Below are 55,822 nucleotides of genomic sequence, written 5' to 3'. Positions count from 1 at the left end.
GGCCCCAGTTATAGATCACAAGCGTGATCCACTTCACCGTGACGACGACACCTCGGAGGGTTATGGTTACCTTCAAGTAACGACGGCCCTGGGGGGAGTGCCGAATGAACGATGAATGCTTTGCGCGGCTGGTGATGGACCGCATAGGCGAGCGGTGGACAATGCTCGCCTGCCAGCAGATTGCCGCAGGCGCAAGGAGATTCTGCGATCTGAAATCCGGCATGGAGGGCGTTTCGGGCAAGGTTCTGTCCGAGACCCTGATGCGCCTGGAGCGGGACGGTTTCATCGAGCGGCGGGTCGTCGGCAGCAGGCCGCCGGCCGTGTTCTACGAGATCACGCCCATAGGGGAGAGCTTGCTGCAGATCGTCCAGGGCATCGTCGACTGGTCGGAGCGGCACGGGCGGCACATCGAGAAGGCCCGCCGGACGTACGCCGAGCCGGAATTGGCCGCGGCGGGATGATGGGGCAGTGTCGCCCGGAGTGCTTTTTGCGGGCGGGGGATCCCAGCCGTTAGCGCCAGGGTCGAAACGCTATTGTGGGGTTTTTTCATTTGACGCCTGGGCGGTACATGCGGTTCGTCGGGCGCGCCGCCCGAGCGAGCCGATCCCGGGGGTGGCCGGATCATTATTGGCCGACTAATCGCCGGTATATCGCACCGGCGCTTTGCGCGCTCCTGATTCCTTCTCGGGGAGGAGCGGCAGCGCCGCATCGGTGACCGCCGGCAGCTGCCCCGCGGCCGGAGCGGCTGCGGCCGGCGTCATGGCGCGACCCCGCCGGGTCCCCGAGGTGCTGCCACCACGACGGCGACCACGAAACGACGATGGCCCGGACCGCTGAGCGGTCCGGGCCATCGTCTGCCCTGGCGGGCGAAGGCGGAGGATACGAGATTCGAACTCGTGAGGGATTGCTCCCAACACGCTTTCCAAGCGTGCGCCCTAGGCCTCTAGGCGAATCCTCCGTGGGAGAGCTTAGTACATGTTTCGGGGTGCTCGCGACCAGCTATCCCGCAGGCCGGAGGGCGGGGGTGGCCTGTGGATCGTCGGGGCCGGGATCCGGTACTGTGGGGGTCAGCCCCTCGTGTGGCGTTATCTCTCTGAACCCCCCCAGGGCCGGAAGGCAGCAAGGGTAGGAGGGCTCTGGCGGGTGCACGGGGGGTCTTTGCGTTCCCGGGGGCCTGCGGGGTGGCCTGCGGGGGGCCTCGGGCGGGACGAGGGGTGCCGCGTTTGTCGGTCCGTCCCGATATCGTCGGGGGTGTGTCCCTAGCCCTGTACCGCCGCTACCGCCCCGAGACCTTCGCGGAGGTCATCGGTCAGGAGCACGTGACCGCTCCGCTCCAGCAGGCCCTGCGCAACAACAGGGTCAACCACGCGTACCTGTTCAGCGGGCCGCGTGGCTGTGGCAAGACGACGAGCGCACGCATCCTGGCCCGCTGCCTGAACTGCGAACAGGGGCCGACGCCGACGCCCTGCGGGGAGTGTCAGTCCTGTCGGGACCTCGCGACCGGCGGGCCCGGCTCGATCGACGTGATCGAGATCGACGCCGCCTCGCACGGTGGTGTGGACGACGCGCGCGAGCTGCGCGAGCGGGCCTTCTTCGCGCCGGTGCACAGCCGCTACAAGATCTTCATCCTGGACGAGGCGCACATGGTGACGCCGGCCGGGTTCAACGCGCTGCTCAAGGTGGTCGAGGAGCCGCCGGAGCACCTCAAGTTCATCTTCGCGACCACCGAGCCGGAGAAGGTGATCGGGACGATCCGGTCCCGCACCCACCACTACCCGTTCCGGCTGGTCCCGCCCGGCACGCTGCGCGACTACCTGGCGGACGTCTGCGGCCGCGAGGGCATCCAGGTCGAGGACTCGGTGTTCCCGCTGGTCGTCCGGGCCGGCGCGGGCTCGGTGCGTGACTCGATGTCGGTCATGGACCAGCTGCTGGCCGGTGCCGCCGAGGGCGGCGTCACCTACCGGATGGCGACGGCGCTGCTCGGGTACACCGACTCGGCGCTGCTGGACGAGGTGGTGGACGCCTTCGCCGCGCACGACGGGGCGACGGTGTTCCAAGTGATCGACCGGGTGGTCGAGGGCGGGCACGACCCGCGCCGCTTCGTCACCGACCTGCTGGAGCGGCTGCGCGACCTGGTGATCCTCGCCACCGTGCCGGAGGCGGGGGAGAAGGGGCTGATCGACGCCCCGGCGGACCGGGTCGCGGTGATGCAGGCGCAGGCGGACGCCTTCGGCGCGGCGGAGCTGAGCCGGGCCGCCGACCTCGTCAACACCGGGCTGACCGAGATGCGCGGCAACGCGGCGCCGCGGCTCCAGCTGGAGCTGATCTGCGCCCGGGTGATGCTGCCGGGCGCGTACAGCGACGAGCTGTCGCTGCAGGCGCGCCTGGACAAGCTGGAGCGCCGGGCGGCCGCGGGCGGGTTCGCCGCGCCGGCCGGAACGGCGCCGATGGCAGCCCCGATGGCCGCCCCCATGGCTCCGCCCGCGGCCGTACCGACGGCCCCGCCGGTGGAGGTGCCCGCCCCGGCGCCCGCGCCCGTCGCCGCGCCGGTCGCGGCGGCCCCCCCGCAGGCTCCCGCCCCCGCCCCCGTGCAGGCCCCCGCGCCCCCGGCCGCCGCTCCCGCCCCGGGCGCCTGGCCGATCCCGCGCAGCTTCCCGCCCGCCGGCGGCGCCCCGGCCCCCGCCGCCGCCCCGGCTCCCGCCGCACCCACCCCGCAGCCGCAGGCCGTCGCGCAGCCAGCGCCCACCCCGCCCCCGCCGGTCCAGCAGGCCCCCGCCCCGGGCGGGCAGCCGTCCGCGGTCGCTCAGCAGGGTGCCGGGCAGGTCCGGCAGCTGTGGCCGCAGATCCTGGAGGCGGTGAAGAACCGCCGCCGCTTCACCTGGATCCTGCTCAGCCAGAACGGCCAGGTGGCCGGGTTCGACGGCAGCACGCTCCAGGTCTCGTTCATCAACGCGGGCGCCCGGGACAGCTTCGTCGGCAGCAACAGCGACGACGTGCTGCGCCAGGCGCTGTCCGACGCGCTGGGCGTGGACTGGCGGGTCGAGTGCATCGTTGACCCCTCCGGGGGCGTGGGTGCGGCTCCGGCCGCGGCCGCCCCGGCCGGTGGCGGCTGGGGGGCCCCGGCGCGTCCGGCGGCCGTCGCGCCGCCGGTGGCCGCCCCCGCCCCGGTGCAGCCCCAGCCGCAGGCTCCGGCCCCGGTGCAGGCGCCGCCGCAGCCGTCCGCGCAGGCCCCGGCCCCCGCGCCGGTGCAGGCCCCGCCGCCGTCGGCGCCCCCGGCCCGCCCGGCGCGGTCGGTGGCCCCGGAGGACGACATCCCGGAGGAGGACGACCCGGACCTCAACGAGGAGGCGTTCTCCGGCCAGGAGCTGATCATCCGCGAGCTGGGTGCCACGGTGCTGGAGGAGATCCACCACCGCGGCGGCTGAGCGGCTCCCGGGGCGGGGCCACGGGACCGGCCCCGGGCCCGTAGGCTCAACGGTGACGGACGAAGAACCGCGTGACAGCAAGGAGTGAGCCGTGTTCCCCGGTGGTGGTCAGCCCAACATGCAGCAGCTGCTCAAGCAGGCGCAGAAGATGCAGGAGGAGCTCGCCAAGGCCCAGCAGGAGCTGGCCGAGGCGAAGGTGAACGGCACGGCGGGCGGCGGCCTGGTCGAGGCGACGGTGACGGGTTCGGGCGAGCTGGTGGCGCTGACCATCGCTCCGGCCGCGGTCGACCCGGAGGACACCGAGACCCTGGCGGACCTGATCCTGGCGGCCGTCCGGGACGCCAACCAGGCGGCTCAGAAGATGCAGGCCGAGCGGATGGGTCCGCTCACCCAGGGCCTGGGCGGCGGCGGCATCCCCGGCCTGCCGTTCTAGGACCGTCCAGGACCGTCCAGGACCGTCCGGGTTCGTTCCAGGGCCATCCAGGACCGTTCCGGGGCCGTTGGAGGACAGCGAACGGTCGGAGGACCGTACCGGGGCAGGTCTCAGAGCCCCGTGAGAACACTCGACGGTCTGAAGTTCAGACGGTGGACCCATGTGATTTCTGTGGGAGTCGGGCGTCGGGCGGTGTGTCCGGCGCCCGATTCGTTGGATGATGGCACCGGAGCACCACCGACCATCCGAGGGAAGGCGCGACGTTGTACGAGGGCGTGGTTCAGGACCTGATCGACGAACTGGGCAGGCTGCCCGGCGTCGGGCCCAAGAGCGCCCAGCGGATCGCCTTCCACGTACTGCAGTCCGACCCGGTCGACGTGCGCCGCCTGGCGCACGCGCTGCTGGAGGTCAAGGACAAGGTCCGCTTCTGCGCGGTCTGCGGCAACGTCGCCGAGGCCGAGCAGTGCCGGGTCTGCCTGGACCCGCGCCGCGACCTCGGCGTCATCTGCGTGGTCGAGGAGCCCAAGGACGTCGTCGCCATCGAGCGCACCCGTGAGTTCCGCGGCCGCTACCACGTGCTGGGCGGCGCGATCAGCCCCATCGAGGGCGTCGGCCCGGACGACCTGCGCATCCGTGAGCTGCTCGCGCGCCTCGCGGACGGCACGGTCACCGAGCTGATCCTGGCCACCGACCCCAACCTGGAGGGGGAGGCGACCGCCACCTACCTGGCCCGGCTCTGCAAGCCGATGGGCCTGAAGGTGACCCGGCTGGCGAGCGGACTGCCCGTCGGCGGGGACCTGGAGTACGCGGACGAGGTCACCCTCGGCCGCGCCTTCGAAGGGAGACGACTGCTCGATGTCTGACCGGACGATCAACCAGCAGCCCCACGGCCCGCAGCCCGATCCGGAGCTGGAGGCCCACGCCCCGCACACCCACGGCCACGGCTCCGAGCCGGACGACTTCGCCGTGCAGATCGCCGACTCGGTGGAGAGCTTCGTGCTCGCCGTCACCGAGGTCGCCAAGGGCGACGAACCGGGCAGCGCGGTCTCGCTGCTGCTCCTGGAGGTCTCGCAGCTGCTGCTGGCCGGGGGTCGGCTGGGCGCCATCGAGGACGTCGTCCCGGAGGACCGCTTCGAGCCCGACACCGGCCCGGAGCCGGACGGCGAGCAGCTGCGCGAGCGCCTCGCCGGGCTGCTCGCGCCGATCGACGTCTACCACGAGGTCTTCGACCCGTACGGTCCGCCGGAGAAGCCGAACGCCTTCCGGATCTCGGACGACCTGGCGGGCGTGGTCAGCGAGCTCCAGCACGGCCTGACCCACTACCGCGAGGGCCGGGTCAGCGAGGCGCTGTGGTGGTGGCAGTTCTCGTACCTCTCCAACTGGGGCACGACCTGCACGGCGGTGCTGCGGGCGCTGCAGTCGCTGATCGCCCACGTCCGGCTGGACAGCCCGATCGGTGCGGCGCCGGACGGCGCGGACACCGACGACGACGGGCTCACCGACGAGCAGCTGGAGCAGCAGGCGGGCGACCTGATGGCGGCCGAGCTCGGCATCGGCCGCTGATCCGCCGGCCGAACGTCGCCGATCCGTCGATCGAATGCCCGGGACCGATGACGGCCCCGGGCGTTCGGTGAATGTGACGGATGCCTCAGCAATCCGCCCGGAAGGGAAATCCGGCCGCGGCACCGGGCATTCGTCCGAGGATTCTCCGGAACGGCGGCGAATGCCCCGCAGACCTGCCGGTGGCACCGCCCGTACCGCCGCCCACCTGCTGAAACAACCGTCTCATCATATGGAAAGCGCCGGTCAGGGCACCCCTGCTCGGTAGACTGGCGCGGACCGCACCCCCCTTTCCCCCGGGGGTACGGGGGCCTGGAGCCCCCGGAAAACGACACTAGTCGAGGAGCGCACGTGGGCCTTGTCGTGCAGAAGTACGGCGGCTCATCCGTTGCGGATGCCGAAGGCATCAAGCGCGTTGCCCGCCGAATCGTTGATGCCAAGAAGGCCGGCCATGAGGTCGTCGTCGTGGTGTCCGCGATGGGCGACACGACGGACGAGCTCATCGAACTCGCGGAGCAGGTGTCACCGCTCCCTGCCGGCCGTGAGTTCGACATGCTGCTGACCGCTGGAGAGCGCATCTCCATGGCGCTGCTGGCCATGGCGATCAAATCCCTGGGACACGAGGCCCAGTCCTTCACGGGCAGTCAGGCCGGCGTCATCACCGACTCCGTCCACAACAAGGCGCGCATCATCGACGTGACGCCGGGCCGCATCCGTACCGCCCTGGACGAGGGCAACATCGCGATCGTGGCCGGCTTCCAGGGCGTGTCCCAGAGCAGCAAGGACATCACCACGCTCGGCCGCGGCGGCTCGGACACCACCGCGGTCGCGCTGGCCGCCGCGCTCAGGGCCGAGGTCTGCGAGATCTACACCGACGTGGACGGCGTGTTCACCGCCGACCCGCGCGTGGTGAAGAAGGCCCGCAAGATCGACTGGATCGCGTACGAGGACATGCTGGAGCTGGCCTCGTCCGGTTCGAAGGTGCTGCTCGACCGCTGCGTGGAGTACGCCCGCCGCTACAACATCCCGATTCACGTACGCTCGTCCTTCTCGGGTCTTCCCGGGACGATCGTCAGCAACGACAACCCGAACAAGCCCGAAGGGGGCGAGATGGAGCAGGCCATCATCTCCGGAGTCGCCCACGACACCTCCGAGGCCAAGGTCACGGTCGTCGGCGTGCCCGACAAGCCGGGCGAGGCCGCGCGCATCTTCCGTGCCATCGCCGACGCCGAGGTCAACATCGACATGGTGGTGCAGAACGTCTCCGCCGCGTCGACCGGCCTGACCGACATCTCCTTCACCCTGCCGAAGACCGAGGGCCAGAAGGCCATCGACGCGCTCGGCCGGGTCAAGGAGGGCATCGGTTACGAGTCGCTGCGCTACGACGACGCGATCGGCAAGATCTCGTTGGTCGGCGCCGGCATGCGCTCCAACCCGGGCGTCACGGCGAACTTCTTCGAGGCGCTGTCCGCCGCGGGCGTCAACATCGAGCTGATCTCCACCTCGGAGATCCGCATCTCGGTGGTCACCCGCGCCGACGACGTGCCGGAGGCGGTCCGCGCCGTGCACAGCGCCTTCGGCCTGGACAGCGAGAGCGACGAGGCCGTCGTCTACGGCGGCACCGGTCGATGACCCGGCAGCCGGGCGGGGGCACCGGGCGGTGACCCCGCGCCCGAACCTCGCCGTCGTCGGCGCCACCGGCGCGGTCGGCGAGGTGCTGCTCGGCCTGCTCTCGCTCCGCCAGGACGTCTGGGGCGAGGTCCGACTCGTCGCCTCCCCGCGTACGGCCGGCCGTACGCCGGTGGTCCGCGGGGAGGCGGTCGCGGTCGTCCCGCTGACCGAGGAGGCCTTCGCGGGGATCGACGTCGCCGTGTTCGCCGTCCCCGACGAGGTGTCCGCCCAGTGGGCGCCGATCGTGGCGGCCAAGGGCATCGTGGTGGTCGACGACTCGGCCGCCTTCCGCACCGCCGGGGACGTCCCGCTGGTCGTCCCCGAGGTCAACGCGGCCGCGCTGCGGATCCGTCCGCGCGGCATCGTGGCCAGTCCGGCCGGCACCACGCTGGCGCTGGTCGCGGCGGTCGGCGCGCTGCACGCCGAGTACGGGCTGGAACAGCTCGTGGTCGCCACCTACCAGGCCGCCAGCGGCGAGGGCCGGGCCGGCACCGCGGCGCTGCGCGAGCAGACCGCGCTGGTGGCCGGCACCGAGGTCGGCCGGCAGACCGGCGACCTGCGCGCGGTGATCGCCGACGAGGGGCCGTTCGCGGCCCCGCTCGCCCTCAACGCCGTGCCCTGGACCGGCGGCCTGCGCGAGGGCGGCTGGTCCGCCCAGGAGCTCGGGCTGCGCGACGAGGCCCGCAAGGTCCTCGGCCTGCCCGCGCTGCGGGTCTCCGCGACCTGCGTGCGGATCCCGGTGGTCCGCACCCACGCGCTGGCCGTGCACGCCCGCTTCGAACGCGAGGTCAGCCAGGAGCACGCGCAGGACATCCTGCGGGAGACGCCCGGCGTGGTCCTCTACGACGACCCGGCGGCCGGGGAGTTCCCCACCCCGAACGACGTGGTCGGCACCGACCCGGTCTGGGTCGGCCGGGTGCGCCGGGCGCTGGACGAACCGGACGCGCTCGACCTCTTCCTCTGCGGCGACAACCTGCGCAAGGGAGCCGCGCTCAACCTGCTGCAGATCGCCGAGCTGGTGGCCGGCGAGCTGACCGTCCGGCGGACCGAGAGCTGACGTTCCGGCGCTCCGGGAGAGCTGACCGTTCCGGCGGCCCGAGAGCGGTCCGGGAGCGGTCCGGGAGCGGTCCGGGAGCGTCCGGGAGCGTCCGGGAGCGTCCGGGAGCGGCCCGAGCACGGTCCGAACGCGGTCGGAGGACGGCCGGAGCTGACGGTGGGGGAGGTCTAGGAACCGTCATCAGCCGGGATCGGAGGGCCCCTTGTGCCCGAGGATGTCCGGACCTGTGTCCGCTCCTCGACACAATCTGTCCGGAATCCCGTGGGAATCCCCTGGAGGCCTCTTCCGCCGATGCGGAAGAATGGCCCCCGGGCTGGGCAACCATGACAGGGGATCGAGTGTCCAACGGGCGTGGCGAACGTGATGGTGGGGGCAGGGACGGGCAACCCGGCGAGAGCCGTGGTGGCGTTCCCGTCGCGCATTCCGTGGTCTTCGAGTAGGCCGGAAGACGACCAGATGACGGCGGCCGCACCCGGTGCGGCGGACTCCGGTGCCGGTACCGACGCGGGTACCAGCGAGGACCTGCTCACCGAGACCTACCAGGCGCACTACCGCTCCCTGCTGCGGCTCGCAGCGCTGCTCCTGGACGACCTCTCCACCTGTGAGGACGTCGTGCAGGAGGCCTTCATCCGGGTGCACGCCGCCCGGCGCCGGGTGCGCGAGCCCGAGAAGACCCTGGCCTACCTGCGGCAGACGGTGGTCAACCTGTCGCGCTCCACGCTGCGACGCCGGATCCTCGGCCTGCGACTGTTGCAGAAGCCGATGCCTGACATGGCCAGTGCAGAAGAAGGTGCCTACGATGCCCTGGAGCGCGACCAGCTGAAGGCCGCGCTGAGGGGTCTGCAACGCCGTCAGCGGGAGGTTCTGGTGCTGCGTTACTTCGTGGACATGACGGAGGCGCAGGTCGCCGAGACCCTGGGCATCTCGCTCGGTTCGGTGAAGGCGTACGGCTCGCGCGGACTCGCCGCCCTCCGGATCCAGATGGAGGCCGGACATGGCTGACGGCGCCCGGCAGCAGCCCGGTGACGACGACCTCCCGGACCTCTCCTCCGAGGAACGGGCGCTGCGCCGGCTCATGCACCACGCGGTGGACGGGATCCAGCCCGGCCTCGGCGCCCTGCCCCGGATCCGGCAGGCCGTCCCCCGGCGGCGGGCCGCCCGGCGCGGAGCCTGGACCGGTGCGGCGGCGCTGGCCCTGGCGGTCGCGATCGCCCTGCCCGTCCTGCACGAGGGCGACCACCTCGGACTCTCCGGCGGGCCCGGCTCGGCGGACGCCAACGGCGCGACCCTCGCGGCCCCCAGCGGCAGCGCCGTCGGCGGCACCACCACCGGCATCGGCGCGCACCCGGGCACCGGCGGCCCGGGCAGCGGCCCCGCGACGGGCTCCGGCACCGCCTCACCCAGCCCCGGCGCGGACGCCACCCGCCCCGGCACCGCCACCCCCACCGGGGCCACCGGCACCGCGGACGGCGGGATCGTCCCGCTGTGCGGACGGACGGACCTCGGCCAGGGCACCTCGCAGCTCGGCCCGGCGGACGCTCAGGGCCGGATCTACGGCTCCTTCACCGTGTACAACGTCTCCGGGCACAGCTGCCGCCTCGGTGGGCCCGGCGCGGTGGCCGTCACCGGGGTCACCGGCACCGACCGCAGCCGGGTCCGCACCGCCGACCACACGGCCGGCGACCCGGCGGGCAGTCTGCCCGCGATGGACGCCGACCCGCCGGTGCTCGCCCCCCAGGCCGGGTACCGGGTGCCGTTCGCGTGGATCCCGGACCAGGGCTGCGGCACCACCGGCGGCGCCACCACCGCGCCGACCAACGGCGTCAACCAGGCCTCCCTGACCACCAAGGCCCCGCTCGGCTCCTCGGGCGACGCCCCGGCCGGCGGTGCCTCGGCGGCGCCCAGCGCCAACCCGCCCGCCAGCTCCTCGCCCACCTCCGGGCCCACCTCGGCGCCCAGCCCGACGGCCACCCCGACCGGCGGGCCCACCGGCGGCCCGGCCACCGCCACCATCGCCCACACCCCGGCCCCCGGCAGCCCGGTGGCCGCCACGGCCTCGCTGCCGGTCGTGTGCGGGGGGACGCTCTACCGGGGCGGGGTGCAGCCGGCGGGCGGCTCCGCCGGCCAGCCCACCGGGACGCCCGCGACGGGCTGAGGGGCCCGCTGCGGCGGACCCTGTGGTCCGGCCCGGTGTGAGGAGTGGTTACCGTGGGGGGTGTGTACCGGTTCCTCCTGACTCCGCGCTGGCTGGGCGGCACCGCCCTGGCCGTGGCGGCCGTGGCGGTCTGCGTCTGGCTGGGCTCCTGGCAGCTCGGCCGGTTCGAGGACCGCGTCTCCACCCACCAGGAGACCAAGCAGTCGCTCACCGCTTCGAGTGAAGTCCGGCCGATCGACGCGCTGCTCGGCCCGGCCACCCCGCAGGTGAGCACGGAGACCGTCGGCAAGCCCGTCACGGTGACCGGGAGCTACGACACCGAACACCAACTCCTCGTCCCCAACCGGGTGCTGGACGGCAAGCAGGGCTACTACGTGCTCACCCCGCTGCGCACCGCCGACGGACACGCCGTCGCCGTGGTGCGGGGCTGGGCGGCCGGCGACCCGTCCGGCGCCGCCCCCGCCGCCGAGGCCGCGCCCACCGGGCCGGTCACGGTGACCGGGCGGCTGCAGGCCAACGAGTCGGTCGGCAGCAACGGCGCGGTCGCGGGCGGCCTGCCCGCCGGACAGCTCGGCATGATCAACCGGGCCGCGCTGCTGAACGTGCTCGCGTACGACGGCTGGTACGACGGCTGGGTGGCCGCCGACCAGGTGCCCGCCGGGCTGACCGCCGTACCGACCGTGCAGCCGCAGGGCGGCGACGGGCTCACCCTGCGGGCGTTCCAGAACCTGGGCTACACCCTGGAGTGGTTCGTCTTCGCGGGCTTCGTGGTCTTCATGTGGTTCCGCCTGATGCGCCAGACGGCGGAGGCGGAGCAGGACCGGGCCCTGGGACTGGACCCGGTCCTGGACTGACCCGCCTACTTCGCCGGCTTGCCGGTGGGCGAGGGCGCCGGCTTGGCCGGTGTCGCGACCGGCACCTGGGCCGGGGCGGGGGAGTGCGACGGGGCGGCCGGGCTCGGATCGTCGCCGAACGGCGACGCCACGTCCTCACCCACCGGCTTGCTCCCGCCGGCGCAGTGGCCGCGGCCGGCGGCTCCGCCCGTCATGCCGTAGTGGTCGATGTGGTGGTGCGTGGTGCTGCCGCCGGTCGATCCGGACGAGCCCTTGGAGCCGGAGTTCTTGGACCCGGAGCTCTTGGACCCGGAGCCCTTGGATCCGGACGAGCCGCTCCCGCCGTGCGACCCGCTGCGCGCGGCGAGGTCCTCGTCCGCGCCCGGCCCGTTCGCGGTCGGCCCGTTCGCGCCCGGCTCGAACTCCGCCCGGACGACGGACGACCCGGCGCCCACCGCGCTCGCCCTCGTCGCCGAGCCGGTGGGCGCGGTCGGAGCCGGAGCTGGCGCCGGTACGGCGGCCGACGGGCTCGCCGCCCGCGGCTTGGCTGGGGGCGGCGGGCAGGCCGCCTCGTCGCCGTGCGAGCCCGAGCAGCCGCTGAGCACCAGCACCCCGGCCACCGCCGCCCCCGCGAGCGTCAGCAGACGCCTCACCCGGCGCCTCCGGTGCTGCCGTCCGGGAGGCCGAGGTGACGCCGGACGAAGTCGATCTCCAGCCGCAGCTGCCTGATCCGCTCCTCCACCACCAGCGAGCCGTGTCCGGCGTCGTACCGGTACACCTCGTGCGGCTTGCCGAGCCGCTCCAGCCGCTCGACGTAGTTCTCGATCTGCCGGATGGGGCAGCGCGGGTCGTTGACCCCGGCGCTGATGTACACCGGCACCCGCACCTGGTCGACGTACGTCAACGGCGAGGAGGCGGTGAAGCGCTCCGGCACCTCCTCCGGGGTGCCGCCGAAGAGCGTGCGGTCCAGCGACTTCAGCGCCTCCATCTCGTCGGCGTACGCGGTGTGGTAGTCCGCGACCGGCACCGCGGCCACGCCCACCGACCAGCTGTCGGGCTGCACGCCCAGGCCGAGCAGGGTCAGGTAGCCGCCCCAGCTGCCGCCGGTGAGCACCAGCCGGCCGGGGTCGGCCAGGCCACTGGCGACCGCCCACTCCCGGACGGCCGCGATGTCCTCCAGCTCGATCAGGCCGATCCGCTCGTGCAGCGCGTCCGTCCAGGCCTGGCCGTAGCCGGTCGAGCCGCGGTAGTTGACCCGGACCACCGCGAAGCCGTGGTCCAGCCAGGCCGCCGGACCGGCCGCGAAGGAGTCGCTGTCGTGGTGGGTCGGGCCGCCGTGGATCTCGAAGACGGTCGGGTACGGGCCCGGGCCGGCCGTTCGCGGGCGCTGCACCAGGGCGTGCACCCGCCCGCCGGGCCCGTCCACCCAGACGTCCTCGACCGGGACGGAACCGGGCGGCACCGGGCCGGGCGCCCGCAGCACCACCGCGCCGGCGGTGGAGCGGACGGCGGAGGGCTCGGCGGCCGAGGACCACAGGTACTCGACGGTGCCGTCCGGGCGGGCGGTGGCGCCGCCGACGGTGCCGCGCGGGGTCTCCAGGCGGGTCAGCCGGCCCTCCGCGAGGGAGTACGTGAACAGCTCGCTGCGCGCCTCGTACTCGTGCTCGACCAGCAGCTCCGCGGCGCCCGGGCGCCACTGCGCGGAGACGTCGCCGGGCAGCTCGCGGCCCTGCTCGTCGCGCAGCGGGAGGGCGGTCTCGGCGCCGGTGGCGACGTCCCAGATCATCGGCTCCCAGCGGCCGGTGCGCTGGTGGGCGACCAGCAGGCGGGTGTCGCCGTCGACCGGGGCGAAGCCCAGGCAGGCCACGCCGCGCGGCTCGTCCCGGCCGGTGACCTCGTCCAGCTCGCGGACGGTCTCGACCCCGTCCGCGGTGAGCCGGACCACCCGGATGGCGGAGTGCATCGCGTCGCCGTGCTCGGTGTGGTCGATGGCGAGCAGGGTGGCGTCGTGGCTGAGGTCGCCGACGCCGCCGTACTCCTCGTGCCGGTAGATCTCGACCGGCTCGGCCGCGCCCGGGCGGCGCAGGTGCAGGGTGGTGCCGTCCTCGTCGGTGGACCGGCCGACGACCACCGTGCCGTCCCGGCCCAGCGCCAGGCCGGCCGAGTAGGAGGCGGCGAGGCCAGGCACGGCCTCCTCGTCCGGGCCGCCCGCGAAGGGCTGGCGGCGCCAGACGCCGAACTCGTCGCCGTCGTGGTCGTCGAACCACCAGACCCAGGCGCCGTCCGGGGACAGCTCGGCGTCGGTGGTGCCGTTCGGGCGGTCGGTGACCCGGCGGTGGCCGCCGGTGGCGCGGTCCCAGGCGTAGACCTCGTAGGTGCCGGTCGCGTTGGACACGTACAGCGCCCGGTCGGGGGCGTCCTCGGCCCAGTCCGGCAGTGACACCCGGGCCGCCCTGAACCGCTGCTCCCACGCCGGCACGGCGCTCTTCTCCTCGCTCATCCGACCATCCAACCCGATCGGGGCGAGGGAACGGAACGGGCGGGCGGGGTTGCCCACACCCGCCCGCTCACCCGTGCGAAGCCGGACGGCCCCGAACGGGAGCGTTCGGGGCCGTCCGGGGGTCGTCCGCGTACCAGATTGTCCGCAGCTCAGGTCGTCCGAGGTTCAGATCGTCCGCGGCTCAGGTCGTCCGCGGCTCAGGAACGGCGCGGCAGCAGCCGGACCAGCCCCACCAGCACCAGTTCCAGCACCGCCAGCACCGCCACGCTGCGCCCGAAGGCCGCGGTCGGGTCGCCGGCGCCGTAGTAGACCAGGCCGATCAGCGCGATCCCGACGGCGCCGCCGACCTGCTGCACCGTGGCCACCGCCCCCGCCGCCGCACCGGCCAGCCGTGGCTCGACGGCCGCCAGGGCGACGCTGGTGACCGGGGCGATCACCAGGCCCATGCCGAGGCCGTCGACGAACAGCCCGGGCGCCAGCCACCACACGCTGCCGTCCGCCGCGCCGTACGCGGTGAGGGCGAGCAGGCCCAGTCCGGCGGCCATCAGCAGACCGCCGACGGTGATCGTGCGGGGCTCGCCGAGGCGGGCGGTGACCCGGTGGGTGGCGTTCGAGGTGAGCAGGTACCCGAGGCCGATCGCGGTGAACACCAGCCCGGCGCCGAGCGCGTCCAGCCCGCGGCCCAGCTGCAGGTGCAGGGCGAGCACCAGGAAGAACGAGGCCTGGCCGAGCCAGAAGGCCAACTGGGCGAGCAGCCCGGTGGCGAAGGCCCGGCCGCGGAACAGCCGGGTGTCCACGAGCGGGGTGCCGGTGGCGGTGGTGCGGTGCTGGTGGACGGCGAACCCGACCAGCAGGACGGCCGCGGCGGCGAGGCAGAGCACCGTCCACAGCGGCCAGCCGAGGCTCGGGCCCTGGATCAGCGGCAGCACCAGGGCGGTCAGCGCGACGGTCGCCAGCAGCACCCCGACCGGGTCCAGCCCCGGCCGCTGGGGGGCCCGCGACTCCGGCAGGCAGCGGCGGACGGCCGCCAGCGCGGCCAACCCGATCGGCAGGTTGATCAGGAAGCAGCTGCGCCAGCCGAGGCCGAAGAGGTCCGCGCGGATCAGCAGCCCGCCGATCAGCTGGCCGAACACCGCGCCGATGCCCATGGTCAGCCCGTACCGGGCGAAGGCCCGGGCCTGGGCGGCGCCCTCGAACGCCGTCCGCAGGATCGCCAGCACCTGCGGGCCCATCAGCGCGGCCGCCAGGCCCTGCGCGACCCGGGCGCCGACCAGCGTGGCGGCGGTGGGGGCGAGGCCGCAGCCCGCCGAGGCGAGGGTGAACAGGGCCAGGCCGAGCGCGAACACCCGGCGCCGGCCGTACCGGTCGCCGAGCCGGCCGGCCGTGACCAGCCCGACGGCGAGGGCCAGGCCGAACCCGGCCATCACCCACTGGACCACCGCCGGGCCCGCACCCAGATCGGCCTGCACGGAGGGGACGGCGACGTTGACGACGAAGGTGTCGAGGGCGGTCATGAAGGTGGCGGTGAGGACGACCGGCAGCAGGCCCCCGGGGGCGGCGGGTGCCGCCGGGGCGGCCGCGACGCGGCGGCGGGTGTCCAGGGCGGTGCTCATCTCGGCTCTCCTCCAGGGGGCGCTACTGCGGAGTTGCTGGGGGCGGGGCGGGGCGGGGAAGGGCGGTGCGGGTGCGGGACGGGGGCGGGGCGCCGCCGTGGGGGTACGGCGCCCCTGGGGCCGGTCCGTTCGCGGGCTCAGACGCCCGGCACGCGGTCCAGGAAGCCGTGCACGGTGCCGATCCGGCCCTCCGGGGTGGCCGCCAGCACGTCGAAGCCGATCACCACCGGCTCGGCGCCGGCCGGGCCGAGGTTCCAGGTGAACCGGGCGATGTCGTGGTGCGCGTCCACCGGGCCGAGGGTGAACTCCAGCCCCGGGAACTGGGCCTGGGCCGCGCCGATCAGCGCGTCGATCGCGTCCCGGCCGGCGACCGCGGCCAGCGGGTCGGTGTAGCGGCCGTCCTCGGCCCACACCTCGTCGATCAGCTTGCGGCGGGCGGCCGGGTCGGTCTCGTTCCAGACCGCCAGGTAGCGCTCGGCGAGCTGCTGGAGGGCGGCGGCGGTGATCTCGGTCATGGTCATCTCCCGTGTTCCGGTGGGCGGTTGGCGGGTCGTTCCCGCTGCTCACAAAGGTAGGGACGGGCGCCGGCGGGCGAATCAGTCACGGATCGGCATGGGGGTACGTAGGTATCCGCCCGGCCTACGTAGGCGCGGTGTCCGTCCAGCCGCGAGGGCGTGGTGTCCGCCCGCCCACGTGGGCCGTTGCGCCGTTGTGCCGGAGCGCCGGCGGCCGGCTCGATAGGGTCGGGGCATGCTGTACGGGAGGGAACACGAACAGGCCGCCGTGGACGGACTGTTGGCACAGGCGCGGACCGGACGCAGCGGGGCGCTGCTGCTCCGGGGCGAGGCGGGCATCGGCAAGACCGCCCTGCTCGACGACGCCGTCGCCCGGGCCGGCCGGACGTTCCGGGTGATCCGGGCGGCGGGCGTCGAGTACGAGGCCGAACTGCCCTTCGCCGGGCTGAGCCTGCTGCTGACACCCGCCCTGGACCGGCTGGACGCCCTGCCTGGGCCGCAACGGCGCGCCCTGGAGGCGGCGTTCGGACTCGGCGACGCGCTTCCGGCGGCGGGGCCCGACGGCCCCGGCATCGCGACTGCCGGCTCCGACGGCCCGGGCGTCGCGCCCGCCGACCGGCTGCTGGTCGGCCTCGCCACCCTCGGACTGCTCGCCGAACTCGCCGCCGACCAGCCGCTGCTGTGCGTACTCGACGACGTCCAGTGGCTGGACCGCGCCTCCCTGGACGCCCTGCTGCTCGCCGCCCGGCGCCTCCAGGCCGAAGGCGTCGCCCTGCTGCTCGCCGCCCGCACCGAGCCCGGCGCCCCAGCCGACCACCGACTCGGCCTGCCCGAACTACGGGTGGCCGCCCTGGCCGACACCGACGCCACCCGGCTGCTCACCGAACGGGCCGGCCCCGACCTGCCCGCCGCCGTCCGCGACCGACTGCTCGCCGAAGCCGCCGGGAACCCGCTCGCCCTCACCGAACTCCCCATCGCCACCGGGCCGCAGGCCCACACGGCCGACGGCCTGCCGCTCACCAGCCGCCTGCTGATCGCCTTCCACGGCCAGGTCACCGGACTGCCCCCGGCCACCCAGACCCTGCTGCTGGTCGCCGCCGTCGAGGAGAGCGGCGAACTGGACGTCCTGCTGCCCGCCGCGGCCGCGCTCGGCGTCGACGCCGAACACCTCACCCCCGCCGAGGAATCCGGCCTGGTCACCGTCACCCCCGACCGCCGGATCGCCTTCCGCCACCCGCTGCTGCGCTCCGCGATCCTCCAACGCGCCCCGCACCAGCAGCGGTTGACCGTCCACCGGGCCATCGCCGGGGCACTGCCGGACGGCGACCGCCGCACCTGGCACCTCGCCCTCGCCGCCACCGCCCCCGACGCCCGCCTCGCCGACGCGCTGGAACGCACCGCCGTCCGCACCGGCCGGCGCGGCGGCCACGGCGGCGCGGCCGCCTACGAACGCGCCGCCCGGCTCACCCCCGACCGCGACGCCGCCACCCGCCGACTCGTGCTGGCCGCCGAAGCCGCCACCGAGGAAGGCGAGTTGGAGCGCGCCGAAGCACTCGCCGACGAGGCCGCCGGCCGTACCGACAGCGTCCTCGCCCACGCCCTGCTGGACCACGTCCGGGCCACCGCGCACTTCTGGCGCGGCTCCTACCCGACCGCCTACCGGCTGCTGACCGACGCCGCCCTCGCGCTCGCCGCCGGCGGCACCGCCGCGGCCGCCGAAGCCGTCGAACCCGCCCACGCCGCCCGGATGCTGGTCCAGGCCTTCCACGCCGCCTGGTACGCCGGGGAGGAGCCGGTCGCCGAGGTCCTCGACCGGCTCGCCGCCCTCCCCCTGCCCGCCGGCGACCCCCTCGCCCCGCTCGCCCGCTACCTGCCCGCCGCCGTCCTCCCCGCCCTCGGCCGGGGCACCGCCGCGCCGCCGCCCGCCCGGGAGGCCGTCGAAGCCGCCCGCCGGGCCGGCGCCGAGAGCCCCGCCGACCTGGTCCAACTCTGCGGCGCCACCCTCGTCCTCGGCCGCGACGAGGAGACCGTCGAGCTCGGCGGCGAACTCGTCGCCGAAGCCCGCGCCAAGGGCACCCTCGGGGTGATGCCCACCCTGCAGTTCTTCCTCGCCGAGGCCGAACTCTTCCACGGCCGCCACGCCGACGCCGAACTCACCGCCACCGAAGCCCTCGCCCTCGCCCAGGACACCGGCCAGCACCAGTGGGTCAGCCAACTCAGCGCCCTGCTCGCCTACCTGGCCGCCCTCGACGGCCGCACCGAACGCTGCACCGAACTGGCCACCACCGCCCTCGCCACCACCGGCCCGCAGACCGCCGCCCCCGCCGCCGGCCGCCCCTGGGCCCACTGGGCACTCGCCCTGCTCGACCTCGGCCAGGGCCGCGCCGCCGGCGCCGCCGACCGCTTGCACGCCCTCACCACCGGCCCCCACCGGCACCACGTCAGCGCCACCCGCGCCGTCCCCGACCTGGTCGAAGCCGCCGTCCGCCTCGGCACCCCGGACCGCGCCGCCGAGCCCTACGAACGCTTCGCCCGCTGGACCCGCGCCGCGGACCGCCCCTGGGCCGAAGCCCTACGCCTGCGCTGCCAGGCCCTGCTCGGCCCCGACGAACTCGCCGAACCCGCCTACCTCGCCGCCCTCGACCTGCACGCCACCACCCACCGCCCCTTCGAACACGCCCGCACCGCTCTCCTCTACGGCGAATGGCTCCGCCGCACCCGCCGCCGCACCGACGCCCGCCCCCACCTCACGGCCGCCCTGGAAACCTTCGACCGCCTCGCCGCCCACCCCTGGGCGACCCGCGCCCGCACCGAACTCTCCGCCACCGGTACCCCCGCCCCGGCCCAGACCCCCCACACCACCCCGAACCCCCTGACCCCCCAGGAACTCCAGATCGCCCGCCTCGCCGCCGCCGGCCTCACCAACCGCGACATCGCCGCCCAACTCTTCCTCAGCCCCCGCACCGTCGCCCACCACCTCTACAAGGCCTACCCCAAACTCGGCATCACCTCCCGCACCGCCCTCCCCACCACCCTCTGACCCGCCGCCGCCCGCACCGGTCCTGCTCCCACCAGCACTCCTCCCCCCGGAGGGGCCCGTCACCGGCGAGCGGCGGCGGTTCCCCGTGCCCACGGACGCCCCGCACCGGCACTCGGCGGCCCAAGCCGGTCACGAGCGCGGCTCTGCCTCTGGTACGGGCCCGGCCACGGGTCTGCCGCCCACGCCGGCGAAGACGATCACGTCGCTCGTGGTCCCGGCCGCTCCCCGGCCCCCGGACACGGCAACGGACTCGGCGGGCGGTATCGCCCGGCCCGACCGTGGGGGTTCTCGATGCCTCGCTGAGGGCGCCTCAGTGACAACCCGGGAGAGCGCCTTCCCGGAGGCTTTCTCCCGGGATTCTCCAGAGCGCCCCGGGAGAAAAAGTCAGGGCCGGTGTCCCTTGCGGGACACCGGCCCTGAGCTGGTGTTACTGGGTCGGGGTGGCGGGATTTGAACCCACGGCCTCTTCGTCCCGAACGAAGCGCGCTACCAAGCTGCGCCACACCCCGGTCTTTCTGTTTGTCGCTCCGTCTCCTTCGCGACGAGTAGAACTCTACCGGACGCTCGCCGAGACACGAAATCCGGTTTCGAGCGGGCGTCCGGTGGGGGTCAGCGGGGGGTGGCGGCGGGGGTGAGGGTGAGGAGGGTGGCTTCCGGGGGGCAGGCGAAGCGGATCGGGGTGTAGCGGTTGGTGCCGCAGCCGGCGGAGACGTGGAGGTAGGAGCGGTGGCCGCCGGCCTGGTGGGTGGAGAGGCCCTTGACGCGGCGGGTGTCGAGGTCGCAGTTGGTGACCAGGGCGCCGTAGAAGGGGATGCAGAGCTGGCCGCCGTGGGTGTGGCCGGCCAGGATCAGCGGGTAGCGGTCGGCGGTGAAGGCGTCGAGGACGCGCAGGTAGGGCGCGTGGACGACAGCGAGGGAGAGGTCGGCGTCGGCGGAGGGGCCGCCGGTGACCTCGGCGTAGCGGTCGCGGCGGATGTGCGGGTCGTCGAGGCCGGTGAACTCGAGGTCGAGGCCGTTGACGGTGAGGCGGCCGCGGGTGTTGGTGAGGTCGAGCCAGCCGGCCGCGTCGAAGCCGTCGCGGAGCTTCTCCCAGGGGTTGTGCACGGCGCCGGAGATGCCCCGGTTGCCGGTGCCGTCGGGGTTGTTCATGCCGTGGACGCCGCTGCGCATGGCCTGGAGGTAGCGGGCGGGGTTCTTGCGGGCGGGGCCGTAGTAGTCGTTGGATCCGAAGACGTAGACGCCGGGGAAGTCCATGAGCGGCCCGAGCGCGTCGAGGGTGGCCGGGACGCCGAGCGGGTCGGAGAGGTTGTCGCCGGTGTTGACCACCAGGTCGGGGCGCAGCCCGGCCAGGCTCTGCAGCCAGCGCTGCTTCTTGCCCTGTCCGCTCACCATGTGGATGTCGGACACCTGGAGGACCCGGATGGGCTTGGCGCCGTGGGGCAGGACGGGGACCTCGACCCGGCGGAGCCGGAAGGCACGGACCTCGTACCCGACGGAGTAGGCGAGGCAGGCGGCGCCGGCGGCGGCGACACCGAGGGGGACGGAGTACAGCGGTCGCATCAGCCCATGCTCTCAGACGGTGGATCAGGTGGTGAACGGCCGGTCGGCCGCCGGGGGCGCGGTCTCCGGGGCGGGTGCGGGCGGGGGCTGCCCGGTCTCGGGCCGGGCGCGCCGGGCGCGCAGGGCCCGGACCTTGTGGCGGTTGCCGCAGTGTTCCATGGAGCACCAGCGGCGCCGTCCGGGCCGGGAGGTGCCGGCGGGCAGTCGCAGGCGGGAGTGCGGGAGCCGGGAGTGCGGGAGCCGGCGGGTGAGGTCGGCCGGGTGGTGCGGCGCCTCGTGCCGGGCGCAGGGGCCGGGGCCGCCGGTGGTGAGCAGTTCGAGGCAGAGGGCGCCGGGATCGACGTGGAAGCGGGTGCCGCCGGGGGCGGTGAGGACCAGACCGGTCGGGGGTTCCGGGGCGCCGTCTCCTGCGGTCATGTGACCAGCGTAGGTGGTGACGGATCCCGGCGGTGACGGCCGGCGGTTAATGGCAAGCGACGGTACGCCCCAGGTGGGAGACTCGTGGCCATGACGACGCTCAAGGCGCAGCTGCAGGAGGACCTCACGGCTGCCATCAGGGACCGGGACGAGCTGCGCTCGTCCACCATCCGGCTCACGCTGTCCGCTGTCACCGCGGAGGAGGTGGCGGGCAAGGAGAAGCGCCAGCTGTCCGACGACGAGGTGCAGCGGGTGATCGCCCGCGAGGCGAAGAAGCGCCGGGAGGCGGCCGAGGCCTTCGACCAGGCCGGCCGGGTCGACCAGGCCGCGCGTGAGCGGGCCGAGGGCGAGCTGCTGGCGGGCTACCTGCCCAAGCAGCTCTCGGACGAGGAGCTGGCCGCGATCGTGGCCGCCGCGGTGGCCGAGAGCGGGGCGAGCGGCCCGCAGGCGATGGGCGCCGTGATGAAGCTGGTGAAGCCGAAGGTGGACGGTCTGGCCGAGGGCGGCCGGGTGGCCGCCGCCGTGAAGGCCGCGCTGGTCTGAGCGGTACGCCGCGAAGGCCACGCTGCTGCGGGCAGCCCGCCGACACATCGAAGGGGCGCCCTCCGGATCATCCGGAGGGCGCCCCTTCGCCGTCTGCGGGGACGGGCCAGGTCAGCCGTTGCCGCCGCCGTGCTTGCCGCCGTTGCCGTTCCCGCCGCCGCCGATCATGCCGGGCGGGAGGGTGAACCCTCCTCCTATCACCCCACCGGGGCCGCCGGCCCCGTTGCCGTTGCCCTGTGCGGGCGGCGGCGGCGGGTTCTGGCCGGCCGGCTGCTGCGGGGCGTTGGGGTCGGTGGTCGGGGTGGCGCCCGCGGGGGGAGTGGCCGGCTGCGGGTCCGGGATGTTGGTGGTCTGGATGGGCTCCAGCGGCGTGCCCTTGAGTGCCTGGTTCATGGCCATCTGCCAGATCGGGCCGGGGCCGTCGGCGCCGAACACCTCGTCGAAGTGCTTGCCGCCGATGTTGATGTTCTTCATCTTGACGCCGCCGGCCGGGCCGCCGAGCCAGACCGCGGTGGCCAGCGACGGGGTGTAGCCGTCGAACCAGGCGGCCTTCTTCTCGTCGGTGGTTCCGGTCTTGCCGGCGATCTTGCGGCCGTCGTCGAGGCCGAGGGCGGCCGCGGTGCCCTTCTCGGTCACGTTGAGCAGCACGGTGTTGACCGAGTCCGCGGTCTGCTCGGAGAAGACCTGGTTGCACTGGGACTGCGGGACCTTGAGGTCCTTGCCGTCCACCGTGGTGATCTTGTTGATCGCGATCGGGGTGCAGTACTTGCCGCGGGCGGCGAAGGTCGCGTAGACGTTCGCCATGGTCAGCGGGGAGAGCTCCAGGGTGCCGAGGACCATCGAGGGCACCTCCTGGAACTGGTCGCCCTTCGCGGACTGGGTGATGCCCACCTTGTTGGCCATCTGCTTCATGGCGCAGAGGCCGACCTGCTGCTCCATCTCCACGAAGTAGGTGTTGACCGAGAGCGCCATGGCCTGCTTGAGCTCGTACGGGCCGACCTCACTGGCCGACTCGTTCTTCACCGTGGCCTTGGGCTTGTCGGTGTTCTTCCAGGTGCCGTTGCAGGTCGACATCTGGGGGTAGTCGATCTTGTTCTCGGACGGGAACGACTGGGTGTTCGACATGCCCGCCTCCAGCGCCGCCGCGGCGAGGATCGGCTTGAAGGTCGAACCGGTCTGGAAGCCGTTGCCGCCGCCCATCGAGGCGTCGACGTTGAGGTTGACGACGGTCTGGTTCTTGTTCGGGTCCAGGCCGTACGGGCGGGTCTGGGCCATCGCCAGGATCTTGCCGGTGCCGGGCTCCATCATGGTCGCCGCGGCCGACACCTGGTCGGTCACGTTGACCTTCTTGGTGACGGCGTTCTGGGCGGCGGCCTGCTTGTCCGGGTCCAGCGTGGTGTAGATGTTCAGACCGCCGGTGTCCCACAGCTTCTTCCGGTCGTCGGCGTTCTTGCCGAAGGCCGGGTCCTGCTTGACGACGTGGCGGACGTAGTCGCAGAAGAAGCCCATGCCGGCCTGGGCGGTGATGCAGCCGTTCTGCGGGTCCTTGTACTTCAGACCCAGCGGGGCGGCCTTCGCCTCCTTCGCCTGGTCGGCGGTGATGTGCTTGTTCTCCAGCATCTTGTCGATGACGACGTTGCGGCGCTTGATCGTGTTGTCGGGGTAACGCACCGGGTCGTACTGCGACGGGTTCTGGACCAGGCCGGCCAGCGTGGCGGCCTCGGCGACGGTCAGGTCCTTGTTGCTCTTGCTGAAGTAGCGCTGGGACGCGGCCTCGACCCCGTAGGCCTGGTGGCCGTAGAAGGTGATGTTGAGGTAGTTGGTGAGGATCTGATCCTTGGTCAGGTCCTCCTCCAGCTTGATCGCGACCTTGAGCTCCTGGATCTTGCGGCCCAGGGTCTTGCGCTGGGCCTCCAGGACGGCGGCCTGGTCGTCGCCGGCCTTCTCCACGTTGACGTTCTTCACGTACTGCTGGGTCAGTGTGGAGGCGCCCTGGGAGGCGCTGCCGCTCTCCGCGTTCTTGCCGACCGCGCGCAGGATGCCCTTGAGGTCGACGGCGCCGTGCTCGTAGAACCGGGCGTCCTCGATGTCCACCTGGGCGTGTCGCATGAACGGCGACATCTGGTCGGCGGTGAGGACGGTGCGGTCGCGCTCGTAGACCTTGGCGATCAGGCCGCCCTTGGCGTCGAAGATCTGGGTGGCCTGGGTGAGCGGCGGGGTCTTGAAGTCGTCGGGGATGTTCTGGAAGCTCTCCGCCGTGTCCTTGGCGGTCAGCCCCATGGCGCCGACGGCAGGCAGGGCGAGTCCTGCCAGCAGGACTCCGGAGAGCACGCTGACGCCCAGGAACTTCACGCCGTTGCCGACGTGGTCCATCGGTGATCCGCCGCTCTTGCGTCGCGGAGCTCCGGGACTGCCTGGGGGCTGGGATGCCTGGGGGCGCTTCGGTGCCATGAGGAGAACCCTACGTCCCCGATTCCCGCACATAGGGGCAGGTGTTCGCCTAGGCTTGTCACAAGCTTGCGACAGCTTCGGTGCGTCAACATCGTTCACTCTTGTGAGTGGAGAGAGTTGCCCGAATTGCCCACCCTTGTACGGGTTTTGAGGCGGCTGGGCCCTGTGGCGTTCGAGTGAACGGTTGCGCTCAGTGACGGCGCCTGCGGCGAGAGTGGGGGCCTCGCGGCTGGCAAGGCCCGCGACCTGCGATCACTCCAACGAGTGAGATGACCGATACCCATAGTCCGATCGGGTCATTCGAGATTGAGCCCGAAGGGGCTGTTGCAAGCAGTCCTTCTTCCGTAACGTCCTCAACTGGCAACGGTGAATATGCCGTTGCCGCCGTGGGGGAGCCTCGAATCATCGGGAGAGGACGGCGCCGGCATGGGCTGGGTTGACGACTGGAGTGCGCAGGCCGCCTGCCGCACGAGTGATCCGGACGAACTGTTCGTCCAGGGGGCGGCACAGAACCGGGCGAAGGCGGTGTGCAGCGGTTGCCCCGTCCGGACGGAGTGCCTCGCGGACGCGCTGGACAACCGGGTGGAGTTCGGGGTGTGGGGCGGGATGACGGAGCGCGAGCGCCGTGCGCTGCTGCGCCGCCGCCCGACGGTCATCTCCTGGCGGAGGCTGCTGGAGACGGCCCGCACCGAGTACGAGGAGTCCCTCGCGACCGGCGTGATACTGACGGACTACGCCCAGGCGGGCTGAGCCCGGCCGCACCGGTTCGGCCGCGATGGCCGCACCCCACGGCCCGGGCTCATCCCGTTCCGGGAAGCCCGTCCCCTCCCGGGGGTGACCCTACTGAGGGAGCCCGTCCCCTCCCGGCTCGATCCCCCTGAGGGAGCCCGTCCCCTTCCGGCTCGATCCCCCTGAGGGAGCCCGTCCCCTTCCGGCTCGATCCCCCTGAGGGAGCCCGTCCCCTTCCGGGTCGATCCCGCTCCGGCCGGGACTACACCGCGCCGTTGAGCCGGTCCCCGATGGCCCGCAGCCCGTCCAGGTCGTGCACGTCGCCCGGCAGCGCCGCCACCTCCACGATCGGCACGTCCGGGTACACCGAGACGAAGCGGTCCCGGGTGCGCCGCTCGCGCCCCATGATCTGCATCCGCTCGGCGTGCAGCCGCAGCAGCCCGGCCGCGAGCAGCTCCGCCTCGGGCGAGGAGTGCTCCGAGCCGTTCTCCTCCAGGGCCTCGGCCGCCGCCAGCGCCCGTTCCGCGGTGAGCTGCGGGGCGCCCGTGCTGTGCACCCGGTTGAGCACCAGCCCGGCCAGCGGCATCCGGTCGGCGGCGAGCCGGTCGACGAAGTACGCCGCCTCGCGCAGCGCGTCCCGCTCCGGCGCCGCCACCACCAGGAACGCCGTGCCGGGCGCCTTCAGCAGCTGGTAGGTGCGGTCGGCGCGCTCCCGGAAGCCGCCGAACATCGAGTCCATCGCGCTGACGAAGGTCTGCACGTCGGTGAGCAGCTGGGCGCCGAAGATCTTGCCCAGGGCGCCGGTGAGCAGGCCCATCCCGGCGTTGAGGAACCGCATCGCGCTACGGCCGCCGACCTTGGCCGGCGCGGTCAGGATGCGGATCACCCGGCCGTCCAGGAAGGACCCGAGCCGGTTGGGGGCGTCCAGGAAGTCCAGCGCCGAGCGGGACGGCGGGGTGTCCACGACGATGAGGTCCCACTCCTCGGCGGCGCGCAGCTGCCCGAGCTTCTCCATCGCCATGTACTCCTGGGTGCCCGCGAAGCCGGCCGACAGGGACTGGTAGAAGGGGTTCTCCATGATCGCCTTGGCCCGTTCGGGCTCGGCGTGGGCCAGCACGACCTCGTCGAAGGTCCGCTTCATGTCGAGCATCATGGCGTGGAGCCGGCCGTCCCCGGCCACCCCCTCGACCACCCGGGGGGTGTTGTCCAGCTCGGTCAGACCCATCGACTGGGCGAGCCGTCGGGCCGGGTCGATGGTCAGTACCACGACCTTGCGGCCGCGTTCGGCGGCCCGCAGGCCGATCGCCGCGGCGGTGGTGGTCTTGCCGACGCCGCCGGAGCCGCAGCAGACGATGATCCTGGTCTTCGGACTGTCGATCAGCTCGTCCACCGCGAGCCGGCTGCCGGTGCCCCGCACACCGCCGCTCGCCGCGGCCGCGCCACCGCTTCGCGCGGTCCCGCCATCGTGCGCGGAGGCCGTGCCGCCCTTGCCCGAAGCCGTGCCGCCGTTCGCCGGAGTCATGCCGCCCCCTGCCGCTTCAGTTCGCCCGCCAGCCGGTACAGCCCGCCGAGGTCCACGCCCTCGCCCAGCAACGGGAGTTCGTACGTCGGGAGCCGCAGCTGCTGCAGGTCGGCGCGCTGTTCGCGCTCCAGCTCGACCCGCTCGGCGTGCTCCCTGGCCTGCTCCAGCAGCGGATCGATCAGCGGCTCCACCGCCGTCCGGACCGTCTCCGCCTTGCGCGAGCGGCCCCCCAGCCCGGCCTCGCCGAGGGCCAGGGCCACCTCCTCCCGGTGGTCCCCGTCCACTGCGGCGACCGCGGCCGCGTCCAGCACCGGCGGCCGGACCATGTTGACCATCACCCCGCCCACCGGCAGCTTCGCCTCGCGCAGCTCCGCGATGCCGTCGACCGTCTCCTGCACCGGCATCTCCTCCAGCAGGGTGACCAGGTGCACGGCGGTCTCCGGGGACCGCAGCACCCGCATCACGGCCTGCGCCTGGGTGTGTATCGGGCCGATCCGGGCCAGCCCGGCGACCTCGGAGTTGACGTTCAGGAAGCGGGTGATCCGCCCGGTCGGCGGGGCGTCCATCACCACCGCGTCGTACCGGCGCCGCCCGTCCGGGCCCTTGCGGCGGGCCGCCTCGCAGGCCTTGCCGGTGAGCAGCACGTCCCGCACACCGGGGGCGATGGTGGTGGCGAAGTCGACGAAGCCGACCTTCTGCAGCGCCTTGCCGGCCCGGCCGAGCTTGTAGAACATCTCCAGGTACTCGAGCAGCGCCTGCTCGGTGTCGATCGCCAGCGCGAGGACCTCGCCGGGCCCGCCCTCCCCGGCCGGCAGCCCCAGCTGGGGGCGGGAGACCGAGGCGATCCGGCGCTCCTCGTACGGGAGCGCGGCGATCCCGAACAGTTCGGCGATGCCCTGCCGCCCCTCGACCTCGATCAGCAGCACCCGGCCGCCCTCGGCGGCCAGGGCCAGGGCCAGCGCGGCGGCCAGCGTGGTCTTCCCGGTGCCGCCCTTGCCGCTGACCACGTGCAGCCGGACCCCCTCCCAGTCGGGGTCGCGCCGGGCCGCCTGGCCGGGGGTGCGTGCCACGCTGCGTCTCCGTCCGTCTCCGTCCCTACGGGCGCCCTCTCCCGCGAGGTGCCCCTGCCGGGGTGACCGATCGCGGACGGGGATGCCCCTCCATGAGGATGCCCCTCCGTGCGGACGCCCCTCCACGGGGGTGCCCCCGCACGAGGACGCCCTCTCGCGAGGGTAACCAGGGAGCGCGCCCGATGCCCGGAGCACCTGGGGTGCTGGGACCGAATCATGCCCCCTTTGTGTTCCACCTCACACGCCGGTCGGTGGGCGGCGGCGATCGCCGGGACGGCTCGTCTAGAGTCTGGCCATGACCAAGTGGGAATACATGACGGCGCCCCTGCTCGTGCACGCCACCAAGCAGATCCTGGACAACTTCGGCGAGGACGGCTGGGAGCTCGTCCAGGTCGTGCCCGGCCCGAACCCGGAGCAGCTGGTGGCCTACTTCAAGCGGGAGAAGAACGCATGAGCCAGGTCGAGTCGAAGCTCGCCGAGCTGGGTCTGACCCTGCCGCCGGTGGCCGCCCCGGTCGCCGCGTACGTGCCGGCCGTGCAGTCCGGTGAGTTCGTGTTCACCTCCGGCCAGCTGCCGGTCGTCGGCGGCAAGCTGCCGAGCACCGGCAAGGTCGGTGCGGAGGTGTCCCCGGAGGAGGCCAAGGAGCTCGCGCAGACCTGCGCGCTGAACGCCCTGGCCGCCGTGAAGTCGGTGATCGGTGACCTGGACCGGATCGAGCGGGTCGTGAAGGTCGTCGGCTTCGTGGCCTCCGCCCCCGACTTCACCGGCCAGCCCGGCGTGATCAACGGCGCCAGCGAGCTGCTCGGCAAGGTGCTGGGCGAGGCCGGTGTGCACGCCCGCAGCGCGGTCGGCGTCGCGGTGCTGCCGCTGGACGCCCCGGTCGAGGTCGAGATCCAGGTGCGCGTCAAGAACGCCTGAGTGTGATCGCGAAGGCGGGGTCGGGCCTGTCCAACCCCGCCTTCGTGCGCTTAGCATCCGGGCATGGACCATCGAGCAACGACGCTCCCGATGCCGCCCGGTTGGCCCGCCCGGATCCGGGCGGTCGACTCCGGCCTGCTCACCCCGGCGGTGGCCAAGCCCGCCGCGACGGTCGTGCTGCTGCGCGACCGCGCCGACGGGCCGGAGGCCTACCTGCTGCGCCGTCGTACCTCGATGGCCTTCGCAGCCGGGATGTACGCCTACCCGGGCGGTGGGGTGGACCCGCGCGACGCCGAGGTCGAGCCCGGCTGGGCCGGGCCGTCGCCCGAGGAGTGGGCGCGGCGGCTGGGGGTGGACGCCCGGACGGCGCGGGCGGTGGTGTGCGCCGCCGTGCGCGAGACCTTCGAGGAGGCCGGCGTGCTGCTGGCCGGCCCGGACGCGGAGAGCGTCGCCGCGCCGCGCGACTGGTCCGCGGAGCGGGCCGCGCTGGAGGCGCACGAGCTGTCCTTCGCCGAGTTCCTGCGGGACCACGGCCTGGTGCTGCGTAGTGACCTGCTGGGCGGCTGGGCCCGCTGGATCACCCCGGAGTTCGAGGAGCGGCGCTACGACACCTGGTTCTTCGTCGCCGCCCTGCCAGCCGGCCAGCGCGCGGCGCTGGAGGTCGGCGAGGCCGACCGGGTCGCCTGGCTGACGCCTGCCGAGGCGGTCCGGGGCCACCGGGAGGGCCGGTTCGGCATGCTGCCGCCGACGGTGACGGTGCTGCGCGAGCTGTCAGACGTCCGGTCGGCCGCCGAGGCGCTGGCCGTGGCCGCCGACCGGGTGCTGGAGCCGGTACTGGGCCGGGCCGAGGTCCGCGGCGACCGGATGACGGTCCGCTGGCCCGGGTACGACGAGCTGACCATCGACGGGGAGTTCCCCGCCGAGGGATCCTGACCCCACACCCTGACCCCACACCCCGTCCGACACACCTCGTCCGACACACCTCATCCGACACATCCCATCCGACACCTCATCCGACCCGCACGACAACGCCGACCAGGAAGGACCGACACCCGATGGACCACAACGACGTGGCTCGCCGGACGGCCCCCGAGCTGCCCGCGCGCCGACTGATCCGCCGTTCTCCCGCCTGCGACGGTCCGGTCCCGTTCGTCGAGGTCGCCCAGCGCGCCCTCGTCCGGGCCCTGCCACTGCGGGCCCTGCACCGTGACGGCGAGGGCGGCCGGTGAGCGGACGAACCGTCGAGGGGTGGGCGTTGCGCGAGGCGCCTGCCGAGCGTGGCGAGGTGGGCTTGTGAACGAGCGGAGCGAGCGAACCGTCGAGGGGTGGGCGTTGCGCGAGGCGCTTGCCGAGCGCAGCGAGGTGGGCGCATGAGCGGGCTCCTGCCGGGTGACCCCGCCGCCGAGGTCGGCGGCGAGGCCACTGCCCGGGCGCTGTGCGTGCTGGCGCCGAACCCGTCGCCGATGACGCTGGACGGCACCAACACCTGGCTGCTCTCCGAGCCCGGCTCGGACCTCGCGGTGGTGATCGACCCGGGACCGCTGCACGAGGGCCATCTGCGCCGGGTGGTCGACCTCGCCGAGGAGCGCGGCAAGCGGGTCGTGCTCACCCTGCTGACCCACGGCCACGCCGACCACTCGGAGGGCGCGGTCCGCTTCGCCGAGCTGACCGGCAGCGAGGTGCGGGCCCTGGATCCGGCGCACCGGTTGGGCTCCGAGGGCCTGGTGGGCGGTCAGCGCCTGGATGTCGGCGGCCTCGACCTGCGGGTGGTCGCCACCCCGGGCCACACCTCGGACTCGCTGACCTTCCACTTGCCGGACGACGGCGCGGTCCTCACCGGGGACACCGTGCTCGGCCGCGGCACCACGATGGTCGCCCATCCGGACGGCCGGCTCGGGGACTACCTGGACTCGCTGCGTCACCTGCACACGATGGCCTCCGCGCACGGCGTGCGGACGGTGCTGCCCGGTCACGGCCCGGTGCTCGCGGACGCGCTCGGCGCCGTCGACTACTACCTGGCCCACCGGGCGAACCGGCTCGCCCAGGTGGAGACCGCGGTGGAGGCGGGCTGCCGGACGGCCGCCGATGTGGTCGCCCGGGTCTACGCCGACGTGGACCGGGCGCTCTGGCCGGCCGCCGAGCTGTCGGTGCGGGCCCAGCTGGAGTACCTGGCGGAGCACGGGCTGATCCCGGACCAGGACTGACCCCCTCGGCCGTGCCCGCGCACGCCGGAGGGCCCGTCGCAGTGATCGCGACGGGCCCTCCGGCGTTCGTACGGTGTCAGCGCGAGCGGCGGGACAGTCGCTCGACGTCCAGCAGGACCACCGCGCGCGCCTCCAGCTTCAGCCAGCCGCGGCCGGCGAAGTCGGCGAGCGCCTTGTTGACCGTCTCGCGGGAGGCGCCGACCAGCTGGGCCAGCTCCTCCTGGGTGAGGTCGTGGGCGACGTGGATGCCCTCCTCGGACTGCACGCCGAAGCGGCGGGAGAGGTCCAGCAGGGCCTTGGCGACGCGGCCGGGCACGTCGGAGAAGACCAGGTCGGACATCACGTCGTTGGTCCGGCGCAGTCGGCGGGCGATGGCCCGGAGCAGCGCGATGGACACCTCGGGGCGGGCGTGCAGCCAGGGCTGCAGGTCGCCGTGGCCGAGGCCGAGCAGCTTGACCTCGGTCAGCGCGCTGGCGGTGGCGGTGCGCGGGCCCGGGTCGAACAGCGACAGTTCGCCGATCATCTCGCTGGGGCCGAGCACGGCGAGCATGTTCTCGCGGCCGTCCGGCGAGGCGCGGTGCAGCTTGACCTTGCCCTCGGCGACGACGTACAGCCGGTCGCCCGGGTCGCCCTCGTGGAACAGCGACTCACCACGGGCGAGGGTGACCTCGGTCATGGAAGCGCGCAGCTCGCCGGCCTGTTCGTCGTCGAGTGCCGCGAAGAGTGCGGCGCGCCGCAGAACGTCGTCCACGTGCTTCCTCCTTCTCGGCCGTCCGGCGGGTGGGCCGTCCGGCGCAAGTTCCGTTCAGTGTTCTGCATCACCAAGCATGGCGCATGTCGCTCCGATCATATGAGGAGGGGGTGTATCGGGGTGTGCGGTGCGGGGCCATTCGTACCGGCGGGTCACGGGGCGGGGTGCCCGGCGGCCGTCGCCCGGTCGTGCTACCGGCCGTCCGGATCGAACAGGGAGTCGCCCACCGCGGTGCGGGCGGAGAGGACGGCGTGCCCGGCCCGGTGGGCGCTGGTCAGGCCCGCGGCGCGCAGGGCGGTGAGGTGCTGGGAGACGGCCGCCGGGGACAGTCCGGTCCGGTCGGCCAGTTCGCTGGTCGAGGCCGGGGAGTCCAGCTCGGCCAGCAGCCGGGCCCGGGACCGGCCGAGGACGGCGGCCAGCGCGTCGGTGCGCGCCGCCGAGCCCGGGCGCTCCTCCCAGAGCGCGGCCGTGCCGCGCGCCGGGTAGATCAGCTGCGGCGGGTCCGGCGGCAGCACCCAGGTGAGCACCCGTGGCCAGGCGAAGACCGAGGGCAGGAGCAGCAGCCCGGCGCCGGCGGTCAGCCGGGCCACGGCGCAGTGCCGGCGCTCCAGCCGCAGCGCGGTGCCGTCCCAGCGGACCGTCTCGTGCAGTTCGTCCAGCATCCGCGCGGTGCCGTGCTCGGCGGCCTGCCGGGAGCGGTGGAAGACGTCCGCGGCCAGCAGCGCCCGGATCCGGGCCCAGTACGGGGCGAGCGCCAGCTCCCAGTAGGCCTCGATCTCGGCGGCCAGCCGGGGCAGCTGGCCGGCCGGGTCGCGGTGCAGCGGCGCCAGTACGGCCGGGAGCCGGCCGCCGGCCTCGGCGGCCACGATGTCGAGGTCGGCCCGGACCTGCCCTTCGCCGGTCGCGGTGATCGCGGCCAGTTCCTCGGCGAGGGTGGGGGAGAAGCCGGCCGGGGCGGGGTTGAGGAAGTCGGGCAGGTGGCCGTCGGGCGGGACCATCGCGGCCAGCCGGCCCCGGTCCAGTCCGGCGGCGGCCAGCCGTTCGCGGACCTGGCCGGCCCAGCGGCGGTGCAGTGCCGGGGCGGGGGAGTGGGCGAGGGCGCGCAGGCTGGTCACCACCTCCTGCATCGGGCTGACGGCGAACCGGGTCAGCGCCAAGTCCTGGGCAGAGAAGTGGAGTTCCGTCCGCACCTGCAACCCTCCTTCAGAAGATTCGGCCCCAGCTTAAACACTGGTGGCCGACGCGCGACTGGGCGCAGGATGCCTGAGTCCCCACCGATCCGTACGAAAGCCGGTGACCCGTCATGTCCACCACCCCCGAGGCCCGCGAACGGGCACTGCGGCTGCGCGAACTCCTCGCGGAGGGCGTGCTCGTCCTGCCCAACGCCTGGGACGCGGGCAGCGCCGCGGTGATCGCCTCGGCCGGCGCCCGGGCGATCGCCACCACCAGCGGCGGTGTCTCCTGGTCGCTCGGGCACGGCGACGGCCAGCGGATGGACCGGGCGGCGGCGGTCGCGGCGGCCCGCCGGGTCGTCGCCGCGGTGGACCTGCCGGTCACCATCGACGCCGAGGGCGGGTACGGGCCGCTGCCCGCCGACGTGGCCGCGACCGTCACCGAGCTGGTCGGCGCCGGCGTGGCCGGGGTCAACCTGGAGGACTCCACGGCCGTCGGCGGGCCGCTGTTCCCGGTCGCCGAGCAGGCCGGACGGCTGCGCGCGGCCCGGACGGCGGCCGCGGCGGCCGGGCTCCCCGAACTGCTGGTCAACGCCCGTACCGACGTCTTCCTGTTCGGCCTGGGCGGGCTCGACGACGTACTGGCCCGGGCCGAGGCCTACGCCGAGGCGGGCGCCGACGGCCTGTTCGTCCCCGGGCTGCTGGACCTCGACGCCCTCACCGAGCTGTGCCGGCGCTCCCCGCTGCCGGTGAACGCCATGGCCGGGGCGGGCGGGCCGACCGTCGCCGAACTCGCCGCCACGGGGGTGCGGCGAGTCAGCGTCGGCACCGGTCTGGCCCAGGCCGCCTACACCGTTGCCCACCGGGCCGCCGTCGAACTGCTCGGCGCCGGGACGCTGACGGAGCTCGACGGGGCGCTCGGCTTCGGGGAACTGAACGGGCTGTACTGATCGCCCTCGGGCCGCACCCCGGTCGTTCCGATTCCCTACCGGCCGTTCCGATTCCCTACCGGCCGTTCCGCCGTCGCGCCGGTCGTCCCCACGCCGTACCGGTCGTTCTCAGCCGGTGAAGCCCAGCTCGGCGAGGCTCTGGTCGATCCGGGCGCGGTGGGCGGCCTCCCAGTCGTCCAGGGTCTCGGCGGCCTCCTTGGCCAGCTTCGCCCGGGCCGCCGCCAGGGTGCCGGCCCGCTCGGCGGCGGGCACCACCACGACGCCCTCCTCGTCGGCCACCACGATGTCGCCGGGCGCCACCAGCACGCCGCCGCAGCGCACGGGGGCACCGTGGCTGCCCAGCCGCTGCTTCGCCCCGGGGATCGGGATGACGCCCCGGGCGACCACCGGGAAGCCCAGCTCCCGCACCTCGCCGAGGTCCCGGATCAGGCCGTCGGCCACGAAGGCGGCGACGCCCCGGCGCTGGGCCACGGCGCAGACGTTGCCGCCGGCCAGCGCGTAGTCCAGGTCACCGGACTCCACCACGATCACCGAGCCGGGCTCGGCCCGGTAGATCGCGGAGTGCAGCATCAGGTTGTCGCCGGGCGGGCACCGCACGGTGTAGGCCGGTCCGGCCACCCGGGGCATGCCCGTCCACAGCGGACGCAGACCGATGTCCATCACCTGGGCGCGGCCCAGGACGTCCGCCAGGGTGGTGGTGGGAATGTCCGCGAAGTCCGTGAAGTCCCCGTCCATGCGTCCTCTTTCTCCGATCGTCAGACGGTCGGAAGACTAGAGCGCGCCGGTGAACGGGGGCGTACGGTTCCCCGGTTCCCCGGTTCCCCGGTTCCCCGGTTCCCCGGTTCCCCGGTTCCCCGTTTCCCCGGTTCCCCGGCTCTCCGCCTCAGGCGAAGAACGTCAGCAGCTCCGGCACCAGGACCTCGGCCGCCACCTCGTGGGTCTGGTCGGCCAGCGTCCGGTACGCGGCGCCCGGCACCGCCCCGGCCACCGCGCGGGCGGGAGCCCTCAGCAGCTCCGGGCTGGCGCCGCCGTCCAGGACCAGGGTGGGCACGGCGATCGTGGCCAGCAGTCCGGTCGGCACCGTCCCACCGGTCCGCCCGCCGAGCGCCGCCGCGTCGTACGCCAGGGTCGGCGCGACCGCCTCGAACACCGGCCACACCGGGGCGTGACGCATCCCCTCCACCATCTCGCCGGGCATCCCGACGAAGGCCATGAAGGCCGCGACGGCGTCCCCGCGCCGCCCCTCGGCGATCGCCGCCTCCAACTCGGCGACGTACCCGACGAATTGCTCGCTCCGCTCCTCCTCCGTGCTGAACGGCGGCTCGTAGACGGCGAGTCGGCTCATCCCGACGCCCGCCGCGGCGGCCCGCAGGGCGAGTGCGGCGCCCGAGGAAGTGCCGAAGACCGCGGCCGAGCCGCCGGTCGCCGCGATCACGGCCGCCAGGTCCTCGATCTCGCGCTCCACGGCGAACGGCGAGGTGTCCCCGCTGCCGCCGCGGCCGCGCCGGTCGTAGGCCCACACGGTGTGGTGGGCCGAGAGCTGCTCGGCGACCGCGACGCCCGGGTCGAAGCCGCGGTGGCCGATCGCCCCGTCCACCAGGACGACGGCCGGGCCGGAGCCGGTGACGGTGCAGGCGATGGTGGTGCCGTCGGTGGAGACCACGGTGCTCATGGGTGTTCCTTCGGTCGGACGAGTCGGTCATGGGGGTAGACCGGGGTTCGCCGCAGAACTCATCGCTCCGGCGGGGATTTCCTCCGACGAGTTTCGAGGACCCCGGCGAGCCCCTACGGGCCCGTCTTGCGCGCACATGCTTTACGGGTAAATTACCTGCTAATCTTTTCGTATGGCCCCAACCGCCCAGTTCCGGCAGGCACTCCGGGTCGGCCCGCCCGGCGACATCTGGCACAAGCCCGCACTCAGCGCCGTGGTCACCCTCGGCACCCTCAACCTCACCCTGTTCGCCCTCGGCCGGCTCGACCTCGCCCTCTACACCTCGGCCGGCGGACTCGGCGCGCTGTACGGACACGGGCTGCCCTACCGCGCCCGGGCCCGCACCCTGGCCGGCGTCCTGCTCGGCACCGTGCTCAGCACCGCCGCAGCCCTCACCGCCGCCGCGCTGACCCGCGACGCCGCCACGCTGGTCGCGGTGGCCGCCGTGCTCGCCGCACTGCACAAGCTGTGCTGCGACGCCGCCCGGATCGGCCCGCCCGGCAGCCTGATCATCACCTTCACCACCGCCGGCTGCGCCTTCGTCCCCCAGCGCCCGGCCGACCTGCCGCCGCACCTGGCGCTCGCCGCGCTCGGCGCCGCACTCGCCTGGCTGGTCGGCATGGCCCCCGCGCTGGTGCGCCCGTACGGGCCCGAGCGGATCGCCACCGCCCGCGCGCTGGAGGCCGCCGTCCGGCTGGCGCGCACCGGGCCCGGCACGTCGGACGCGGCCGCCCGGACGGCCCTGGTCGGCGCGGTCGACGCGGCCCGGCAGAGCCTCGGGCAGTCCTCCCCGGCCCGGTGGCGGGCCCTCGGCGACGCGCCCGAGCGGCTGCTCGTCCACGCGGAGTCGGCCCTGGCCGCGCCCGCCGACCCGGCCGCCGCCGAGCGCTACTCGGCCTGGGCCCGCGACCTGCGCCGGGGCCGCCCGCTGCCGCTGCTGGACCTCACCGAGGCGGAGGCCGCCGAACTGCGCGCCCACCGGCCCGGCCCCCGCCCGCCGCTGCACCGGGCGCTGCGACCCGGCTCGGCGCTGCTGCCGATCGGCCTGCGGGTGGCGGTGGGCTGCGCGGCGGCCGGGTGGCTCTCGCTGGCGCTCGGCGTCGGCCGGCCGTACTGGGCGGTGGTCACCGCGGCCTCGGTGTTCCAGGCCAACAGCACGCTGTCCTGGCAGCGCGCGCTTCAGCGGGTGCTGGGCAACCTGCTCGGCCTCGCCGCGTTCACCGCCGTCCTGCCCGTCGCGCACTCGGGCCCGGTGACGCTGATCGCGCTGGGACTGCTCTGCCAGTTCGGCGCGGAGGCGACGATCGCCCGCAGCTACTGGCTGGCCACCGTCTTCGTCACCCCGATGGCACTGCTGATGACCGAGTTCGCCGGCCTGCAGCCCGCCCGGGCGCTGGTCGCCGATCGCTGGCTGGACACCTGCGTGGGCGCGCTGACCGGCCTCGCCGCCTGCCTGCTGGTCACCAACCGGCGCACCGCCACCCGGCTGTCCCGCGCCCTGGCCGGGGTCGAGACCGCCACCCGACGGGCCGGGGCCGCCGTCGCGACCGTCGCCGCCGCCGGCCCCGAGACCGCCGCGGCCCGGACCGGCCTGGCCACCGCCCTGCTGGAACTGCGCGAGGCCGCCGACGCCGCCACCGGCGAGTGGCGCCGCCCCGCCCTCCCGCACCAGCGCACCGCCGACACCGAATGCCACGCCCACCACCTGCTGGCGGCCCTGCTGGAACGGCGGGGCACCGGAGCGCGCGCCGTCTAGGATGTCGGCCAGTCGACGGATGGTCGGCCCGTCGAGGGACGGTCGGACGATCGGACGGCCAGTCGGTCGCGGAACGGGAGCAGCGCACGTGGAGGACGTCGTCGCAGGTGTGCTGCGCCAGTGGGAGCGCGCCTACCCGGGCCTGGACACCGGCCCGATCGCCGTCCTCGGCCGGATCAACCGCTGCGCCGCACTGCTCCAGCAGACCCCCGACCCGCTCACCCGGACCGGCCTCACCCGCGCCGAGTTCGACATCCTCGGCGCCCTGCGCCGGGTCGACCGCGAGCTGACGCCCACCCAGCTGGCCCGCGAGAGCTTCGCCTCCGGCGCCGCCGTCACCAAGCGCCTGCGCCTGTTGGAGGACCGCGGCCTGGTGAGCCGCCGCCCCGACGACCGCGACCGCCGGGTCGCCCACCTCTCCCTCACCGACGCGGGCCGCGAACTGGTCGACGGCCTGATCCAGGAACTCGTCGCCTACGACCGCGCCCTGCTCGCCGGCCTCACCCCCGACGAACAGGCCCACCTCGCCGACGCCCTGGCCGGCCTCCTCAACACCCTCGAGGGCACCATCGGCCGCCCCCCGCGGTGAGCGCCCCCCACCCGGACCGCCCCCTTTGCCCAACAGCCGCCCCGGCAGGCCGTTTTTCCCTCCTTGATCGGCCCCGAGCGGTCCGCCGCTCGGCGTAGCCTTCGTGCATGGCAGAGAGCAAGGTCCGGAAGGCGACGGCGCCGAAGCAGGCCGCGGAGAAGCCGGTCGGGAAGAAGCCGGCGGCGCAGAAGCAGGCCGTGAAGAAGACGGCCGTGAAGCAGGCGGCCGTGAAGCAGGCGGTGAAGAAGGCGGCCGTGAAGCCGGCCGTGAAGCCGAGGAAGCCGGAGTCGCACCTGGCGATGGTGCGGCGGGCCCGGCGGATCAACCGTGAGCTGGCGGAGCTGTACCCGTACGCGCACCCGGAGCTGGACTTCGAGAACCCGTTCCAACTGCTGGTGGCCACCGTGCTGTCGGCGCAGACGACGGACCTGCGGGTGAACCAGACCACCCCGGCGCTGTTCGCCAAGTACCCGACGCCGGAGGACATGGCGGCGGCGAACCCGGAGGAGCTGGAGGGGATCATCCGGCCGACCGGCTTCTTCCGGAACAAGGCGAAGTCGCTGATCGGCCTGTCGACCGCGCTGCGCGACGAGTTCGGCGGCGAGGTCCCGGGCCGGCTGGCCGATCTGGTGACGCTGCCCGGGGTCGGCCGCAAGACCGCCAACGTCGTGCTCGGCAACGCCTTCGGCGTCCCCGGGATCACCGTGGACACCCACTTCGGACGGCTGGCCCGGCGGTTCGGCTGGACGACCGAGGAGGACCCGGTGAAGGTCGAGCTGGCCGTCGCCGAGATCTTCCCGAAGTCGGAGTGGACGATGCTCTCGCACCGGGTGGTCTTCCACGGCCGCCGGATCTGCCACTCCCAGAGGCCCGCCTGCGGGGCCTGCCCCATCGCGCCGCTCTGCCCCTCGTACGGGGAGGGCGAGCTGGACCAGGAGAAGGCCCGCAAGCTGCTCAAGTACGAGATGGGAGGCCAGCCCGGTCAGCGGCTGAAGCCGCCGTCGGACTTCCCCGGCGAGGCGGCCGCCCGCGCGGACGCCGACGCCCACCAGGGCCGGGTCGCGGACCTGGGGGTGGAGGCGTGACCACCACTGCCATCGAGCGGAACGGCCTGCCGGACTGGCTGGAGCCGGTCCGGGACGCGGCCGAGCGGGTGCTGCCGGAGCAGCTGAGCCGTTTCCTGCCGCCGCGCGAGGGCGGCCGGGCGGCGGCCGTGCTGATGCTGTTCGGCGAGGGGCCGGACGGACCGGACCTGCTGCTGATCGAGCGGGCCCGCTCGCTGCGGTCGCACGCCGGCCAGCCGTCCTTCCCGGGCGGCGCGCTGGACCCGGAGGACGGTGACCCGGACGGCCCCGGCCCGGTCGCGGCGGCGCTGCGCGAGGCCTGGGAGGAGACCGGCCTGGACCCGGCGGGGGTGCAGGTCTTCGCCGAGCTGCCCCGGCTGTACATCCCGGTGAGCAGCTTCGTGGTGACCCCGGTGCTGGGCTGGTGGCGCGAGGAGTCGCCGGTGCGCCCGGTGGACCAGGGCGAGACCGGCGCGGTGTTCCGGGTGACGATCGCCGACCTGGCGGACCCGGCGAACCGGGTCCGGCTGCGGCACCCGTCCGGGCACGTCGGGCCGGCCTTCGCGGTCGCCGGGCGGCTGGTCTGGGGGTTCACCGCCGGGGTGATCGACCGGGTGCTGCACCACAGCGGACTGGAGCTGCCCTGGGACCCGTCCCGGGTCGTCGACCTCTCGGACGACGCGCTGGCGCTCGTCCAGGGCGACCTCGAACACTCCCGGGCCCTGCCGGGTGGCGACCCCGACGGCTCGTGACGGGCCGTCGGCGCGGCACGGTCGCGAAGCGTGGGAGGGTGTCGGAGTGAACGTCCTGGATGTGCTGCTGGTCCTCGCCGCCGTCGGATTCGCCATTTCGGGCTACCGGCAGGGCTTCGTGGTGGGCGTCCTGTCGCTCGTCGGCTTCCTCGGCGGCGGCCTGCTGGCCGTCCAGCTGCTGCCTCTGCTGCTCGACCACCTCAGCCCCGGCACCACGGCCTCGGTGGTGGCGGTCGTGGTGGTGATCGTCTGTGCCGCGGTCGGCCAGGCGGTCACCGCGCACTACGGCTGGAAGCTGCGCGGGCACATCGACCGCCGCCCGGCCCGGGTGCTGGACGCGTCCGGCGGCGCGGTGGTCAACGTGATCTCGATGCTGCTGGTGGCCTGGCTGATCGGCTCCGCGCTGGCCGGGACGTCGCTGCCGACGGTCTCCAAGCAGGTCCGTTCCTCGGCGATCCTCGGCGGCGTCCAGAACGCGCTGCCCGGCGACGCGCCGAACTGGTTCTCCGACTTCTCCAAGGTGCTGGCCCGCAACGGCTTCCCGCAGGTCTTCAACCCCTTCGAGCACGAGCCGATCACCCAGGTCGACAGCCCCGACCCGGCACTGGCCAACAGCCCGGCGGTGACCAAGGCGCGGCAGAGCCTGGTCAAGGTGGTCGGCACCGCGACCTCCTGCGGCAAGACCCTGGAGGGCAGCGGCTTCGTCTTCGCCCCGCACCGGGTGATGACCAACGCCCACGTGGTCGGCGGCGTCGACGAGCCGACCGTGCAGATCGGCGGGGTCGGCCAGCTGTACGACGCCACGGTGGTCCGCTACGACTGGCAGCGCGACATCGCCGTCCTGGACGTGCCCAAGCTGACCGCGCCCGCGTTGACCTTCGCGGGCGAGGCGAAGACCAACGACAGCGCGATCGTCGCCGGCTTCCCCGAGAACGGCGCCTTCAACGTCCAGCCCGCCCGCATCCGCGGCCGGATCCAGGCCAACGGCCCGGACATCTACCATCGCGGCCAGGTGGTGCGCGACGTCTACTCGGTGCGCTCGCTGGTCCGCCAGGGCAACAGCGGCGGCCCGCTGCTCACCCCCGACGGCCAGGTGTACGGCGTGGTGTTCGCCAAGTCCCTGGACAGCGCCGACACCGGGTACGTGCTCACCTCGGCCGAGGTGCGCGATGACGTGACGGCGGGCAGCGCCGCGACCGCCAGGGTGGACACCCAGGGCTGCGCGCTCTGACGCCACGGGGGCCCGCCGGCACGTGATCCGTCGTATCGTCAGCCCGCCCTGATAGCCTCGGCCGCGCTCACCCGTTCGGCTCAACCGGGGTGCCGTCCCGGAGTGAGCCTACGGGAGGTCGTGGCAGTCCGATGATGGGTCATTCGCACGCGGTGAGCGGGGCGATGCTGTACGCGGCCTCCGCCCCGTTCCTGCCTCCGCTGCTGCTGCACACCACGCTGCAGCCGGCGGACATACTGATGGGCACGGTGCTGTGCGCGGGCGCGGCGCTGCTGCCGGACCTCGACCACCACGACGGTTCGATCGCCAACTTCCTCGGCCCGCTCTCCAAGGCGCTCTGCCGCTTCGTGGCCTGGGCCTCGGGCGGGCACCGGCACGCCACCCACTCGCTGCTGTTCGTCGCGCTGATGGGCGGCGGCACCTGGGCCGGCGTCACCTTCCTGGGCCGCTACTTCACCCTCACGGTGACGTTCTTCCTGCTGGCACTGGCGATCCGGGCGCTGCGGCTCTGTCCGCCGAGCAACGGCCCGGAGGCGTGGATCACCGTCATCGGCCTGGCTTCGCTCGGCACCTTCGGGATGAACACCTGGATGCCCAACTCGCCCGGCTGGCTGCCGTACGCGGTCGGGCTGGGCACGCTGGCGCACCTGCTCGGCGACTGCCTGACCAAGAAGGGCGCGCCGCTGCTGTGGCCGCACAAGGAGCGCTACGAGATCGTGCTGATCAAGCGCAGCGGCAACAACGTCGAGACCAAGGTGCTGGTGCCGATCATGTCGGTGGCGACCTTCGTCCTGCTCTGGTTCACGGCGCTGTCACCGCAGATCGTGAACTGACCGGCCGTCGACCGGCCTGCTGACGCGGCGCGAGGCCTCAGGTCTCGCGCCGCAGTCGTGCGCCCACCCACCGGGCGCGCCGGCCGAGGATGCGCGGGATACCCATCTGCCGCTGCGCCCCGCGCTGGCGGCGGTCGAGGCCGTCGAAGCCGAGGTCCTCCGACCAGTCCGGGCGGTGGGCGGAGCGCTGGGGGCTGTTGTGGCGTCGGCCGCGCGGGGCGTCGCCGCTATCGGGCATCCAGGTCATACCGGAATGGATGCCCCTGGGCCGGTGGGAGTAACCGTCCGGGTTCGCCGAAACTCGCCCATGCACATGTCATATGAGCGCAACATCAAGGGAGTTGGGACCTTCGACCGGCCCCGGGCGGCCCGCCGGCCGTCACTCCTTGTGGCGACCGACCCAGTCCAGCAGCTCCGCGGTGAACTCCTCTGGCGCCTCCTCGTGCGGGAAGTGCCCGACCCCCGGCAGCAGCCGCCAGCGGTACGGCGCCGCCACGTACTCGCCGCCGCCCAGCGCGGTGTGCGACAGCAGCACCGGGTCCGAGGCGCCCTGGACCTGCAGGGTCGGCGCGGTGATCGGCTTCTTCATCCGCCGGGCGAACTGGATGCCGTCCGGGCGCGCCATCGAGCGCAGCAGCCAGCGGAACGGCTCGATCGAGCAGTGCGCGGTGCTGGGGATCCGGATCGCCTGCCGGTACGCGTGCACGGCGGTCTCGTCCAGCTTGTTCGGTCCGGTCCACTCGTCCAGGTAGCGGCCCACCAGCGCGGCGTCGTCCGCGACCAGCCGGCGTTCCGGTATCCACGGCCGCTGGAAGCCCAGCACGTGGTCGAAGGCGGCCATCTGCTTGCGGTCCGTCAGCAGGGCCCGGCGGAGGTCCCGGGGGTGCGCCGCGGAGACCACGGTGAGGCTCTGGATCACCGACGGGCGCATCACCGCCGCCACCCAGGCCAGGGTGCCGCCGGAGGCGTGCCCGACCAGGTGCGCCCGGCGCTCGCCGAGCGAGCGGATCACGCCGGTGATGTCCAGGGCCAGGTTGCCCGGGTCGTAGCCGCGCGGGGTGCGGTCGCTGCCGCCGATGCCCCGCAGGTCGAGCGCCACCGCGCGGTAGCCGGCCGCGGCGAGCGCGGTCAGCTGGTGGCGCCAGGCCCACCAGTACTCGGGCCAGCCGTGCACCAGCAGCACCAGCGGGCCGGAGCCCAGCTCGGTGATGTGGAAGCGGGCGCCGTTGGCCGCCAGGTCGCGGTGCGTCCAGGGGCCGGACTGCCGGATGCTCCAGGCCTCGCCGACGGCGCCGTCGGCACCGTCGGCACCGTCGTCGGACCGTCCGGGGACGGGGGCACCCGCGGTGGACTCCGGGCCGGAGTCCGGGCCGGAGTCTGGGCCGGAAGCGGCGGACGGCTGCGCGGTAGCGGGCTTGTGGTCGAGCGGCATACCGAGAGCGTGTCACATCCGTGCGACGGACATGTGCCCGGCACTCGCCGTCGGCGGGTCCGGGCACGTCGGTCGCGGGTCCGGTTACGGGATGCGGCCCAGGCCCCGGTCGATCTCCTCCTGGGTGGCCGGACGCGGCCGGGCGTTCTTCAGCACCTCGGCGGTCTTCTGGACGCCCTCGATGGTGCGCTCCGGCTTGTGGATCTTCTTGAAGAAGCGCCTCGCCAACAGGAAGAGCACCCCGGCGAGCACCCAGTAGGCGGCCGCCACGATGAGGAAGGACCAGCCGAGCGACAGGCCCAGCGCGTGGATGCCGAAGGCGAACGCGGCGCTCAACATCGGCACGGAGAACAGGATCACCACGAGGGCGATACCGACCGAGACACCGCCGGAGACACCGCGCTTGACGTCCGCCTTGATCTCGGACTTGGCGAGCGCGATCTCGTCGTGCACGAGTGCGCTCAGATCGGCGGTGGCCGCCGCGAACAGCTGCCCCACCGAACGCTCGCCCTCGTAGGGCGCCCGGCCGTTGCTGGACGGGTCTGCGGCTCCTGCGGGCATCAGCGGTTCTCCTCTGCGGCTGCTGCGGCGTGACGCCGTCGCGGGGTGCGGTCTCCGGGGCCGGTGGGGGTTCCGGAGGCGTCACTGGTGTGTCGACAGCTCAGAATCATGCCCCTACCGGTCAGTCGGACACCACTCCGGGGCCCCGCCGGAGGGACGTGTCCCGGCTTCGGAAGGTCGTTGGGAGGCCCGGGGGAACCGCTGGGGACCCCTGAGGGACGCCCTGTGGGAGGCCTGTGACGGCCTCCCAGGGGGCTCAGCGGTCGGCCGAGGGCCCCTCACCGGGCAGCCGCCGGGCAGCCTCGGCGACCGCCGCCGCGTCGGCGTTCCGGGCCCGCCAGGCCGGGTCGTCCTGCTGGTAGACGTCCGGGACGCCGTCGCCGTCCTCGTCCCGGTCCTCCTCCTCGCACAGCGCGCGGTAGTGCCGGTTGCGCAGCTTCAGCAGCACGGTGGCGACCACCGCGCAGAGCAGCGAACCGACCAGGACGGCCGTCTTGGAGCGGTCGGCGAGTGCCAGGTCGTGCGGGAACGCCAGTTCGCTGATCAGCAGCGAGACGGTGAAGCCGATCCCGGCGAGCACCGCGACGGCGAACAGGTCGGCCCACTTGAGCTGGGGGTTCAGCTCGGCCCGGGTGAACCGGGCGGCCAGCCAGGTGCCGCCGAATATGCCCACCGTCTTGCCGACCAGCAGCCCGATCACGATGCCGAGCGGGGTGGCCTGGGTGAACACCTCGCGCAGCGCCGGGCCGGAGATCGTCACCCCGGCCGCGAACAGCGCGAACAGCGGGACGGCCAGCCCGGCGGAGAGCGGGCGGACCAGGTGCTCGATGTGCTCGCCGGGGGAGTGCTTCTCGTCGCCCTCCCGGTGGCAGCGCAGCATCAGGCCCATCGCGACGCCCGCCACCGTGGCGTGGATGCCGCTCTCGTGCATCAGCGCCCAGACCACGAGGGCCAGCGGCACGAACAGGTACCAGCCCTTCACCCCGCGCCGGTGCAGGAACCAGAACAGCACCAGGCCGGCGAAGGCCAGGCCGAGCGCCCAGAACTTGATCCCGGAGCTGTAGAAGATCGCGATGATCAGGATCGCGATCAGGTCGTCGACCACGGCCAGGGTGAGCAGGAAGGCACGCAGCGCCGAGGGCAGGTGGCTGCCGACCACGGCCAGCACGCCGAGGGCGAAGGCGATGTCGGTGGCGGTCGGGATGGCCCAGCCGCCGGGGTGGCCGCCGCTGCCGGAGTTGATCAGGGCGAACAGGATCGCGGGCAGGGCGACGCCGCAGACCGCCGCGATCACCGGGAGCGCGGCCGCGGCCGGGCTGCGCAGCTCGCCCGCGACGAACTCGCGCTTGAGCTCGATGCCGGCCACGAAGAAGAAGATCGTCAGCAGGCCGTCCTTGGCCCAGTTGGCCAGGGTGAGGTCGAGGTGGAGCGGGGCGGACGGGCCGATCTTGTAGTCGAGCATGCTCTCGTACGCGTGCGGCCAGACGTTCGCCCAGATCAGCGCGACCACGGCGGCGGTCAGCAGCAGCATGCCGCCGACCGTCTCGGTGCGCAGGGCGTCGGTGATGAAGGTGCGCTCGGGCAGTGACAGCCGGCCGAGGAACTGCCGGCGGCGGGTCGTCGGCTCGTGGACGGGCGGCTGGTCGGTCACGGGGACCTCCTGGGCTGGGAGCGGCAACGGTTGCACGGGTGGTGCAGTTGCCGACCAGACTTCCCGGCGCGCCCTGTGACGCCCGCGAATCCTGCTCAAGGATCTTGATGCGTCCTTAACAGTCTAGCGGGATGTTCGGGTGACGTCCGGATTGTCCTCATAAAGGACTTAAGCCCTGTGGGCCGATTCTGCACTCCCGGGGAGCAGTGGACCGGCACCCGAACGGCTCAGGCCGAGTGCAGTCGGGTGAACGGCTCCCTGAGGTCGGTGACAGGCGCCCGCCCGGTCCGGGCCGGTGCGAACCCCTCCCTGTCCGCTGTTCCGGCTGTACTGCTGGAGGCACGACCATGCCCGGTGGCGGCACCACCATGCCCCAACCGCCCCTCTTACCCGGTGAGCCCGCCGGCCCGAACGATCCGAACGGCGCTGAGCCGCGTTCGGACGTTCCCCCGAGGGCTTCTCCGGGAGGCGTCCCCGGTCGTCCCCGAGGTCCCTGATGCCTCTGATGTTCCCGACTCCCCGGCGTCCCGTCCGACCTCGACCGGCTGCTCCGCCCGCTGTTCCGCACCGCCGGCCCGGACGGCGGCGTCGCCGTCGTGGTGATCCGCGGTGATGAGCGGACGGTCGCCTGCCGCGGGCACTCCGACCACTCCGGACTCCACCCCGTCCGGGCGGACACCCGGTTCGAGCTCGGATCCGTGACCAAGACGCGCACCTGTCGCTGGACGCCGTGCCACTGCCCGAGCGGGCCGACGCGGCGGCGCTGCGAACGGCGCTCGGTGAGGTCCGCCGGCCGCGGGTGGGGCGGCGCCGCGGCGGCACCCGGCTCTGCCTGGGCTGGACGCAGCGCCTGTCGGCCGGTCAGGTCGTCGGTGACGGTGACGGTGACGACAGCGATAGTGACGTGGCCGGCCTGGCGGATGCGCCAGCGAGGGAGGGGGCCGAGGAACTGGTGTTCCACGCCGGGTCGACCCGGGGGTTCAGCGCCTTCGTCGGGTCCAGTCCACGGGCCCAGGTCGGGCTGGCGGTGCTGACCGGGGCACGCTCGGGGGTGCGGATCGCGCGCGGCCGGGGCTTCGTCCAGAGCGCGTACGAGACCCTGCGCACCCTGGCCGCGCAGCGTGCGGCGGCGACGGGCGCGACGGGCGCGAGGGCGGCGACGGCCGCCGGGGCGTGACCCCTTCGCGGACGCGACGACGGGGCCCCGGGCGGTGATCACCGCCCGGGGCCCCGGTCACTGCTCGGGCCCGCTCGACCGTCGGCGCCCTCGTACTCCGGGGCGCCGCCCGGTCATCGGACTGTCCGGTCCTTGAACCGTCCGGCCGCTCGGCCGTCAGGGTGTCAAGCCGTCAGGGCCACACTCAGCCGTTGCTGCTGCTCGGCGGCAGCTGGGCCTGGATCTGGCTCATCACCGTGCTGTCGGCGAGGGTGGTGGTGTCACCGATCTCGCGGCCCTCGGCGATGTCGCGCAGCAGGCGGCGCATGATCTTGCCGGAGCGGGTCTTCGGCAGCTCGCCGACCACCTTGATCTGCTTCGGCTTGGCGATCGGGCCGAGCGTGCGGCCGACGTGCGCCCGCAGCTCCTCGACCAGCTCGGGGCTCTCGGTGACGCCGCCGCGCAGGATCACGAAGGCGACGATGGCCTGGCCGGTGGTCGTGTCGGCGGCGCCGACGACGGCGGACTCGGCCACCGACGGGTGGCCGACCAGGGCCGACTCGACCTCGGTGGTGGAGATGTTGTGGCCCGAGACCAGCATGACGTCGTCGACCCGGCCGAGCAGCCAGATGTCGCCGTCCTCGTCCTTCTTGGCACCGTCACCGGCGAAGTAGCGGCCCTCGAAGCGCGACCAGTAGGTGTCGATGTAGCGCTGGTCGTCGCCCCAGATGGTGCGGAGCATGGACGGCCACGGCTCGGTGAGCACCAGGTAGCCGCCGGAGCCGTTCGGGACCTCGTTGGCGTCGTCGTCCACCACGGTGGCCGCGATGCCCGGCAGGGCGCGCTGGGCCGATCCCGGCTTGGTCTCGGTGACGCCCGGCAGCGGGCTGATCATCATGGCGCCGGTCTCGGTCTGCCACCAGGTGTCCACGATCGGGCAGGTGCCGCCGCCGATGTGCTCGCGGTACCAGATCCACGCCTCGGGGTTGATCGGCTCGCCGACGCTGCCCAGCACCCGCAGCGAGGACAGGTCGAACTTCGCGGGGATGTCGTCGCCCCACTTCATGAAGGTGCGGATCGCGGTCGGCGCGGTGTAGAGGATCGTCACGCCGTACTTCTGGACGATCTCCCAGAACCGGCCCTGGTGCGGGGTGTCCGGGGTGCCCTCGTAGATGACCTGGGTGGCGCCGTTGGAGAGCGGGCCGTAGACGATGTATGAGTGGCCGGTGACCCAGCCGATGTCGGCGGTGCACCAGTAGACGTCGGTCTCCGGCTTGAGGTCGAAGACCGCGTGGTGGGTGTAGCTGGCCTGGGTGAGGTAGCCGCCCGAGGTGTGCAGGATGCCCTTGGGCTTACCGGTGGTGCCCGAGGTGTAGAGGATGAACAGCGGGTGCTCGGCGTCGTGCGCCTCGGGGGCGTGCTCGGTGGACTGACGCGCGGTGATCTCGTGCCACCAGACGTCGCGGCCCTCGGTCCAGGCGATCTCCTGCTCGGTGCGGCGGATCACCAGGACGTGCTCGACGCCGTCGACCTTGGTGAGCGCCTCGTCGATGGCCGGCTTGAGCGCGGAGGGCTTGCCGCGGCGGTAGCCGCCGTCGGCGGTGATGACGAGCTTGGCCTGGGCGTCCTGGATGCGGGAGGCGACGGCGTCGGCGGAGAAACCGCCGAAGACCACCGAGTGGGTGGCGCCGATCCGGGCACAGGCGAGCATCGCGACGACCGCCTCGGCGATCATCGGCAGGTAGACCGCGACCCGGTCGCCCTTGCGGACGCCGAGCTCCAGCAGCGCGTTGGCGGCCTGCGAGACCTCGTCCTTGAGCTGGGCGTAGGTGATCGAGCGGCTGTCGCCGGGCTCGCCCTCGAAGTGGATGGCGACCCGGTCGCCGAGCCCGTTCTCGACGTGGCGGTCGACGCAGTTGTAGGCCACGTTGAGCTTGCCGTCGGCGAACCACTTGGCGAAGGGCGGGTTGGACCAGTCGAGCGTCTCGGTCGGCTGGACGGCCCAGCTGAGGCGGCGGGCCTGCTCGGCCCAGAAGCCCAGGCGGTCCTCAGAGGCCTGCGCGTAGGCGGCCGCGGTGACGTTGGCGGCTGCGGCGAGCTCTGCCGGCGGGGCGAAACGCCGCTCTTCCCTGAGCAGGTTGGCCAGGCTCTCGTTGCTCAACGCGCACTCCTCATCGAGTTCATGATCCGGGGCGATCCCGTGCGTGGGGATTGTCCCGTGTGTCCCAGTGCACAAGCTCACCAGGCGAATAGGGCACTTGACAAGAGGCTCCTTGGAATTGGTGTAGACCTATGACAGATCGTCGAACGACCGGCCGCGCGGTCCTCCGCTCGGGGCGGCAGACCGCGCGGCGGCCGGTGGGCCCGTGCCCCGGCCCGCCCGGCGGAGACACGGACCCGGCTCTCAGGCGGCCAGCTGGGGGCCCTCGTCGCTGCCGTCGACCGGAACCAGGCCGTCGATTCTCACCCGTTCGGCCGAATCCGGTGTCAGTCGGGCCTCGACCGGGCTGAACGTTCCGGCGGCGCGGTCGAGGACGTAGGCCTGGGCGGTGGCGAAGTCGAAGTACATCCCGACCAGTCGCAGAGCGCCCTCCTCCACCCGGCGCTCCACCGCCGGATTCGCCATCAGCTGGTCCAGCTGCTGCACCACGTTGGTGAGGCAGAGCTGCTCCGCGAGGTCCACCACCGGCCGGTCGGCGAACTCGGCCGGGGCCCGTCGGAGCCGGTCCAGCGAGCCGCGGCCGTTGCGTAGCCAGCGGGTCAGCGGGGTGGGCGGCCCGGGGCGTTCGTGCACGCCGTCCAGCAGGGCCTTCATCGCACCGCAGCCGGAGTGGCCGCAGACCGTGATCGAGCGCACCTCCAGCGCCTCGACCGCGTACTGCACCGCGGCGGCCACCGAGTCGTCGGCCGCGCCGGGCTCGAACGGGGCCGGCACCAGGTTGCCCACGTTCCGGACGGTGAACAGGTCGCCCGGACCGCTGTTGGTGATCATGCTGGTCACCATCCGGGAGTCCGCGCAGGTCAGGAAGAGCTGGGAGGGCGTCTGCCCCTCCCGGGCCAGCCGGGCGAGTTCGGGCCTGATCAGTGGGGCGGTGTGCTGCTGGAACACCCGGACGCCGTCCAGCAGTCGGCCGTGCGGGTCCTCCTGCTGCTCGATGCAGTGGTGCCCGACCCAGGGTGTCCAGGCCCGGCAGCGGTGCGGGCCCGGTGAACTGCCCGTCCGGACGGTGCCGTCGGGGTCGAGCACCTCGTCGCCCTGGCGCCGCGTCACCATCGTGACCCGACCGCCCGCCGCCTGGCGCCCCGTCCGCCAGTCGTGCAGCGTCTCGTACGCGGCGTGGTCCAGGAAGGAGCCGTCGTGCACCACGGTGACCTCGGCGGCCGCGGGGATCCCGGCCAGCGCCCGGCTCAGCCGGGGGACGGCGGTGAAGGTGAGCGGCCCGTGGGTCTGGACGGTGACCGAGCCGTCGGGGCCGGTCTCGACGTCCACATGGGCACGGGTCAGCCGGTACAGCGCGAGCAGCACGGCGGTCGCCGCACCGAGGCCGACGCCCCAGAGGACGCCGAAGGTCACCACGGCGAGCAGGGTGATCAGGTAGACCGGGAACTCGCGGTGCCGGTGCACGTTGCGGATGTGCGCGAAGCTCACCATCTGCAGCCCGACCACCAGCACCAGGGCGGCCAGGGCGGCCAGCGGGATCCGGCGCAGCCCGCCGGTCAGCGCCAGTGCGGCGGCGAGCACCCAGACGCCGTGCAGCACCGAGGCCCACCTGGTCTGCCCGCCGGCCCGCACGTTGGCGGTGCTGCGGACGGCGCCGCCGGCGATCGGCAGTCCGCCGACCAGCCCGCTGACCACGTTGGCGAGGCCCTGCCCGCGCAGCTCGCGGTCGAGGTCGCCGGTGCGCTGGGACATCCGGTCGACGGCCACGGCGGACAGCAGCGATTCCACACTTGCGACGGCGGTGACGGTGAGGACGGCGGCGAGCACCCCGGCGAGCGAACCGTGCGGCAGGGCGGGCACGAGCGACTGCGGTTGCCAGGCGGGCAGTTCGATGTGGGCGAGCCGCAGATCCAGGACGAGGGCGAGCGTGGTGGCGACGGCCACGGCGGCCAGCGGGCCGGGGATCTTGGCCAGGCGGGCGCCGAACTCCCCTGCACGGCCGGTGAGTCGGCCGAGCCGGGGCCAGCCCAGCAGTACCGCCACGGTCACCGAGCCGGCCAGCAGCGCGGGTGGGTGCGGGCCGGCCAACTGCCCCGGCAGTGCGAGGAGGTTGGCGAGCGCCGAGCTCTGCGGCGAGCCGCCGAGGACGACGTGCAGCTGCGCGATGGCGATGGTGAGCCCGACCCCGGCCAGCATGCCGTGCACGATCGCGGGCGAGACCGCGAGCGCCGTCCGGGCCACCCGGCGTGCGCCGAGCAGGAGTTGGAGCACTCCGGCGGCGACGGTGACGGCACAGGTGGCCCGCCAGCCGTACTGGGCGATCAGCCCGGCGGTGATCACGGTCAGTGCGGCGGAGGGGCCGCTGACCATCAGCGGGGTGCCGCCGAACAGCCCGACCACGATGCCGCCCACGGCCGCCGCGGCCAGTCCTGCGGTGAGCGGGGCGCCGGTGGCGAGCGCGATGCCGAGGGAGAACGGCACGGCGATCAGGAAGACCACCAGGGAGGCGGAGAGGTCGTGTGCCCAGCGGGCGCGGGCACCGGGGCCCGGTGGCGCGTGGTCGGTGGTGTCGGAGGCGATGGGTGCGCTGGAGATGTCGAGGGTCATGGTCTTCCCGTCTGTCCGGGGGAACGAACGCAGTCAGGTCCGGTGGTGAGTCCGGGGTGGGGCTCGGGGGCGGATCGGCTGTCGTGGGTCGCGACGGTGTGGCGGGATGGTGTGGGCACGGCGGGGAATGCGGGTGTCACCGGCCGGCGTTGACCATCAGGGCCCGCCAGGGTCCGGGGCGAGGTGCGGGATATCTCGCCGTGGACCGTCGGGACGGGCTGTCAAGACTCGGTAAACCGAGAGTAATGAAAGCTTTGCACAGCGTCGCTCTCGGAGGGAAGTGGAATTCCGCTGGTTCACCCCATTGGGTGGTGTTCGAACCGACGGGAATCTGCTGGTGGGCGGCTCGGGCCGGCCCGGGAAGCGGTCGGCGGCGGCCGGGGGGCGGTACGGCGAACGGGCCGCGGCCCTCCCCGGGGTGAGGGGGAGGCCGCGGCCCGTCCGGTCGGTGGCGGTGCCGTGTGCGATGGCGTGCGCGAGGGCGTCAGGCGGTGGCTACCGCGGGGGCGGCCGGTGCGGCGTCGGCCGCGAACTCGCCCGGGAACCCGCCCAGCACGAAGTCCTCGTCCACCTGGGTCGAGAGGTCGACGCCCGCCTTGGCGTTGGCCCAACTCTCCGCGTTGCGCTGGTGGAAGAGCACGGCCTGCTCGGTGTAGCGGCGCGCGTCGCGCAGCCCGTACGCCGCCTCGGCCTCGGCCCGCAGCTCCTCCAGCACGGCCCGGTTGGCCGGCTCCAGCGACTTCAGCGGCGGCTCGGCGCCCTGCTCCAGGCGGCGCACCCAGTCCGACTGCCCGAAGGTGGTGAGCAGGTCCTCGCCGACCTCGCGGCGCAGGAACGCCAGGTCGTCCGGGCCCTGCACCTTGTTGCCGACGACCCGCAGCTGGACGCCGAAGTCCCGGGCGTAGTCCTTGTACTGGCGGTAGACCGAGACGCCCTTGCGGGTCGGCTCGGCGACCAGGAAGGTCAGGTCGAAGCGGGTGAACAGCCCGGAGGCGAAGGAGTCCGAGCCGGCCGTCATGTCGGTGACCAGGTACTCGTCCGGGCCGTCCAGCAGGTGGTTGAGCAGCAGCTCCACCGCGCCGACCTTGGAGTGGTAGCAGGCCACCCCGAGGTCCTCCTCGGTGAACGCGCCGGTCGCCAGCAGTCGGACGGAGCCCTCGTCCAGGGCGATCGGGCGGGCGCAGGCCGTGTAGACCGGGTTCTCCTCGACGATCCGCAGCAGGCGCGAACCACGGCCGGGCGGCGTGGTCTTGATCATCTCTTCGGCTGAGCGGATCAGCGGGTTGCTGCCGCGCAGGTAGTCCTTGATCTCCGGAAGGTACGCGCCGAGCGAGGGCAGTTCGGCGGCCTGGGTGTCCGTCAGTCCGAGGGCGGGGCCCAGGTGCTGGTTGATGTCGGCGTCGACGGCGATGACCGGGCGGCCGATGGCAGCCAGGTGGCGGATGAACAGTGCGGACAGCGTGGTCTTCCCGCTGCCGCCCTTGCCGACGAAGGCGATCTTCATCTGGGGCTCCGGCTCTCGCTCTGGGCCCTGGGGGTGGGCCGCGTGCTCAGGAGTGCGCGTGGGGGCACCCCTAATTGGAAATCGTTATCGTCTCCGATAGTGGACATGCTAGCCGGGGTTTGGGGTCCATCGGGGGAGGGGAGTGAGGATTGCCTCTAACGGGTGATGCGGGGTTGCTGTTCCAGGAGGGGCCGCCCGTTCATTACTCTCGGGTAGGTGAGCACTGGAACAGATCCCCTCGCCCCGTTGGCACAGCTCCCCGGGGTGCCCGACGCCGTGGCCGAGGTGCGCAAGGCCGTCGACCGGCTCTACGGCCACCGGGTGATGCGCCGCCGCGCGGCCGAGGTCACCTCCGAGTCCGCGCTGCGCGGCGCCCGTGCGTCGGCGGCCGTGGCCGGGGCCGACTGGCCGCTGGAGGAGGTCCGGCGCCGGACCGACTTCAGCGCGGACGCCGAGGCCCGTACGGTCGGCGCCGCCCTGCGGATCGCCGCCGAGGCGGGTCAGCTGCTCAGCGTCTGGCGGCACTCGCCGCTGCAGGTGCTGGCGCGGCTGCACCTGCTCGCGGTCGGCGACGCCGACCCGGCGGCCGGTCGGCCGCGCCGGGCCGGGGAGGGCGCCGAGGAACTGTTCCCGCTGGAGCTCGAGCCGGTGGAGAGCGTCCAGGTGGAAGCCGTGGACGGGCCGCTGCCCGTGCTGCCGCCCGCGCCCGACGCGGAGGAGGTCGCGGCCCGGCTGGACCAGCTCTCCCGGCTGCTGGTGGCCCGCGCGGAGGGCCAGGGCGTGGGCACGTCGGCCCTGGTGGTCGCCTCGGTGGTGCACGGCGAACTGCTCGCCCTGCGGCCGTTCGGCACCCACAACGGGCTGATCGCGCGCGCCGCCCAGCGGATCGTGCTGATCGCCGAGGGCCTCGACCCGAAGTCGATCTGCCCCGCCGAGGTCGGCCTGGCCGAGCTGGGCACCGACACTTACCGGCGCGCCCTGGCGGGCTACCTGGCGGGCACGCCCGAGGGGATGGCCGCCTGGATCGCCCACTGCGGACGGGCACTGCGGCTCGGGGTGCGGGAGAGCACGGCGGTCTGCGAGGCGATGCAGCGCGGGATGGCCTGAGCCCGAAGGGGCCGGTCCGCGGGCGTCGTGAGCGCCGCGGACACGAAGATGCGGCGGCACCTGATCCTGCTGGGTGCCGCCGCTGGTGCAGATACCGGGTGACCAAGCATGCACCGGAAGTGCCGATCAGACGGGGATCCTGCCCGTTCGTCTGGTCCGGCGGCCCGACAGCGGGTCGGCTGCATGTGGGTGCTCGGATATCTGTACGTGCGGTCCGTGGGCCTGAACTGCGTTGTCGGTTTGACCTCTTCGGTCCTGACCGGGTCTCGCGGGCCGTGCTTCCTTTGTATCGCGTTTCGACCGAAAGGGGAACCCGAAACGAGAAGTCTGTGTCGATTGCCCGTTTTAGCCGGCTTTTGTGCTAGATCGCGGCCTTCTGCTGGACCCCTCAGACGGTGGGGCGGCGGCGCCTCGCCAGGTACCAGATGACCCCGGCGGTCACGGCGGCCGTCCCGACCGCCACGGCGGTCAGCACCGATCCGCTCGGCGCGGAGAACTCGGGCAGCCGACGTCGCAGTTGCACCGGCCGGTCGAAGACCAGCACCGGCCACTCCCGGGCCTGCGCCTCCTTGCGCAGCGCGCGGTCGGGGTTGACGGCCGAGGGGTGGCCGACCGCCTCCAGCAGTGGCAGGTCGGTCGAGGAGTCGCTGTAGGCGTAGGACTGGGCCAGGTCGTAGCCCTCCCGTCCGGCCAACTCCCGGATGGCCTCGGCCTTGTTCTCGGCGTAGGCGTAGTACTCGATCTCGCCCGTGTAGCAGCCGTCCTCGACCTTCAGCCGGGTGGCGATCACGTGGTCCGCGCCGAGCAGTTCGCCGATCGGCTCGACCACCTCGGAGCCGGAACTGCTGACGATCACCACGTCCCGGCCGGCCGCGTGGTGCTGTTCGATGAGCGAGGCGGCCTCGTCGTAGATGATCGGGTCGATCAGGTTGTGCAGCGTCTCGGCGACGATCTCGCGGACCTGCTGGACGTTCCAGCCCCGGGTGAGCGCGGAGAGGTACTCGCGCATCTTCTCCATCTGGTCGTGGTCCGCACCGCCGACCAGGAAGACGAACTGGGCGTACGCGCTGCGCAGTACGGCCCGACGGTTGATCAGGCCGCCCTGGTAGAACGGGCGGCTGAAGGCCAGCGCGCTCGACTTGGCGATGATGGTCTTGTCGAGGTCGAAGAAGGCGGCCGTCCGCAGTCCGTTCGGCCGGGGGCGGGCGGGTGCGCCCGGCTCCTCGGTCCCGGTGGGGTCGCCCTGGGACTCGTCGCCGTGGTCGTCGGCGTTCTCGGTGGTGTCCACGGGAACCGAGGATAGAGGGAGCCACAAAACACCCCGCCATTCGGTGTACTCATGGGCGTGCGGGTTTGTGTTTCTGGCCGCTCGGGTACACCATGGAAGTCACGGATCGTTCGCGACCGTGCTAACCCGGTCCGGCTCCTCCCCCCCGAGTCGGGCTGTGGATAGACGACCCCCGCTCTCCCCCCCGGCGGGGGTCGTCGCACGTCCGGGGCCATTTTCAGGGCTTGAAGGCCCTTCGCGACGGCTCCGTGGGGGCTTCTCCGACGGTGTACAGGTGGTGTCGACGGCTCCGTCCGTCCACCACCTTTCGTCACTCTGCGTCGCCATTTGCTCAGGACGCGCACGGGGCGCGCGGCTGGTTCCGGTCGGCTCCGCGGGACGGTGCCGGCGACCGGTGGGCGCGGCGGTCAGGGGATGCCGGGAAGACGGTCGGGCCGGGGAACGGCGGATGGCCGGTTCATCTCCGTGACCCCGTTTCGTCAATTCTTCGCCGAATAGCCCCCCGCCCGGGTGAACGTTTTCATCCACAGCCCACGGGTTATCCACAGGCAATCGGAACCCGGATGACGGAATCCGGATCTCCCCCCACCGTGATGGTCGGCGGCGGTCGCCGGGCAGGGCCTCATCCCCCTTCCTCTCCCAGAGGTCTGCCTGGCGGCCGTCCGCCGGATCCGTCCGACGCGCGCCGCGGTCGCCCCTGGTGGCCGGCGGCGCAGAGGGGAGCACACCATGTCGACACCGATCGCCGACCACGTCACCGCCGAGGGCCCCGCGGCCGCCGGGCCGCTCGTCGTCACCGAGGACGAGGGCCTGGCCGAACACCTGCTGCGGGTCTGCGCGGCGGCGGGCACCGAGCCGCGGCTGATCAGGGGCGCACCGCCGCCGCGCGAGCTGTGGGAGGCCGCCCCGCTGGTCCTGGTCGGGGACGACCAGGCGGAACACTGCGCCGGGCTGGGCAGGCGCGGCGGGGTGCTGCTGCTCGGGCTGGACCTCGACGATCCCGGGGTCTGGGTCAGAGCCGTCCAACTCGGCGCGGAGCACGTGCTGTTCCTGCCCGACGCCGAGGCCTGGCTGCTGGACCGGATCGCGGACGCGGCCGAGGGCGTCGGCTCCCCGGCGGTCACCGTGGCCGTGCTCGGCGGCCGGGGCGGGGCCGGAGCGTCCACCTTGGCCTGTGCCCTCGCGGTCACGGCCGCGCGGACGGGGCGGCGGACCATGCTCCTCGACGGTGATCCAAGTGGAGGCTGCGCGGGTTCCCCAGTGGGCTCCCGCAGGAGCGAAGCTGCATCTCAGCAGGTCAGCCAGCCGGGAAGGGCGAATCTGTTGATCT

The 55,822-nt window shown here is 73.5% G+C and carries 49 protein-coding genes, 2 tRNA genes, 1 other RNA gene and 1 pseudogene; 30 read left to right on the top strand and 23 right to left on the bottom strand.

Translation table 11 applies throughout. The features are described 5' to 3' along the window. Positions 1-104 precede the first annotated feature (104 nt). Entirely contained in the window at positions 105-461 is a 357-nt protein-coding gene (locus ACZ3YL_RS09900) for a winged helix-turn-helix transcriptional regulator (protein WP_188304497.1), read from the top strand. Positions 462-873: 412 nt separating this feature from the next. Here the strand turns inward: ACZ3YL_RS09900 and ACZ3YL_RS09895 are convergent. Beyond that, positions 874-958, bottom strand: a tRNA-Ser gene (locus ACZ3YL_RS09895). A gap of 108 nt (positions 959-1,066) precedes the next feature. On the opposite strand from ACZ3YL_RS09895, the gene ffs reads away from it, so the two are divergent. The 10 genes from ffs (at position 1,067) to ACZ3YL_RS09845 (ending at position 11,155) form a co-directional block, all read left to right on the top strand. Beyond that, positions 1,067-1,163: signal recognition particle sRNA small type (ffs, locus tag ACZ3YL_RS09890), an RNA gene on the top strand. A 90-nt stretch (positions 1,164-1,253) separates the two neighbouring features. Beyond that, on the top strand, positions 1,254-3,425 hold the full coding sequence (locus ACZ3YL_RS09885; protein WP_465656516.1) for a DNA polymerase III subunit gamma and tau: 2,172 nt from the start codon (positions 1,254-1,256) through the stop codon (positions 3,423-3,425). Between the two features lie 91 nt (positions 3,426-3,516). Continuing rightward, positions 3,517-3,858 carry a YbaB/EbfC family nucleoid-associated protein gene (locus ACZ3YL_RS09880; protein WP_188307116.1) on the top strand — a complete coding sequence of 114 codons (342 nt, stop codon included), beginning with the start codon at positions 3,517-3,519 and terminating at the stop codon, positions 3,856-3,858. 263 nt (positions 3,859-4,121) lie between these two features. Next, on the top strand, positions 4,122-4,721 hold the full coding sequence (gene recR, locus ACZ3YL_RS09875; protein ID WP_188307117.1) for a recombination mediator RecR: 600 nt from the start codon (positions 4,122-4,124) through the stop codon (positions 4,719-4,721). Continuing rightward, a complete protein-coding gene (locus ACZ3YL_RS09870; RefSeq protein ID WP_223242828.1) occupies positions 4,714-5,421 on the top strand; it encodes a DUF5063 domain-containing protein in 708 nt (235 codons plus the stop codon). Before recR ends, ACZ3YL_RS09870 begins: the two co-directional genes overlap by 8 nt. A gap of 348 nt (positions 5,422-5,769) precedes the next feature. Further along, positions 5,770-7,050, top strand: a complete 1,281-nt coding sequence (locus ACZ3YL_RS09865) for an aspartate kinase (RefSeq protein ID WP_188307118.1) — start codon at positions 5,770-5,772, stop codon at positions 7,048-7,050. Positions 7,051-7,078: 28 nt separating this feature from the next. Further along, complete coding sequence (locus ACZ3YL_RS09860; RefSeq protein ID WP_188307119.1) at positions 7,079-8,146, top strand: aspartate-semialdehyde dehydrogenase; 1,068 nt, start codon at positions 7,079-7,081, stop codon at positions 8,144-8,146. A 456-nt stretch (positions 8,147-8,602) separates the two neighbouring features. After that, positions 8,603-9,148, top strand: a complete 546-nt coding sequence (locus tag ACZ3YL_RS09855) for a SigE family RNA polymerase sigma factor (protein WP_223242829.1) — start codon at positions 8,603-8,605, stop codon at positions 9,146-9,148. Beyond that, on the top strand, positions 9,141-10,301 hold the full coding sequence (locus ACZ3YL_RS09850) for a hypothetical protein (protein WP_465656511.1): 1,161 nt from the start codon (positions 9,141-9,143) through the stop codon (positions 10,299-10,301). The genes ACZ3YL_RS09855 and ACZ3YL_RS09850 overlap by 8 nt, the downstream gene beginning before the upstream one ends. 62 nt (positions 10,302-10,363) lie before the next feature. Further along, positions 10,364-11,155: an SURF1 family protein gene (locus tag ACZ3YL_RS09845; RefSeq protein ID WP_465656509.1), complete on the top strand. Its 792-nt coding sequence runs from the start codon at positions 10,364-10,366 to the stop codon at positions 11,153-11,155. A 5-nt stretch (positions 11,156-11,160) separates the two neighbouring features. On the opposite strand, the gene ACZ3YL_RS09840 is transcribed toward ACZ3YL_RS09845, so the two are convergent. The 4 genes from ACZ3YL_RS09840 to ACZ3YL_RS09825 all read right to left on the bottom strand — a co-directional run bounded on the left by ACZ3YL_RS09840 (position 11,161) and on the right by ACZ3YL_RS09825 (position 15,762). Beyond that, on the bottom strand, positions 11,161-11,787 hold the full coding sequence (locus tag ACZ3YL_RS09840; RefSeq protein ID WP_465656507.1) for a hypothetical protein: 627 nt from the start codon (positions 11,785-11,787) through the stop codon (positions 11,161-11,163). Further along, positions 11,784-13,634 carry a S9 family peptidase gene (locus tag ACZ3YL_RS09835; RefSeq protein WP_188307283.1) on the bottom strand — a complete coding sequence of 617 codons (1,851 nt, stop codon included), beginning with the start codon at positions 13,632-13,634 and terminating at the stop codon, positions 11,784-11,786. Before ACZ3YL_RS09835 ends, ACZ3YL_RS09840 begins: the two co-directional genes overlap by 4 nt. A 197-nt stretch (positions 13,635-13,831) precedes the next feature. Next, positions 13,832-15,247 carry an MFS transporter gene (locus ACZ3YL_RS09830; RefSeq protein WP_465656505.1) on the bottom strand — a complete coding sequence of 472 codons (1,416 nt, stop codon included), beginning with the start codon at positions 15,245-15,247 and terminating at the stop codon, positions 13,832-13,834. Positions 15,248-15,384: 137 nt separating this feature from the next. Beyond that, positions 15,385-15,762 carry a nuclear transport factor 2 family protein gene (locus ACZ3YL_RS09825; RefSeq protein WP_188307285.1) on the bottom strand — a complete coding sequence of 126 codons (378 nt, stop codon included), beginning with the start codon at positions 15,760-15,762 and terminating at the stop codon, positions 15,385-15,387. A 235-nt stretch (positions 15,763-15,997) separates the two neighbouring features. On the opposite strand from ACZ3YL_RS09825, the gene ACZ3YL_RS09820 reads away from it, so the two are divergent. Next, complete coding sequence (locus ACZ3YL_RS09820; RefSeq protein WP_465656503.1) at positions 15,998-18,802, top strand: ATP-binding protein; 2,805 nt, start codon at positions 15,998-16,000, stop codon at positions 18,800-18,802. A gap of 435 nt (positions 18,803-19,237) precedes the next feature. On the opposite strand, the gene ACZ3YL_RS09815 is transcribed toward ACZ3YL_RS09820, so the two are convergent. The 3 genes from ACZ3YL_RS09815 to ACZ3YL_RS09805 form a co-directional block, all read right to left on the bottom strand. Further along, positions 19,238-19,311, bottom strand: a tRNA-Pro gene (locus ACZ3YL_RS09815). Between the two features lie 100 nt (positions 19,312-19,411). Beyond that, positions 19,412-20,362 carry a metallophosphoesterase gene (locus tag ACZ3YL_RS09810; protein ID WP_188304585.1) on the bottom strand — a complete coding sequence of 317 codons (951 nt, stop codon included), beginning with the start codon at positions 20,360-20,362 and terminating at the stop codon, positions 19,412-19,414. 24 nt (positions 20,363-20,386) lie between these two features. Then, positions 20,387-20,779, bottom strand: a complete 393-nt coding sequence (locus tag ACZ3YL_RS09805; RefSeq protein ID WP_465656501.1) for a CGNR zinc finger domain-containing protein — start codon at positions 20,777-20,779, stop codon at positions 20,387-20,389. A gap of 90 nt (positions 20,780-20,869) precedes the next feature. Here ACZ3YL_RS09805 and ACZ3YL_RS09800 point away from each other — a divergent pair, with 90 nt between their 5' ends. After that, entirely contained in the window at positions 20,870-21,322 is a 453-nt protein-coding gene (locus ACZ3YL_RS09800) for a GatB/YqeY domain-containing protein (RefSeq protein ID WP_188304584.1), read from the top strand. 111 nt (positions 21,323-21,433) lie between these two features. On the opposite strand, the gene ACZ3YL_RS09795 is transcribed toward ACZ3YL_RS09800, so the two are convergent. Beyond that, on the bottom strand, positions 21,434-23,695 hold the full coding sequence (locus tag ACZ3YL_RS09795; protein WP_465656499.1) for a transglycosylase domain-containing protein: 2,262 nt from the start codon (positions 23,693-23,695) through the stop codon (positions 21,434-21,436). Positions 23,696-24,199: 504 nt separating this feature from the next. Between ACZ3YL_RS09795 and ACZ3YL_RS09790 the strand changes: the two genes are divergently transcribed. Next, entirely contained in the window at positions 24,200-24,523 is a 324-nt protein-coding gene (locus tag ACZ3YL_RS09790) for a WhiB family transcriptional regulator (protein ID WP_030240986.1), read from the top strand. Between the two features lie 241 nt (positions 24,524-24,764). Here ACZ3YL_RS09790 and bagB read toward each other — a convergent pair whose 3' ends face one another. After that, positions 24,765-26,024, bottom strand: a complete 1,260-nt coding sequence (gene bagB / locus ACZ3YL_RS09785) for an ATPase BagB (protein WP_188304582.1) — start codon at positions 26,022-26,024, stop codon at positions 24,765-24,767. Next, the gene (gene bagA, locus ACZ3YL_RS09780; RefSeq protein ID WP_188304581.1) at positions 26,021-27,094 is read right to left on the bottom strand and encodes an ATPase BagA; all 1,074 of its coding nucleotides are present in this window, start codon (positions 27,092-27,094) and stop codon (positions 26,021-26,023) included. The genes bagB and bagA overlap by 4 nt, the downstream gene beginning before the upstream one ends. 295 nt (positions 27,095-27,389) lie before the next feature. On the opposite strand from bagA, the gene ACZ3YL_RS09775 reads away from it, so the two are divergent. The 5 genes from ACZ3YL_RS09775 (at position 27,390) to ACZ3YL_RS09755 (ending at position 30,216) form a co-directional block, all read left to right on the top strand. Further along, on the top strand, positions 27,390-27,548 hold the full coding sequence (locus ACZ3YL_RS09775) for a DUF4177 domain-containing protein (protein ID WP_094743074.1): 159 nt from the start codon (positions 27,390-27,392) through the stop codon (positions 27,546-27,548). Then, the gene (locus ACZ3YL_RS09770) at positions 27,545-28,012 is read left to right on the top strand and encodes a RidA family protein (RefSeq protein WP_188304580.1); all 468 of its coding nucleotides are present in this window, start codon (positions 27,545-27,547) and stop codon (positions 28,010-28,012) included. Before ACZ3YL_RS09775 ends, ACZ3YL_RS09770 begins: the two co-directional genes overlap by 4 nt. A gap of 63 nt (positions 28,013-28,075) precedes the next feature. Next, complete coding sequence (locus tag ACZ3YL_RS09765; protein WP_188304579.1) at positions 28,076-28,945, top strand: NUDIX hydrolase; 870 nt, start codon at positions 28,076-28,078, stop codon at positions 28,943-28,945. A gap of 122 nt (positions 28,946-29,067) precedes the next feature. Beyond that, positions 29,068-29,241, top strand: a complete 174-nt coding sequence (locus tag ACZ3YL_RS09760; protein ID WP_188304578.1) for a hypothetical protein — start codon at positions 29,068-29,070, stop codon at positions 29,239-29,241. 141 nt (positions 29,242-29,382) lie between these two features. Beyond that, a complete protein-coding gene (locus tag ACZ3YL_RS09755; protein ID WP_188304577.1) occupies positions 29,383-30,216 on the top strand; it encodes an MBL fold metallo-hydrolase in 834 nt (277 codons plus the stop codon). A 76-nt stretch (positions 30,217-30,292) separates the two neighbouring features. Here the strand turns inward: ACZ3YL_RS09755 and ACZ3YL_RS09750 are convergent, their stop codons facing one another. Both ACZ3YL_RS09750 and ACZ3YL_RS09745 read right to left on the bottom strand, forming a co-directional pair. Next, on the bottom strand, positions 30,293-30,967 hold the full coding sequence (locus ACZ3YL_RS09750; RefSeq protein WP_030288117.1) for a Crp/Fnr family transcriptional regulator: 675 nt from the start codon (positions 30,965-30,967) through the stop codon (positions 30,293-30,295). 191 nt (positions 30,968-31,158) lie between these two features. Continuing rightward, positions 31,159-32,163, bottom strand: a complete 1,005-nt coding sequence (locus tag ACZ3YL_RS09745) for an ArsR/SmtB family transcription factor (protein ID WP_465656495.1) — start codon at positions 32,161-32,163, stop codon at positions 31,159-31,161. Positions 32,164-32,270: 107 nt separating this feature from the next. On the opposite strand from ACZ3YL_RS09745, the gene ACZ3YL_RS09740 reads away from it, so the two are divergent. Then, complete coding sequence (locus tag ACZ3YL_RS09740; RefSeq protein WP_465656493.1) at positions 32,271-33,089, top strand: isocitrate lyase/PEP mutase family protein; 819 nt, start codon at positions 32,271-32,273, stop codon at positions 33,087-33,089. Between the two features lie 108 nt (positions 33,090-33,197). On the opposite strand, the gene ACZ3YL_RS09735 is transcribed toward ACZ3YL_RS09740, so the two are convergent. Together ACZ3YL_RS09735 and ACZ3YL_RS09730 are read right to left on the bottom strand one after the other, a co-directional pair. Continuing rightward, entirely contained in the window at positions 33,198-33,824 is a 627-nt protein-coding gene (locus ACZ3YL_RS09735) for an RraA family protein (RefSeq protein ID WP_465656491.1), read from the bottom strand. 148 nt (positions 33,825-33,972) lie between these two features. Continuing rightward, the gene (locus tag ACZ3YL_RS09730; RefSeq protein ID WP_465656489.1) at positions 33,973-34,761 is read right to left on the bottom strand and encodes an alpha/beta fold hydrolase; all 789 of its coding nucleotides are present in this window, start codon (positions 34,759-34,761) and stop codon (positions 33,973-33,975) included. Between the two features lie 172 nt (positions 34,762-34,933). On the opposite strand from ACZ3YL_RS09730, the gene ACZ3YL_RS09725 reads away from it, so the two are divergent. The 6 genes from ACZ3YL_RS09725 to ACZ3YL_RS09700 all read left to right on the top strand — a co-directional run bounded on the left by ACZ3YL_RS09725 (position 34,934) and on the right by ACZ3YL_RS09700 (position 41,025). Beyond that, entirely contained in the window at positions 34,934-36,556 is a 1,623-nt protein-coding gene (locus tag ACZ3YL_RS09725) for an FUSC family protein (protein WP_465656487.1), read from the top strand. Between the two features lie 88 nt (positions 36,557-36,644). After that, entirely contained in the window at positions 36,645-37,145 is a 501-nt protein-coding gene (locus ACZ3YL_RS09720; RefSeq protein WP_411292918.1) for a MarR family winged helix-turn-helix transcriptional regulator, read from the top strand. A 107-nt stretch (positions 37,146-37,252) separates the two neighbouring features. Further along, on the top strand, positions 37,253-38,230 hold the full coding sequence (gene nth / locus ACZ3YL_RS09715) for an endonuclease III (protein ID WP_188303878.1): 978 nt from the start codon (positions 37,253-37,255) through the stop codon (positions 38,228-38,230). Next, positions 38,227-38,961, top strand: a complete 735-nt coding sequence (locus ACZ3YL_RS09710; protein ID WP_188303879.1) for an NUDIX hydrolase — start codon at positions 38,227-38,229, stop codon at positions 38,959-38,961. Before nth ends, ACZ3YL_RS09710 begins: the two co-directional genes overlap by 4 nt. Before the next feature lie 46 nt (positions 38,962-39,007). After that, entirely contained in the window at positions 39,008-40,192 is a 1,185-nt protein-coding gene (locus tag ACZ3YL_RS09705) for a MarP family serine protease (RefSeq protein ID WP_188303880.1), read from the top strand. A gap of 131 nt (positions 40,193-40,323) precedes the next feature. Further along, positions 40,324-41,025: a metal-dependent hydrolase gene (locus ACZ3YL_RS09700; RefSeq protein WP_188303881.1), complete on the top strand. Its 702-nt coding sequence runs from the start codon at positions 40,324-40,326 to the stop codon at positions 41,023-41,025. Positions 41,026-41,062: 37 nt separating this feature from the next. Here ACZ3YL_RS09700 and ACZ3YL_RS09695 read toward each other — a convergent pair whose 3' ends face one another. From ACZ3YL_RS09695 to nhaA, 4 genes are all read right to left on the bottom strand, one after another. After that, positions 41,063-41,272 carry a hypothetical protein gene (locus ACZ3YL_RS09695; RefSeq protein ID WP_188303882.1) on the bottom strand — a complete coding sequence of 70 codons (210 nt, stop codon included), beginning with the start codon at positions 41,270-41,272 and terminating at the stop codon, positions 41,063-41,065. A gap of 132 nt (positions 41,273-41,404) precedes the next feature. Beyond that, positions 41,405-42,457, bottom strand: coding sequence for an alpha/beta fold hydrolase (locus ACZ3YL_RS09690; protein ID WP_465656483.1), 1,053 nt, complete (start codon positions 42,455-42,457; stop codon positions 41,405-41,407). Between the two features lie 84 nt (positions 42,458-42,541). Beyond that, positions 42,542-43,018 (bottom strand): phage holin family protein, encoded by a 477-nt coding sequence (locus ACZ3YL_RS09685; protein WP_188303884.1) that lies wholly within the window; start codon positions 43,016-43,018, stop codon positions 42,542-42,544. 256 nt (positions 43,019-43,274) lie between these two features. Next, positions 43,275-44,669, bottom strand: coding sequence for a Na+/H+ antiporter NhaA (gene nhaA / locus ACZ3YL_RS09680; RefSeq protein WP_465656481.1), 1,395 nt, complete (start codon positions 44,667-44,669; stop codon positions 43,275-43,277). Between the two features lie 545 nt (positions 44,670-45,214). On the opposite strand from nhaA, the pseudogene ACZ3YL_RS09675 reads away from it, so the two are divergent. Both ACZ3YL_RS09675 and ACZ3YL_RS09670 read left to right on the top strand, forming a co-directional pair. Next, a pseudogene (locus ACZ3YL_RS09675) lies at positions 45,215-45,376 on the top strand (serine hydrolase); the annotation flags it as partial. Between the two features lie 23 nt (positions 45,377-45,399). Beyond that, positions 45,400-45,846 (top strand): hypothetical protein, encoded by a 447-nt coding sequence (locus ACZ3YL_RS09670; protein ID WP_465656479.1) that lies wholly within the window; start codon positions 45,400-45,402, stop codon positions 45,844-45,846. A gap of 184 nt (positions 45,847-46,030) precedes the next feature. Here ACZ3YL_RS09670 and acs read toward each other — a convergent pair whose 3' ends face one another. From acs to ACZ3YL_RS09655, 3 genes are all read right to left on the bottom strand, one after another. Beyond that, positions 46,031-47,986 (bottom strand): acetate--CoA ligase, encoded by a 1,956-nt coding sequence (acs, locus tag ACZ3YL_RS09665; RefSeq protein ID WP_465656477.1) that lies wholly within the window; start codon positions 47,984-47,986, stop codon positions 46,031-46,033. 243 nt (positions 47,987-48,229) lie between these two features. Beyond that, positions 48,230-50,593, bottom strand: a complete 2,364-nt coding sequence (locus ACZ3YL_RS09660) for a SulP family inorganic anion transporter (protein ID WP_465656475.1) — start codon at positions 50,591-50,593, stop codon at positions 48,230-48,232. Positions 50,594-51,077: 484 nt separating this feature from the next. Next, the gene (locus ACZ3YL_RS09655; RefSeq protein WP_465656473.1) at positions 51,078-52,097 is read right to left on the bottom strand and encodes an ATP-binding protein; all 1,020 of its coding nucleotides are present in this window, start codon (positions 52,095-52,097) and stop codon (positions 51,078-51,080) included. 216 nt (positions 52,098-52,313) lie between these two features. Here ACZ3YL_RS09655 and ACZ3YL_RS09650 point away from each other — a divergent pair, with 216 nt between their 5' ends. Then, positions 52,314-53,204, top strand: a complete 891-nt coding sequence (locus ACZ3YL_RS09650) for a Fic family protein (RefSeq protein ID WP_465656471.1) — start codon at positions 52,314-52,316, stop codon at positions 53,202-53,204. Positions 53,205-53,592: 388 nt separating this feature from the next. Here the strand turns inward: ACZ3YL_RS09650 and ACZ3YL_RS09645 are convergent, their stop codons facing one another. Beyond that, on the bottom strand, positions 53,593-54,390 hold the full coding sequence (locus tag ACZ3YL_RS09645) for an HAD family hydrolase (RefSeq protein ID WP_188303892.1): 798 nt from the start codon (positions 54,388-54,390) through the stop codon (positions 53,593-53,595). An 831-nt stretch (positions 54,391-55,221) separates the two neighbouring features. Here ACZ3YL_RS09645 and ssd point away from each other — a divergent pair. Next, positions 55,222-55,822, top strand: a 601-nt coding sequence (gene ssd / locus ACZ3YL_RS09640) for a septum site-determining protein Ssd (protein WP_465656469.1), incomplete at its 3' end; no start/stop codon positions are given.

The organism is Kitasatospora sp. NPDC023176 (genome assembly GCF_055560495.1).
The sequence above is the reverse complement of the archived record's forward strand: the minus strand, read 5'-3'. Positions and strand labels throughout refer to the sequence as shown.

Excerpts from the sequence above, each read along its gene's own strand:
- ACZ3YL_RS09900 (WP_188304497.1), top strand. The coding sequence starts at position 105 with ATGAACGATGAATGCTTTGCGCGGCTGGTGATGGACCGCATAGGCGAG.
- ACZ3YL_RS09870 (WP_223242828.1), top strand. The coding sequence starts at position 4,714 with ATGTCTGACCGGACGATCAACCAGCAGCCCCACGGCCCGCAGCCCGAT.
- ACZ3YL_RS09855 (WP_223242829.1), top strand. The coding sequence starts at position 8,603 with ATGACGGCGGCCGCACCCGGTGCGGCGGACTCCGGTGCCGGTACCGAC.
- ACZ3YL_RS09850 (WP_465656511.1), top strand. The coding sequence starts at position 9,141 with ATGGCTGACGGCGCCCGGCAGCAGCCCGGTGACGACGACCTCCCGGAC.
- ACZ3YL_RS09835 (WP_188307283.1), bottom strand. The coding sequence starts at position 13,634 with ATGAGCGAGGAGAAGAGCGCCGTGCCGGCGTGGGAGCAGCGGTTCAGG.
- ACZ3YL_RS09830 (WP_465656505.1), bottom strand. The coding sequence starts at position 15,247 with ATGAGCACCGCCCTGGACACCCGCCGCCGCGTCGCGGCCGCCCCGGCG.
- ACZ3YL_RS09825 (WP_188307285.1), bottom strand. The coding sequence starts at position 15,762 with ATGACCGAGATCACCGCCGCCGCCCTCCAGCAGCTCGCCGAGCGCTAC.
- ACZ3YL_RS09820 (WP_465656503.1), top strand. The coding sequence starts at position 15,998 with ATGCTGTACGGGAGGGAACACGAACAGGCCGCCGTGGACGGACTGTTG.
- ACZ3YL_RS09810 (WP_188304585.1), bottom strand. The coding sequence starts at position 20,362 with ATGCGACCGCTGTACTCCGTCCCCCTCGGTGTCGCCGCCGCCGGCGCC.
- ACZ3YL_RS09805 (WP_465656501.1), bottom strand. The coding sequence starts at position 20,779 with ATGACCGCAGGAGACGGCGCCCCGGAACCCCCGACCGGTCTGGTCCTC.
- ACZ3YL_RS09800 (WP_188304584.1), top strand. The coding sequence starts at position 20,870 with ATGACGACGCTCAAGGCGCAGCTGCAGGAGGACCTCACGGCTGCCATC.
- ACZ3YL_RS09795 (WP_465656499.1), bottom strand. The coding sequence starts at position 23,695 with ATGGACCACGTCGGCAACGGCGTGAAGTTCCTGGGCGTCAGCGTGCTC.
- ACZ3YL_RS09790 (WP_030240986.1), top strand. The coding sequence starts at position 24,200 with ATGGGCTGGGTTGACGACTGGAGTGCGCAGGCCGCCTGCCGCACGAGT.
- bagB (WP_188304582.1), bottom strand. The coding sequence starts at position 26,024 with ATGACTCCGGCGAACGGCGGCACGGCTTCGGGCAAGGGCGGCACGGCC.
- ACZ3YL_RS09775 (WP_094743074.1), top strand. The coding sequence starts at position 27,390 with ATGACCAAGTGGGAATACATGACGGCGCCCCTGCTCGTGCACGCCACC.
- ACZ3YL_RS09770 (WP_188304580.1), top strand. The coding sequence starts at position 27,545 with ATGAGCCAGGTCGAGTCGAAGCTCGCCGAGCTGGGTCTGACCCTGCCG.
- ACZ3YL_RS09765 (WP_188304579.1), top strand. The coding sequence starts at position 28,076 with ATGGACCATCGAGCAACGACGCTCCCGATGCCGCCCGGTTGGCCCGCC.
- ACZ3YL_RS09760 (WP_188304578.1), top strand. The coding sequence starts at position 29,068 with ATGGACCACAACGACGTGGCTCGCCGGACGGCCCCCGAGCTGCCCGCG.
- ACZ3YL_RS09755 (WP_188304577.1), top strand. The coding sequence starts at position 29,383 with ATGAGCGGGCTCCTGCCGGGTGACCCCGCCGCCGAGGTCGGCGGCGAG.
- ACZ3YL_RS09740 (WP_465656493.1), top strand. The coding sequence starts at position 32,271 with ATGTCCACCACCCCCGAGGCCCGCGAACGGGCACTGCGGCTGCGCGAA.
- ACZ3YL_RS09735 (WP_465656491.1), bottom strand. The coding sequence starts at position 33,824 with ATGGACGGGGACTTCACGGACTTCGCGGACATTCCCACCACCACCCTG.
- ACZ3YL_RS09730 (WP_465656489.1), bottom strand. The coding sequence starts at position 34,761 with ATGAGCACCGTGGTCTCCACCGACGGCACCACCATCGCCTGCACCGTC.
- ACZ3YL_RS09725 (WP_465656487.1), top strand. The coding sequence starts at position 34,934 with ATGGCCCCAACCGCCCAGTTCCGGCAGGCACTCCGGGTCGGCCCGCCC.
- nth (WP_188303878.1), top strand. The coding sequence starts at position 37,253 with ATGGCAGAGAGCAAGGTCCGGAAGGCGACGGCGCCGAAGCAGGCCGCG.
- ACZ3YL_RS09700 (WP_188303881.1), top strand. The coding sequence starts at position 40,324 with ATGATGGGTCATTCGCACGCGGTGAGCGGGGCGATGCTGTACGCGGCC.
- ACZ3YL_RS09695 (WP_188303882.1), bottom strand. The coding sequence starts at position 41,272 with ATGACCTGGATGCCCGATAGCGGCGACGCCCCGCGCGGCCGACGCCAC.
- ACZ3YL_RS09690 (WP_465656483.1), bottom strand. The coding sequence starts at position 42,457 with ATGCCGCTCGACCACAAGCCCGCTACCGCGCAGCCGTCCGCCGCTTCC.
- ACZ3YL_RS09685 (WP_188303884.1), bottom strand. The coding sequence starts at position 43,018 with ATGCCCGCAGGAGCCGCAGACCCGTCCAGCAACGGCCGGGCGCCCTAC.
- ACZ3YL_RS09660 (WP_465656475.1), bottom strand. The coding sequence starts at position 50,593 with ATGACCCTCGACATCTCCAGCGCACCCATCGCCTCCGACACCACCGAC.
- ACZ3YL_RS09655 (WP_465656473.1), bottom strand. The coding sequence starts at position 52,097 with ATGAAGATCGCCTTCGTCGGCAAGGGCGGCAGCGGGAAGACCACGCTG.